Annotated in this window: 64 protein-coding genes and 1 pseudogene; 32 read left to right on the forward strand and 33 right to left on the reverse strand. The window is 37.7% G+C overall.

Features of this window, described 5'->3' with window-relative positions:
- Nucleotides 1-33 precede the first annotated feature (33 nt).
- From AC07YT_RS17160 to AC07YT_RS17220, 13 genes are all read right to left on the reverse strand, one after another.
- A complete protein-coding gene (locus AC07YT_RS17160; protein ID WP_494945431.1) occupies nt 34-180 on the reverse strand; it encodes a hypothetical protein in 147 nt (48 codons plus the stop codon).
- The gene (locus AC07YT_RS17165) at nt 177-707 is read right to left on the reverse strand and encodes a hypothetical protein (protein ID WP_086545294.1); all 531 of its coding nucleotides are present in this window, start codon (nt 705-707) and stop codon (nt 177-179) included. The genes AC07YT_RS17160 and AC07YT_RS17165 overlap by 4 nt, the downstream gene beginning before the upstream one ends.
- Before the next feature lie 40 nt (nt 708-747).
- A complete protein-coding gene (locus AC07YT_RS17170; RefSeq protein ID WP_086545293.1) occupies nt 748-1,152 on the reverse strand; it encodes a hypothetical protein in 405 nt (134 codons plus the stop codon).
- A gap of 58 nt (nt 1,153-1,210) precedes the next feature.
- Nucleotides 1,211-2,671: a nicotinate phosphoribosyltransferase gene (locus AC07YT_RS17175; protein ID WP_494945432.1), complete on the reverse strand. Its 1,461-nt coding sequence runs from the start codon at nt 2,669-2,671 to the stop codon at nt 1,211-1,213.
- A gap of 21 nt (nt 2,672-2,692) precedes the next feature.
- A complete protein-coding gene (locus AC07YT_RS17180) occupies nt 2,693-3,424 on the reverse strand; it encodes a metallophosphoesterase family protein (RefSeq protein ID WP_086545291.1) in 732 nt (243 codons plus the stop codon).
- A gap of 2 nt (nt 3,425-3,426) precedes the next feature.
- Nucleotides 3,427-3,969, reverse strand: a complete 543-nt coding sequence (locus AC07YT_RS17185) for an RNA 2'-phosphotransferase (RefSeq protein WP_086545290.1) — start codon at nt 3,967-3,969, stop codon at nt 3,427-3,429.
- Nucleotides 3,959-4,612: a DUF4291 domain-containing protein gene (locus AC07YT_RS17190; protein WP_086545289.1), complete on the reverse strand. Its 654-nt coding sequence runs from the start codon at nt 4,610-4,612 to the stop codon at nt 3,959-3,961. The genes AC07YT_RS17185 and AC07YT_RS17190 overlap by 11 nt, the downstream gene beginning before the upstream one ends.
- 25 nt (nt 4,613-4,637) lie before the next feature.
- Nucleotides 4,638-5,159, reverse strand: coding sequence for an O-acetyl-ADP-ribose deacetylase (locus AC07YT_RS17195; RefSeq protein WP_086545288.1), 522 nt, complete (start codon nt 5,157-5,159; stop codon nt 4,638-4,640).
- A 124-nt stretch (nt 5,160-5,283) separates the two neighbouring features.
- Nucleotides 5,284-5,688: a riboflavin biosynthesis intermediates N-glycosidase gene (gene ybiA / locus AC07YT_RS17200; RefSeq protein WP_494945441.1), complete on the reverse strand. Its 405-nt coding sequence runs from the start codon at nt 5,686-5,688 to the stop codon at nt 5,284-5,286.
- Entirely contained in the window at nt 5,607-6,659 is a 1,053-nt protein-coding gene (locus AC07YT_RS17205; protein ID WP_086545287.1) for an ADP-ribosylglycohydrolase family protein, read from the reverse strand. Before AC07YT_RS17205 ends, ybiA begins: the two co-directional genes overlap by 82 nt.
- Nucleotides 6,660-6,688: 29 nt before the next feature.
- Nucleotides 6,689-7,522, reverse strand: coding sequence for a ribose-phosphate diphosphokinase (prs, locus tag AC07YT_RS17210; RefSeq protein ID WP_086545286.1), 834 nt, complete (start codon nt 7,520-7,522; stop codon nt 6,689-6,691).
- Nucleotides 7,523-7,590: 68 nt separating this feature from the next.
- Nucleotides 7,591-8,283 carry an NUDIX hydrolase gene (locus tag AC07YT_RS17215; protein WP_086545285.1) on the reverse strand — a complete coding sequence of 231 codons (693 nt, stop codon included), beginning with the start codon at nt 8,281-8,283 and terminating at the stop codon, nt 7,591-7,593.
- A 70-nt stretch (nt 8,284-8,353) separates the two neighbouring features.
- A complete protein-coding gene (locus tag AC07YT_RS17220; RefSeq protein WP_086545284.1) occupies nt 8,354-9,916 on the reverse strand; it encodes a L,D-transpeptidase family protein in 1,563 nt (520 codons plus the stop codon).
- A 275-nt stretch (nt 9,917-10,191) separates the two neighbouring features.
- On the opposite strand from AC07YT_RS17220, the gene hisG reads away from it, so the two are divergent.
- The 10 genes and pseudogenes from hisG (at nt 10,192) to AC07YT_RS17270 (ending at nt 19,040) form a co-directional block, all read left to right on the forward strand.
- Nucleotides 10,192-11,043 (forward strand): ATP phosphoribosyltransferase, encoded by an 852-nt coding sequence (gene hisG / locus AC07YT_RS17225; RefSeq protein ID WP_086545283.1) that lies wholly within the window; start codon nt 10,192-10,194, stop codon nt 11,041-11,043.
- 49 nt (nt 11,044-11,092) lie between these two features.
- Nucleotides 11,093-12,373 (forward strand): histidinol dehydrogenase, encoded by a 1,281-nt coding sequence (gene hisD, locus AC07YT_RS17230; RefSeq protein ID WP_086545282.1) that lies wholly within the window; start codon nt 11,093-11,095, stop codon nt 12,371-12,373.
- A 106-nt stretch (nt 12,374-12,479) separates the two neighbouring features.
- The gene (gene hisC / locus AC07YT_RS17235; RefSeq protein ID WP_036670380.1) at nt 12,480-13,520 is read left to right on the forward strand and encodes a histidinol-phosphate transaminase; all 1,041 of its coding nucleotides are present in this window, start codon (nt 12,480-12,482) and stop codon (nt 13,518-13,520) included.
- A 1-nt stretch (nt 13,521) separates the two neighbouring features.
- Nucleotides 13,522-14,655 (forward strand): bifunctional histidinol-phosphatase/imidazoleglycerol-phosphate dehydratase HisB, encoded by a 1,134-nt coding sequence (gene hisB, locus AC07YT_RS17240; RefSeq protein ID WP_086545281.1) that lies wholly within the window; start codon nt 13,522-13,524, stop codon nt 14,653-14,655.
- A 66-nt stretch (nt 14,656-14,721) separates the two neighbouring features.
- Complete coding sequence (gene hisH / locus AC07YT_RS17245; RefSeq protein ID WP_086545280.1) at nt 14,722-15,354, forward strand: imidazole glycerol phosphate synthase subunit HisH; 633 nt, start codon at nt 14,722-14,724, stop codon at nt 15,352-15,354.
- A gap of 1 nt (nt 15,355) precedes the next feature.
- Nucleotides 15,356-16,105: a 1-(5-phosphoribosyl)-5-[(5-phosphoribosylamino)methylideneamino]imidazole-4-carboxamide isomerase gene (gene hisA, locus AC07YT_RS17250; protein ID WP_086545279.1), complete on the forward strand. Its 750-nt coding sequence runs from the start codon at nt 15,356-15,358 to the stop codon at nt 16,103-16,105.
- A 101-nt stretch (nt 16,106-16,206) separates the two neighbouring features.
- Nucleotides 16,207-16,539 (forward strand): annotated as a pseudogene (locus AC07YT_RS17255) (endonuclease domain-containing protein); the annotation flags it as partial.
- Nucleotides 16,540-16,548: 9 nt separating this feature from the next.
- Complete coding sequence (gene hisF / locus AC07YT_RS17260; RefSeq protein ID WP_494945442.1) at nt 16,549-17,346, forward strand: imidazole glycerol phosphate synthase subunit HisF; 798 nt, start codon at nt 16,549-16,551, stop codon at nt 17,344-17,346.
- A 109-nt stretch (nt 17,347-17,455) separates the two neighbouring features.
- Complete coding sequence (hisIE, locus tag AC07YT_RS17265) at nt 17,456-18,058, forward strand: bifunctional phosphoribosyl-AMP cyclohydrolase/phosphoribosyl-ATP diphosphatase HisIE (protein ID WP_086545277.1); 603 nt, start codon at nt 17,456-17,458, stop codon at nt 18,056-18,058.
- 82 nt (nt 18,059-18,140) lie between these two features.
- Nucleotides 18,141-19,040, forward strand: coding sequence for a WD40 repeat domain-containing protein (locus AC07YT_RS17270; RefSeq protein ID WP_086545276.1), 900 nt, complete (start codon nt 18,141-18,143; stop codon nt 19,038-19,040).
- A gap of 107 nt (nt 19,041-19,147) precedes the next feature.
- Here AC07YT_RS17270 and AC07YT_RS17275 read toward each other — a convergent pair whose 3' ends face one another.
- Nucleotides 19,148-19,933: a C40 family peptidase gene (locus AC07YT_RS17275; RefSeq protein ID WP_086545275.1), complete on the reverse strand. Its 786-nt coding sequence runs from the start codon at nt 19,931-19,933 to the stop codon at nt 19,148-19,150.
- Between the two features lie 110 nt (nt 19,934-20,043).
- On the opposite strand from AC07YT_RS17275, the gene AC07YT_RS17280 reads away from it, so the two are divergent.
- On the forward strand, nt 20,044-20,496 hold the full coding sequence (locus AC07YT_RS17280) for a universal stress protein (RefSeq protein ID WP_086545274.1): 453 nt from the start codon (nt 20,044-20,046) through the stop codon (nt 20,494-20,496).
- A gap of 323 nt (nt 20,497-20,819) precedes the next feature.
- On the opposite strand, the gene AC07YT_RS17285 is transcribed toward AC07YT_RS17280, so the two are convergent.
- Nucleotides 20,820-21,170: a 4Fe-4S dicluster domain-containing protein gene (locus AC07YT_RS17285; RefSeq protein WP_025143125.1), complete on the reverse strand. Its 351-nt coding sequence runs from the start codon at nt 21,168-21,170 to the stop codon at nt 20,820-20,822.
- 78 nt (nt 21,171-21,248) lie between these two features.
- Here AC07YT_RS17285 and AC07YT_RS17290 point away from each other — a divergent pair, with 78 nt between their 5' ends.
- The 8 genes from AC07YT_RS17290 to AC07YT_RS17325 all read left to right on the forward strand — a co-directional run bounded on the left by AC07YT_RS17290 (nt 21,249) and on the right by AC07YT_RS17325 (nt 29,395).
- Entirely contained in the window at nt 21,249-22,265 is a 1,017-nt protein-coding gene (locus AC07YT_RS17290) for an acyl-CoA reductase (RefSeq protein WP_086545273.1), read from the forward strand.
- 78 nt (nt 22,266-22,343) lie between these two features.
- Nucleotides 22,344-24,293, forward strand: coding sequence for a T9SS type B sorting domain-containing protein (locus tag AC07YT_RS17295; RefSeq protein ID WP_086545272.1), 1,950 nt, complete (start codon nt 22,344-22,346; stop codon nt 24,291-24,293).
- A 51-nt stretch (nt 24,294-24,344) separates the two neighbouring features.
- A complete protein-coding gene (locus AC07YT_RS17300) occupies nt 24,345-24,548 on the forward strand; it encodes a hypothetical protein (protein ID WP_039476747.1) in 204 nt (67 codons plus the stop codon).
- 1 nt (nt 24,549) lies between these two features.
- A complete protein-coding gene (locus AC07YT_RS17305; RefSeq protein WP_029278680.1) occupies nt 24,550-25,233 on the forward strand; it encodes a cell division ATP-binding protein FtsE in 684 nt (227 codons plus the stop codon).
- Nucleotides 25,234-25,361: 128 nt separating this feature from the next.
- On the forward strand, nt 25,362-25,943 hold the full coding sequence (locus AC07YT_RS17310; protein ID WP_086545271.1) for a nucleotide exchange factor GrpE: 582 nt from the start codon (nt 25,362-25,364) through the stop codon (nt 25,941-25,943).
- 89 nt (nt 25,944-26,032) lie between these two features.
- Nucleotides 26,033-27,196 (forward strand): molecular chaperone DnaJ, encoded by a 1,164-nt coding sequence (gene dnaJ, locus AC07YT_RS17315; RefSeq protein WP_086545270.1) that lies wholly within the window; start codon nt 26,033-26,035, stop codon nt 27,194-27,196.
- Between the two features lie 140 nt (nt 27,197-27,336).
- Nucleotides 27,337-28,053, forward strand: a complete 717-nt coding sequence (locus tag AC07YT_RS17320) for a DUF72 domain-containing protein (RefSeq protein ID WP_086545269.1) — start codon at nt 27,337-27,339, stop codon at nt 28,051-28,053.
- Between the two features lie 427 nt (nt 28,054-28,480).
- Nucleotides 28,481-29,395, forward strand: a complete 915-nt coding sequence (locus tag AC07YT_RS17325; protein ID WP_086545268.1) for a Ppx/GppA phosphatase family protein — start codon at nt 28,481-28,483, stop codon at nt 29,393-29,395.
- 182 nt (nt 29,396-29,577) lie between these two features.
- Here the strand turns inward: AC07YT_RS17325 and AC07YT_RS17330 are convergent, their stop codons facing one another.
- From AC07YT_RS17330 to AC07YT_RS17375, 10 genes are all read right to left on the reverse strand, one after another.
- Nucleotides 29,578-30,255: a hypothetical protein gene (locus AC07YT_RS17330; protein ID WP_086545267.1), complete on the reverse strand. Its 678-nt coding sequence runs from the start codon at nt 30,253-30,255 to the stop codon at nt 29,578-29,580.
- 52 nt (nt 30,256-30,307) lie between these two features.
- On the reverse strand, nt 30,308-30,874 hold the full coding sequence (locus AC07YT_RS17335; protein WP_086545266.1) for a Maf family protein: 567 nt from the start codon (nt 30,872-30,874) through the stop codon (nt 30,308-30,310).
- A gap of 70 nt (nt 30,875-30,944) precedes the next feature.
- Entirely contained in the window at nt 30,945-31,334 is a 390-nt protein-coding gene (locus AC07YT_RS17340) for a DUF4890 domain-containing protein (protein WP_086545265.1), read from the reverse strand.
- Nucleotides 31,335-31,440: 106 nt separating this feature from the next.
- Nucleotides 31,441-32,271, reverse strand: coding sequence for a universal stress protein (locus AC07YT_RS17345; protein WP_086545264.1), 831 nt, complete (start codon nt 32,269-32,271; stop codon nt 31,441-31,443).
- A 259-nt stretch (nt 32,272-32,530) separates the two neighbouring features.
- Nucleotides 32,531-33,058, reverse strand: a complete 528-nt coding sequence (locus AC07YT_RS17350; RefSeq protein WP_086545263.1) for a KdsC family phosphatase — start codon at nt 33,056-33,058, stop codon at nt 32,531-32,533.
- Between the two features lie 71 nt (nt 33,059-33,129).
- The gene (gene iscX, locus AC07YT_RS17355) at nt 33,130-33,372 is read right to left on the reverse strand and encodes a Fe-S cluster assembly protein IscX (protein WP_086545262.1); all 243 of its coding nucleotides are present in this window, start codon (nt 33,370-33,372) and stop codon (nt 33,130-33,132) included.
- 104 nt (nt 33,373-33,476) lie between these two features.
- Nucleotides 33,477-33,809: a 2Fe-2S iron-sulfur cluster-binding protein gene (locus AC07YT_RS17360; RefSeq protein ID WP_029275355.1), complete on the reverse strand. Its 333-nt coding sequence runs from the start codon at nt 33,807-33,809 to the stop codon at nt 33,477-33,479.
- A gap of 40 nt (nt 33,810-33,849) precedes the next feature.
- Nucleotides 33,850-34,614 (reverse strand): Rossmann-like and DUF2520 domain-containing protein, encoded by a 765-nt coding sequence (locus tag AC07YT_RS17365; protein WP_086545261.1) that lies wholly within the window; start codon nt 34,612-34,614, stop codon nt 33,850-33,852.
- A 4-nt stretch (nt 34,615-34,618) separates the two neighbouring features.
- Nucleotides 34,619-37,084: a heme lyase CcmF/NrfE family subunit gene (locus AC07YT_RS17370; RefSeq protein ID WP_086545260.1), complete on the reverse strand. Its 2,466-nt coding sequence runs from the start codon at nt 37,082-37,084 to the stop codon at nt 34,619-34,621.
- Between the two features lie 5 nt (nt 37,085-37,089).
- Nucleotides 37,090-37,524: a cytochrome c maturation protein CcmE domain-containing protein gene (locus tag AC07YT_RS17375; protein ID WP_057932366.1), complete on the reverse strand. Its 435-nt coding sequence runs from the start codon at nt 37,522-37,524 to the stop codon at nt 37,090-37,092.
- A 255-nt stretch (nt 37,525-37,779) separates the two neighbouring features.
- Between AC07YT_RS17375 and AC07YT_RS17380 the strand changes: the two genes are divergently transcribed.
- The 3 genes from AC07YT_RS17380 (at nt 37,780) to AC07YT_RS17390 (ending at nt 41,998) form a co-directional block, all read left to right on the forward strand.
- Nucleotides 37,780-38,460, forward strand: coding sequence for a hypothetical protein (locus AC07YT_RS17380; RefSeq protein WP_086545259.1), 681 nt, complete (start codon nt 37,780-37,782; stop codon nt 38,458-38,460).
- A 56-nt stretch (nt 38,461-38,516) separates the two neighbouring features.
- A complete protein-coding gene (locus tag AC07YT_RS17385; protein ID WP_086545258.1) occupies nt 38,517-40,535 on the forward strand; it encodes a hypothetical protein in 2,019 nt (672 codons plus the stop codon).
- Nucleotides 40,536-40,597: 62 nt separating this feature from the next.
- The gene (locus AC07YT_RS17390; RefSeq protein ID WP_086545257.1) at nt 40,598-41,998 is read left to right on the forward strand and encodes a hypothetical protein; all 1,401 of its coding nucleotides are present in this window, start codon (nt 40,598-40,600) and stop codon (nt 41,996-41,998) included.
- A 565-nt stretch (nt 41,999-42,563) separates the two neighbouring features.
- On the opposite strand, the gene AC07YT_RS17395 is transcribed toward AC07YT_RS17390, so the two are convergent.
- The 4 genes from AC07YT_RS17395 to AC07YT_RS17410 form a co-directional block, all read right to left on the reverse strand.
- On the reverse strand, nt 42,564-43,985 hold the full coding sequence (locus AC07YT_RS17395; protein WP_057932370.1) for a Glu/Leu/Phe/Val family dehydrogenase: 1,422 nt from the start codon (nt 43,983-43,985) through the stop codon (nt 42,564-42,566).
- A gap of 662 nt (nt 43,986-44,647) precedes the next feature.
- Nucleotides 44,648-44,866, reverse strand: coding sequence for a CcmD family protein (locus tag AC07YT_RS17400; protein ID WP_478358855.1), 219 nt, complete (start codon nt 44,864-44,866; stop codon nt 44,648-44,650).
- Between the two features lies 1 nt (nt 44,867).
- The gene (ccsA, locus tag AC07YT_RS17405; RefSeq protein WP_086545255.1) at nt 44,868-45,530 is read right to left on the reverse strand and encodes a cytochrome c biogenesis protein CcsA; all 663 of its coding nucleotides are present in this window, start codon (nt 45,528-45,530) and stop codon (nt 44,868-44,870) included.
- Between the two features lie 82 nt (nt 45,531-45,612).
- Nucleotides 45,613-46,278 (reverse strand): heme exporter protein CcmB, encoded by a 666-nt coding sequence (locus AC07YT_RS17410; protein ID WP_086545254.1) that lies wholly within the window; start codon nt 46,276-46,278, stop codon nt 45,613-45,615.
- 187 nt (nt 46,279-46,465) lie between these two features.
- Between AC07YT_RS17410 and AC07YT_RS17415 the strand changes: the two genes are divergently transcribed.
- From AC07YT_RS17415 to AC07YT_RS17460, 10 genes are all read left to right on the forward strand, one after another.
- Nucleotides 46,466-46,945: a methylated-DNA--[protein]-cysteine S-methyltransferase gene (locus tag AC07YT_RS17415; protein WP_086545253.1), complete on the forward strand. Its 480-nt coding sequence runs from the start codon at nt 46,466-46,468 to the stop codon at nt 46,943-46,945.
- Between the two features lie 20 nt (nt 46,946-46,965).
- Nucleotides 46,966-47,361, forward strand: coding sequence for a cupin domain-containing protein (locus tag AC07YT_RS17420; RefSeq protein WP_086545252.1), 396 nt, complete (start codon nt 46,966-46,968; stop codon nt 47,359-47,361).
- Between the two features lie 65 nt (nt 47,362-47,426).
- On the forward strand, nt 47,427-47,780 hold the full coding sequence (locus tag AC07YT_RS17425) for an S-adenosylmethionine decarboxylase family protein (RefSeq protein ID WP_086545251.1): 354 nt from the start codon (nt 47,427-47,429) through the stop codon (nt 47,778-47,780).
- Between the two features lie 158 nt (nt 47,781-47,938).
- On the forward strand, nt 47,939-49,093 hold the full coding sequence (locus AC07YT_RS17430; protein WP_494945433.1) for a DUF4178 domain-containing protein: 1,155 nt from the start codon (nt 47,939-47,941) through the stop codon (nt 49,091-49,093).
- Nucleotides 49,094-49,267: a hypothetical protein gene (locus AC07YT_RS17435; protein WP_494945434.1), complete on the forward strand. Its 174-nt coding sequence runs from the start codon at nt 49,094-49,096 to the stop codon at nt 49,265-49,267. It begins immediately after the preceding gene.
- A gap of 7 nt (nt 49,268-49,274) precedes the next feature.
- Nucleotides 49,275-49,499, forward strand: a complete 225-nt coding sequence (locus AC07YT_RS17440) for a DUF350 domain-containing protein (protein WP_086545249.1) — start codon at nt 49,275-49,277, stop codon at nt 49,497-49,499.
- 1 nt (nt 49,500) lies between these two features.
- A complete protein-coding gene (locus AC07YT_RS17445) occupies nt 49,501-51,012 on the forward strand; it encodes a polyamine aminopropyltransferase (RefSeq protein WP_086545248.1) in 1,512 nt (503 codons plus the stop codon).
- Nucleotides 50,990-52,645: an NAD(P)-binding protein gene (locus tag AC07YT_RS17450; RefSeq protein WP_086545247.1), complete on the forward strand. Its 1,656-nt coding sequence runs from the start codon at nt 50,990-50,992 to the stop codon at nt 52,643-52,645. Before AC07YT_RS17445 ends, AC07YT_RS17450 begins: the two co-directional genes overlap by 23 nt.
- The gene (locus AC07YT_RS17455) at nt 52,632-53,696 is read left to right on the forward strand and encodes a hypothetical protein (RefSeq protein WP_086545246.1); all 1,065 of its coding nucleotides are present in this window, start codon (nt 52,632-52,634) and stop codon (nt 53,694-53,696) included. Before AC07YT_RS17450 ends, AC07YT_RS17455 begins: the two co-directional genes overlap by 14 nt.
- Nucleotides 53,697-53,795: 99 nt before the next feature.
- Nucleotides 53,796-54,257, forward strand: coding sequence for a lipocalin family protein (locus tag AC07YT_RS17460; RefSeq protein WP_494945435.1), 462 nt, complete (start codon nt 53,796-53,798; stop codon nt 54,255-54,257).
- Here AC07YT_RS17460 and AC07YT_RS17465 read toward each other — a convergent pair.
- The 4 genes from AC07YT_RS17465 to AC07YT_RS17480 form a co-directional block, all read right to left on the reverse strand.
- A complete protein-coding gene (locus tag AC07YT_RS17465; protein ID WP_086545244.1) occupies nt 54,254-54,652 on the reverse strand; it encodes a hypothetical protein in 399 nt (132 codons plus the stop codon). The genes AC07YT_RS17460 and AC07YT_RS17465 overlap by 4 nt on opposite strands.
- Before the next feature lie 168 nt (nt 54,653-54,820).
- The gene (gene gldC, locus AC07YT_RS17470; RefSeq protein ID WP_057932380.1) at nt 54,821-55,156 is read right to left on the reverse strand and encodes a gliding motility protein GldC; all 336 of its coding nucleotides are present in this window, start codon (nt 55,154-55,156) and stop codon (nt 54,821-54,823) included.
- 143 nt (nt 55,157-55,299) lie between these two features.
- The gene (locus AC07YT_RS17475) at nt 55,300-55,569 is read right to left on the reverse strand and encodes a hypothetical protein (protein WP_086545243.1); all 270 of its coding nucleotides are present in this window, start codon (nt 55,567-55,569) and stop codon (nt 55,300-55,302) included.
- Nucleotides 55,569-56,915 (reverse strand): DEAD/DEAH box helicase, encoded by a 1,347-nt coding sequence (locus AC07YT_RS17480; RefSeq protein ID WP_086545242.1) that lies wholly within the window; start codon nt 56,913-56,915, stop codon nt 55,569-55,571. The genes AC07YT_RS17475 and AC07YT_RS17480 overlap by 1 nt, the downstream gene beginning before the upstream one ends.
- Nucleotides 56,916-57,211 lie beyond the last annotated feature (296 nt).

Here is a 57,211-nt window from a genome sequence, read left to right on the forward strand (position 1 = left end):
GGGTATAACATTCCTTATTTATTATTATCAATGTTACTTTTTAATAACAGGTTTTATATTATTCCAAAACTTAAATAATGATTCATTATCAATCAACATTTGATACAATCTTTGATCTGGTGTTTTTGATAACCATAATTTAAGCTGTAATTCTTTAATTTCTTCTGAAGTATCTTTCATTTCTTTAACAGATTAAATGTTGCAAGCTTAAGTACTTTTACCCATTTGTTGATGTACTCCCAATCCAATGTATTTAATTCAGCTAGATTTTTTATATCTTGAATTTGAATTGCAGATTGCAAAACTTGAATCCAAATCAATTTTGATATTAATAAATCTTCAACTGTAACCAAATATACTGATTTTCCAAAGTATTCCATTTCGACTCTTCTATTAAATTCTTCTTGTCGAAAATCTTCATTCTTTAAGATTACAAAATCAGCTTTATACCCTGATGTATGATCTATTATATTAAACAAACTTTGCTGCCTTACAGCATCCTTTACTGAATTAATATTACAGTAATAACCATCCTTAAAGTTAGCAACAAAACCATCTATATCTTTAGGTTGCAGGTGAACAACAAAATCAAAATCACGGGTAGCTCTTGGAACTATATACACACCCATCGCAATACTCCCCGAAAGCATGTAGGGAATATTATTTTCATGGAGTACGTCTACTATTTTATTAAAAAAAGAAAGCATGGAAATTTTTTTAATAATAATTTATCTAACAATTCGATTTTCAATATGCAAATCCAGGAAATTCGATATTTACAATTTTCCAGCTATTGTTATGCAACGCAAAATACAGTTTAAAGGGTCCACTAACGATTTTCGATTGTTTTCGAATCACATCTCTGTAACCCGCAACGCCTTCAACAAAGCCCATGCCCTTACCATCGTTCAGCAGTTCAAAATTAACATCAATAATATCGTACCGGCCACCAACATATTCATCAGATTGACCAAAAATACCTTTCAATCTCCCGATAATTACATCTTTACCGATTATTTTATTACCTGGAAGGATAAAAAAATCATTCAATTCGTCGGTAATAGCCTTAGATTGCTTAAACCATGCGTTTATAAACCTAATGGCACTATTTACGATATCAGCCTGATGGTTAAATGTGGGGTTGCTCTGCATTGTATCTTTAAAAATTAACCGACTAGCTTTTGACTAGTCGATTAAAAACTTGGCGAAGTTAATTATTCTTTAGCCTTTCTCTAATTTCTGCGAGAGAATAATCGGACAATAACTTTCCATCTCTAAAAATTTCTTTCAATTCGCCTTGTGCTTCCTCCTCCCAGGTGCATTGGTCTTTCAGCTCATATTCACCTTTGTCGTTTTTAAAAATCTGCAATAATCCCTTCGCCGATTTCTTGGTTCCGTCGTCGGTAATCGGATCTTTAAATATTTCACGTCCAATACCATCTACCTCACCATATGTAGCTTTCATGGCAAAACCAAAAGTATCGCGTGTATTGTACTGATACGTAAATGAACCAATACCAAAAACTACGTTGGTAGAGGCAAAACCTTTCGATTTTAAGCGTTCGCAAATCTGAGTAGCTCTTTCTGTGGTGATACTATCGCCATAAATGGCACCAATTTGTGGGACAAGCTCCTTAAAGCCTTTATCATTAACTTTCCCTCCAAATACACCCCAAAGCAACTCGATTACACCTTTTTTCTCGTTTTCGTTTTTACCGTTGGGGTTTCCGCAGATGATATCAACCGGATCACCCGAGTCTGGCCTGATTACTACTTTACCTGAACGAGCGGTAATATCATGTTTTAAAACTGGAAGATATTCGGTCAGTACTTTCCATAAATCCCAGGTATCGGAAACGATGGATACAATTCCTTTTGGGTAAACTTCTAAAATCAAGCGTTTAAAGGTTTCAAGTTCCCCGGTGTTGGTTCCCATGCACATCACAGAATGTTCCGTAGCGGCTACGGAGCCACCGATGAGCTCTTTATCCGAATCTGCATGATAATATTCTTCTAAAAAGTCAATAGCCGGAATGGTATCCGTCCCGGTGAAGCTCAGTAAATGGCCAGCTGCTGAAGTTACTGCAGCTTCTATCCCACCCATGCCACGCATAGAGAAATCGTGTCCCTGCCAATCTACAAATTCTGGTACGGATGAAGTTTCTGCTGCATATTTATCCAAAATGAGCCGGTATTGTTTAGCGATGGTAGCAGAATTGCATGGCAACCAAACCACAGCTGATAATAATGTTTCGAAATAGTTAGTTAACCAGAAAAATTCAGGTTTGGTATTGTACATGGTAAACATGGGTACACGCAATGGCACTTCAGCCCCCTCTGGTAGTGATTTAAAAACCATAGGAATATAGCCCAAATCGTGTAAATCGCCGATGTGCTGCGTACCTACTAAATTTTCTCCCAGGTAATTATTGATCCTACGGGCGTATTTTTTCAAAATTTCTTCTTTTGGCTGTTTAAAGAAATTTTGGTTAAAATCTTCAATAATGTACTTTTTGATAAAATATTGCAAACCAAAAAGTACCACATGGTTTACGTTTGCGAGCCTGCTTTTTCTGGGTGTCCAGTTAGAATAAACCAATGTGGTATGTTCAGGGTATTGTCTGCGGTGATCTACTTTGTATCCGTCTGTTAATAATAATGGGTTCATCATGGTATTTTATGTTATTATTAATTATTTATTTCTTCCTTTTTCGTTTGGATACAGGCTTTGTAGAGTATCGCTTTGCCAAAATTCTTTGGTTTCGATATCCAAACAAGTTAATTTTCCTGTAAATGCAGCACCGGTATCGATATTCCAAACATTACAACCCTGCATGGGTACGTTCATATTATAATAGAGCGTTGGGGTATGGCCGATGTAGATTTCATGATAGAGCAATAAACGTTTAGGATAAAGTACCGAATCTTTTTTGATCCTCTTATCCATAGTCAGGGCCATTTCCCAAAGCGTTCTATCCCACGAATAATTGGAAGAATAACGTTCTTTTTCAGGACCATGCATGGAAGAAAAACCAGCGTGAATAAAGAGGTTGTTATGCTCATCCACGTAATAATCTTTCATCCGCCTAAAAAAGTTTAAGTGTTCCTGCCTGATCGCATCAGAAGTATCTTGGTAACTCTCCATAGTTAATTTACCACCATGAACAAACCAAACCTCATCTACAATACCTTTTTCGAGCCAATCGATACACCAGGCATCATGATTACCTTTGATAAAAATGCCTTGATGGTTTTCTTCCAATTGGATCAGATAATCAATTACCTGTGCCGATTCGCTCCATCCGTCCACATAATCGCCAAGAAAAATCAGTTTGTCAGCTTTTGTTACTTCTGCACGCTCGAATAACTGGCTTAGGCCTTTCAATCCGCCGTGAATATCTCCTATTACTAATGTTCTGCCCATCTCTAAAACGCTATAAATTCAGCAGGCACAACATCTGTAAGCCAGACATTGTTATCTGATAAGTAAAATTTGTACCCGGCCTTGTGCATAGCCCCACTGTTAATGGTGAGTATAACGGGTTTTCCTCTCCTACTGCCTACTTTATTCGCCGTTTCTCTGTCAGCGCTTAAATGCACGTGCTGTCTGCCCATTTTTTGCAAGCCCTGCGCTTTAATAGCTGATAAGAATTTTTCAACTGTACCATGATATAAGGATGCTAATGGCTCTGTTTCATTCAAGTTTAATTCAACAGGAATAGAGTGTCCCTGATTTGCCCTTATTTTAGTTTTATCATCATTGAAGGCAAATCTTTTTTTGTCGTTATTTTCAACAATGTACTCAAGCAGTTCAAAATCTATTCGATTATCATAGAGGTTGAGTTTGATTATGAGCTCATTCACATCTGCCCAGCCATTTTCATCCAGTTTTAGACTTATGGTTTCTGGTGAATGCCTCAAAACGTAACTTAAAAGCTTACTAATTCCTTTTGTTATTTTATTGTCCATGAGCTATCAGATTAATTTTCAACTTTTTGTTCAATGCATCATCTTCAAAGACAAAAGGTTTTTCTATCGGGATCATTAAATTCTCCAGCTGATGATTCTGAACAAATGCATGTTGTTCCTTTACAAACATGCTAATATCTTCTATTAACAAAATATCATTTTTAGCGAAAGAATTAATGAATTTATCTCTCAATCCGATCTGAATTGCCCTTCTTTCCTGCTTTGCACCATAAGGATCGTGATCCGGATCCCATTGAAGTCGAATATTAGAGTTTTCCAGTTCATTTCTCCACTCTTCGTGAGAAATTCCCTTCGTTTGATCGTAAGAAGAGTACACCGCATTTTCTAAATAATTACGAAATGCAGAAATTTTAAGGTGTATTGCTAAAGTAACTTCTTGTCCTTCTTTTTTGCCCCAACCACTTCTGTACATCATCCATAGAAAATTAGGTTTGATCCATGTCATTCTGCTTAAACTGAATTCACCTCCAAAAAATTGATTTTTGACTGCAAATTCACCGATTTCTTTTCGGTAAGCCTGATAAACGATTATTTTTTCATCATCATACTGCGCCATAATATGGCATCCTGAAGTTGGCCATTCTAATAGCTGTTCTTTATATTTTTTTACTGTTATTTTCATTTTGTAATTCTATTAACAACTCATATCATTGTTTAATGCGATTGAGTTTCTCATCATAGAGCCTGTAATTCTCATCGTCGAAGCAAACGAAGATTACCTTTTCTATTTTTTCTTTTTCAGCAAAATTATTTACCGTGGTAATGGCAATATCTGCTGCTATATCTTTAGGGAAATGATAAATCCCTGTACTGATGTTTGGAAAAGCAATAATCTTAACATCATTTTCAACGGCTAAGGTTAAACTGTTGCGATAGCAATCTGCAAGCAAAGCATTTTTTTCTTCGCTATCACCATTCCAAACAGGCCCAACCGTATGGATCACATATTTTGCCGGTAAATTGCCTGCCGTGGTAATTACGGCATGCCCAGTTTTGCACTTTCCCTGTTTATCTCTGATGGCCACGCAAGCTTCTAAAATGGCTTTACCACCTTTTCTGTGAATGGCACCATCTACCCCACCGCCGCCAAGCAAAGAACTGTTTGCCGCATTAACGATTGCATCAGCCTTAATTTCTGTTATATCGGCTTTGATTACTTCTAAGATCATTATTTTTTATTTAAAGTTACCTATACAACTCATCCCTAACTTCCATCAATGCAAAGCCCAAAAGGTTTAATCCTTTCCAATTCTTGGGTATTTTTGCATCAGCATTGTCTTCTGCCAACCCAATTCACCAAATCGTATCAACCGGACTGGCCTCGGCTAAAATCTTATCTCCTGTATGGATTAAAAACTCTTTTAGCTCTTTATTTTGATTAAATTTATGAAAGTTGCCCTCTTTCACAATTTCATATCTGTTTTTTGACCAAATGGATTCATCATAATTTTTAACCTCACGTCCCAGTTTTTTAACTTCTTCCGGGGATTTTGAAGCTAAAATTTTATTTAATGTTTCACTGTCGTTAAATAATTCAGCTTTTTTACTCATCATCCAATGTTCAGCAGTTTTATATTTAATCTTATGTACCACAAAAGGAGAATGCCACCACTGGCTTAAGCAAGCTTTAGAAAGAACACCATCTTTTGAAACCTGATGCCCCCAAAAGAAAAAATACTCTTGTTTTTTGTGTTTGATACCAGTTTCGCTATTGTATAGCTTTGCATCTGCTCATATTTACTCTGTAACTTGTTACATAGATTTTCAATATCACCTTTTCTTACTAGCATGCTTATCCATTTTTCAGGTATAGCTTCAAAACCATAAACCAAACCTGCTAAACCACCTGCAATAGCCGCAGTTGTATCGGTATCGTCACCAAGATTAACTGCTTTTAGAACAGCATCCTCATAAGATTTAGTAGTAAGAATACACCATAAGCTAGCTTCGAGACTGTGTAACACATAACCTGAACAATAAATCTCATTTTCAGTGACTGTTGATATATCATCTATTAAAATTCTATTAAATAGATTGATTTCCTTTGACTCGAAATTATTTTGTGCAATAAAATCTTTGAGCTTAAACTTCATATTATGATATGCTTGATCCTTATCATTACCTTCCAACAGCTCCACACCATAAATGATATAAATAAAGCAAGCAAAAACCGACCGAAAGTGCGCATGAGTAATGGATGAAACTTCTTTCACCAGCTGAAAAATATACTGCAAGTCGTTTTTACCTTGAAGATAAAATAGCAGAGGCAGAATTCTCATTAAAGATCCATTTCCATTATCCGTTTCTCCACTACCTCCACATAAAACCGGATCAACTCCTTTAGCAATTTCCCGTATTGCCTTGCCGGTTGCAATCCCAATATCAAATACTTCTCCATGTGGGGTCCAGATATTACCATTGTACCATTTCAGAAATTTCTGGGATATATCCTGCAAATCATACCCATAGCTGAGGCTTTCAGCTAAGCAAAAGGTGAGTGAACTATCATCGCTCCAAGTTCCAGTAGGCTGATTATGGGTTCCATAACCTTTCATATCTTCAACAGGGTTTTGCGTTAGATATGCTCTCGATTTAAATTCTACAGGAACACCAAGTGCATCACCAACAGCTAAACCAAAGAGGGCATTATGAACAATTTTGCTTTTCATTTCATGTTACTTAAGTAATATATTTAGGCTTACAATATCTTCTGTAATTTTATCTGTGTTACCCCTTTATGATCAACCTCTTTGATCGAATCAGTAGTAAAAATCTGCTCAAAGTATTTGTCTAGTTCATCAAAGCCTTTGCTAAATATACCGTGACTGATGGCTAAATATAATTTCCCAGCATTTTTAGCCTTTAGCGCTTCACTCAGACCAATAAAAGTCCCACCACCATCACAAATATCATCTACGATTAAACAATCAGCACCGGCTAAATCTTCGGCATATACTTTAAATCCTGAAAGCTTTCCTGTTTTCACATCCCGGCTTTTTGAACATTCTATCACTTCTGCACCATCTAAAAACTCAGAAACTTTATAAATTTTCTTTAACGCGCCACCATCTGGAGATATAAGTTTTACATCAGTTCCAATTTTTGCAATTACCTGTTTTATAAATTCATGGTTTGAAATGGTAACACAGTTATTGAGCAATGCCGGGCTTACTTCGCTATGCGGATCAAAAATGGTAACATTTGCCAATGCCATTGCATTAATAATATCGGCATACACTTTTACCGACAAGGGCTCGCCTGGAATCATGACGCGATCTTGTCTCGCTGCAGGAAAATATGGTATAAAAAGATGAATCTCCTTCACCCCCATTCTTTTGAGCGCATCAACTGTAATACAGATCAGGCCTAAATCGTTAAAGGAATTTATTCGGTGCGTAATGGTAATAGGCAGGGCAGCATCAAAATTATTTGAAATTTTAATATGTGGTTCGCCACCTGCAAACAAGAAAGATTTGTATTCGATTAAGTTATTTTCGCCTAGCGGAGTAAAACCCGGATTTAGATTTAACATATATTTGCGTATTATTTACACAAATATAAAAATCATTTTCAGAATCCAAAAAATAATTTGTGTTTATTTTACGCAAACCTAATGTCAAACTGGAAATTTTCTTTTAAAAGTTGGTTATATTTCGGCTTATCGAAAGTAAAAAGCTTCCCTGGTCTACCACTAACTCCGATTTTAACCACTTTATCAGTTTCTTTAACAATTCCAAAACTTAGAATTTTTTTTCTGAAATTTCTTCTGTCGATATCTCTTTCTAAAATGGAACAGTATAAATTCTCCAGATCGGAGAAGAGGAATTCCTGATCCAATAAGTCAAATCCGATTGGCTGATACGTCAATTTGCTTTTTAGCCGCTGGTGCGCCAGGTTGACCATTTCATTATGATCATAACCCAACTGTGGAATTTCATCAACCGGAAACCACCTGGCATCTTTGGCGTCAGTATCGGCCTTTAACACAAAGTTTTTCGGATTTACTAAAGCAAAATAGGTTACAGAAATTACCCTGAAGCGTTCATCACGATTGATATCATCACCAAAAGTTCCTAACTGTTCAAGATAATTTACGGTTATACCCGCCTCTTCTTTCAGCTCCCGCTCTACAGCGCTTATTAAAGGCTCATCATTTAAAATAAATCCACCTGGTAAAACCCAGCGATCGGCTAACTTACCAAAACGTTGCTGAACAGCCAGTACATAAAGCGTTCCTTTTTCATAGCCAAAAACAATAGCATCAACAGCGATTTTGATATTTTGATCGATCATTCTTAATTTGTGTTAAAACAACACAAAGTTAATCCTTTTAACGAAGAAGATTGAAACTGTTGATTAAATTCTACCTAAACTTCTTCATCGCAACCCAAAGTTTTTCGTCCATGCCATAAACATCAGGCCTGTATTCGATCCTATCGTTTTGAGCCCATGCCGTGATATAGGTAATAATTAACGGAACATTTTTCTTTGGCGCAAACCAAGCTGGTTTTAATTGAAAAGTTTTAAGCGTATCAGCCTTTTGTGCCATGCGTTTTTTATACCATTTTACATGTGTACTATCTATCGGCGGCAAATCTACTTCAGCCCTGAGTTTATCATAAGTGTAAGAATCTTTCACCAAAAGTTCGGCAAATTCCAAAGGCTTCTCAATACGAACACAACCATGACTGATTGCCCGATTGCTTAAGTTAAAACCGTTCTTGTTATTGGTATCGTGCAGGTAAATACTCGAGCTGTTATCGAAGATAAATTTGAACTTTCCTAAAGCGTTTCCTCCACCAGATCCTTGTTTAAATTTAAAGGGTAATTTATCACGCGAATACCTGTTCCAATTGATGGTATCAGGCTCACCAATTAGTTTGTCTTTATAGTAAACTTTGATGTTGCTATTTGATAAATAATATGGATCTTTTCGAGCCATCCAATAGATCTCACTTTGCGCAATACTTACCGGAATATTCCAGATCGGATTGGCCTGAATGGAGTTGATTTTACTGAACAATAAAGGCGTCTCATGGTTCTTCGGTTTGTCATCTAAATTACCAGATTTTGCAAAGGCTTTTAGCTTATCTTCATAACCGTTTTCACGCTTCCCACCCACACAAACTTTCATCGTAATTACCGTATCGGTTTTGTCCAGCCAGGTCAACCTAAAATCAGGAATATTTACCTGCACATAATTGTCTCCGGTCTCCGGCATTTTCCAGCGGAAACGTTCCATGTTCAACAGTAAAATCCGCTTCTCACTTTCAGCATCTGCATTTAAATAGGCCGACTGCAATGCTTTATACTGAACTGATTTTGGCTGAACGGATCTTAAGGTATCCACAAGACTTTTACCATTTAAAAGATTAGACATTCCTAAGCTATCCGGACGCCTAACTTTAATGTAATAACGTGAAAAAATGGTGCGGGGATTTACCACCCCATATTTAAGGTAATTATTATAATTCAGATAAGCATTAGCCGACAATAACTCTAATTTCGCGATTACGGGATAACTTTCCTCTACCTTTTTAAACTTATTGGCTGTTAATACGGCTAACAAGCTTTTAATTTCATCTCCTTTAAAAATCTTTGGATTAAAGCCATGCACCTCACTCTGATCTAAATAGTTCACTAACGAATCCAGCTCACCATTAATATAAAATTGTGTAACCAGCTTAGGTTGAGCATAATTATCGGCATAAAAAGCTTTAATAGTTTTCGGATTAACGAATTTACCCGAAAGACTGTCCATTGTTTTCACAAAAATGCTATCATAAGCTACAGTATCGAAATCTTTGTAGATTTTATTCTTAAAATGTTCAGACAGTACTTTCCCAATCTCTGGTGGGCTTTTAAACCATCCACAGGCAGAAATAAATAAAATAAAGGGCAGAATTAGAAAGCGGAACTTTTTCAAATACGTAAAATTTTAATACAAAATAAGGGTTATTGGCAATAAAAACAGCATAATGGCAAATTAAGTGCCATTATTTTTTGTTTTCCCATTTCAAACACTATATTTGCCAGCGCTTATCAGCTAAAGCATTGATACTGGCAGAAATAATTTATGAATTTAACTTTGAACCATCACTTACATTTACACCATCGCCGATAGGCGATATGATATGTTTGTTTTGTACTTCAAAACTTTTTTCCGTAAAATAATTTCTTGTTCACTCTATATTCAATACTTTGAAAACACTTAAAATCGCTATCCAAAAGTCGGGTAGGTTAAACGAAAAATCTGTAGAAATACTTAAAAACTGTGGTTTATCTTTCGAAAACTACAAAAGCTCACTCATCTCAACCGTTACCAATTTTCCTTTAGAAATTCTTTTCCTTCGCGATGATGATATTCCTGAATATGTACAAGATGGCATTGCCGATCTGGGTATCGTTGGCGAAAATGTAATTGTAGAAACCAAAGCAGAAGTTGATTATCTGCAAAAATTAGGTTTCGGAAAATGCACTTTAAAAATCGCGGTTCAGGCCACCAGTAATATCCAAAAATTAGAGGAGTTAAATGGCAAAGCTATTGCGACATCTTATCCCGTAATCCTCGAAAAATTCTTACAGGAAAAAGGTATCAAATCTGATATCAGAACCATTTCAGGATCGGTAGAAATTGGTCCGGGTTTAGGCTTAAGTGATGCCATTTTTGATATCGTATCAACCGGTGGAACATTAAAGAGCAATGGCCTAAAACCATTCGCTGATGTAATGCAATCGGAAGCCGTTTTAATTGGAAATAAATCGATAGCTGATAATCCTGAAGTTGCAGAATTGCTTCAACGCATCCGCTCTGTACTTAGTGCAAAATCGAACAAATACGTGGTACTAAATGTATCAAAAGATAACCTTCAAAAGGTAGTCGATTTACTGCCAGGTGTAAAAAGTCCAACCGTGGTTCCACTCTTCGAACCGAACTGGGTAGCCGTTCATTCTGTAATTGCTGAAGAAGACTTCTGGGATAAAATCAACAGTTTAAAAGCAGCAGGTGCTGAGGGTATTTTAGTAATGCCAATCGAGAAAATAATCAGATAAAATCGTTTAAATTCACATTAACTATTAGTTAATTTTAAATTATAAAACATTGAAAATCTACAATTATACAGATTTATCTAAATCAAAAATTGAAGAACTTTGTTCAAGGCAGATTGAAGACGACAAACTGGTTGAAGAACGGGTAACCGACATCATCAGCACGGTAAAAAAAGATGGCGACCAGGCACTTTTCAACTTCGCAAAAGCGTTTGATAAAGTTGATTTGGAGAAGCTGTTTTTGGATGCTGAAGAATTAAAATCAATTGCCTCTAACATTCCGGCTGAAGCAAAAAAAGCGATTGATACGGCCTATCAAAACATTAAAACTTTTCACCAGTCGCAGTTAAAAACTGAAGATAAAATCGAAACGATGCCAGGCGTTATGTGTTGGCGCGAATCGAGGCCAATTGAAAAAGTGGGCCTTTATATCCCGGGAGGAACAGCCGTTTTACCGAGTACTTTTTTAATGCTGGCTACCCCTGCAATCATTGCCGGCTGTAAAGAAATTGTGGTATGTTCTCCTCCACAAAATGATGGCAAAACCAATTGTTATCTGGCCTACTGCGCGGTGCTTTTGGGTATCGAAAAAGTATTCTTAATTGGCGGCGCACAAGCGGTTGCTGCAATGGCTTTCGGAACGGAAAGCGTACCACAGGTATATAAGATCTTCGGTCCCGGCAACCGTTATGTCACTACAGCAAAAACAATGGTTCAAAATAAAGTAGCTATCGATATGCCTGCCGGACCATCAGAGGTACTGGTTATCGCTGATGAGACTGCCAACCCTTCATTTATTGCTGCTGATCTGCTTGCACAGGCAGAACACGGAACTGATAGTCAGGCTATTTTAGTGGCTACTTCTTATCAGATCATCGCTGAAACCTTAAAAGAAATTGAAAATCAGCTTAATGTGCTCCCTAGAAAGGATATTGCAGCTAAGGCAATAGCCAATTCATATGCGGTTTTAGCTAAAAACCTGGAAGAGGCGATGCAATTTTCAAATGAATATGCACCAGAGCATTTAATATTGGCTACTGAACATTTTCAAAGCCTTATTCCATTGATTACCAATGCAGGATCGGTGTTTTTGGGTAACCTTACACCAGAAAGTGCTGGCGATTATGCTTCCGGAACGAACCATACCTTACCAACCAGTGGTTTCGCAAAGGCTTATTCGGGTGTATCTACTGATGCTTTTCTGAAAAAAATCACCTTTCAGCACCTTTCTGCAACAGGATTAAACAACATAGGCCGTACAGTTGAGATACTTGCCGCAGCAGAAGGACTAGAAGCGCATAAGAATGCGGTGAGTATTAGATTGAAGAATTAAATTAAGGTAAACCTATATAGTGAGGCCGTCATGCTGAATTTATTTCAGCATCTATATAATAAAAAGACCCTGAACTAAATTCAGGGTGAGGAATAAAAATATTAAAATGGACATTAACGATTTAGTAAGAGAAAATATAAAAAACCTTCGCCCCTACTCTACCGCCAGGGACGAATTCAAAGGTCAGGCATCAGTATTTTTAGATGCAAACGAAAACAGTTATGGTTCGCCATTACCAGCAAATTATAATCGTTATCCTGATCCATTACAACTGGATTTGAAGGATGCAATCAGCAAAATAAAAGGCGTGCCCATTGAGAACACTTTTTTAGGAAACGGTAGCGATGAAGCGATAGATTTATTGTTCCGCGCTTTTTGTAACCCTGGAAAAGACAATGTCATTGTGCTGCCACCAACCTATGGAATGTATGAAGTTTCGGCTAACATAAATGATGTTGAAATACGCAAAGTGAGCCTGCTTCCTAACTTCCAACTTGACATGGAAAAGATTGCAGAAACGATTGATAAAAACACCAAATTAATCTTCATTTGTTCGCCAAATAATCCAACCGGAAATTCGATAAACCGTGAAGATATTGAAACCATTTTAGCCAACTTTAATGGCATCGTTGTGGTGGATGAAGCGTACATTAATTACGCCCGTCAGAAGACCTTTATTCAGGAGCTAACCGAGTACGGAAACCTGGTGGTTTTACAAACTTTTTCGAAAGCCTGGGGACTTGCCGCATTACGTTTAGGCATGGCATTTTCTTCCACGAAAGTGATCGATGTTTTGAACAAAATCAAACCACCTTACAACATCAATCAGGCCACTCAGGATTTAGCTTTTGAAGCCTTAAAAAACATCGCTCAGGTGAACGATTGGATTAAAGAATCTGTGGCAGAAAGAGACCGTTTAAGTAAGGCTTTAACTGCACTCAATATTGTTAAAAAAGTATATCCTTCTGATGCTAATTTTATCCTGACAGAAGTTACCGATGCATTAAAAATTTACGATACATTGGTTGATCAGGGCATCATCGTTCGCGACCGTTCTAAAGTAACTTTATGCGAAGGCTGTTTAAGGATTACCGTGGGTACAAAAGAAGAAAACGATAAACTATTAACTGTTCTAGAAAATTTTTAAAATGAAGAAAGTATTATTTATAGACCGCGATGGTACGTTAAACATCGAGCCTGATGATGAACAGGTAGATAGTTTTGCAAAGCTTAAATTTTATCCGCGCTCTTTATATTATTTATCGAAAATTGCGGCCGAATTAGATTACGAACTGGTGATGGTGACCAATCAGGATGGATTGGGAACACTTTCAAATCCTGAAGAAAATTTCTGGCCGATCCACAATTTTATGTTGGATACTTTTGAAGGTGAAGGCGTTCATTTCAGTGAGATTGTAATTGATAGAACTTTTGCTAAAGACAATGCCCCTACGCGTAAACCAGGTACGGCCTTATTAACCAAATATTTCAGTGAAGATTACGACCTGAAAAACTCTTTCGTGATCGGCGATCGTTTGAATGATGTGGTTTTGGCCAAAAACTTAGGCGCTAAAGCAATTTTCCTCCGCCAGAATGATGCCTTAGGTTCGACAGAAGCCTTGGATAAACACGAAACTTTATTGGATGTGATCATTCTGGAAACCAAGAAATGGGAAGATATCTACAACCTGTTAAAAGCAGGAAGCAGAAAAATTCACCACGAACGCAAAACCAATGAAACTGATATTACCATCAACCTCGATCTGGATGGCACAGGAAAGGCCAAGATTGAAACGGGTTTAAACTTTTTCGATCACATGCTTGATCAGATTGCCAGACATGGAAGTGTAGATTTAGAAGTAATTGCAAAAGGCGACTTACATATTGACGAGCACCACACCATAGAAGACACGGGTATTGCCTTAGGCGAAGCCTTTGCCAAAGGTTTAGGCAACAAATTAGGCATTGAAAGGTATGGTTTTTGCTTACCAATGGACGATTGCCTGGCACAGGTAGCCATTGATTTTGGTGGAAGAAACTGGATTGTTTGGGATGCTGAATTTAAACGCGAAAAAGTTGGCGATATGCCGACAGAAATGTTCTATCACTTCTTTAAATCGTTTAGCGATGCCGCAAAATGCAACTTAAATGTGAAAGCAGAAGGCGATAACGAGCACCATAAAATTGAAGCTATTTTTAAAGCCTTCGCCAAAGCCATTAAAATGGCCATTAAACGCGATGCCGAGAAAATGGTATTGCCGAGCACAAAGGGACTCTTGTAACCCCCAGCCCCTAAAGGGGAGAAGACAGCAAATTGACGTTAAGATAAATTCGTTATAAACAATAACATGAACGATAGAAATTCAAAGTCCCCTTCAGGGGATTTAGGGGTTGGAATAGTAAATTACGGAGCGGGCAACATTTTCTCCCTTACCGCAGCTTTAGATCGCTTAAATGTAACCTATGGCATGGTAAATACAGAAAGTGACCTCGAAAAATATAGCCACATCATCATCCCTGGTGTTGGTCATGCGGGTGCTGCCATGGAAAAACTGAAAGGAACAGGTTTGGTAGAGGCGATTAAAAAACTAACAAAACCAGTCCTCGGTATCTGTGTGGGCATGCAGCTCATTACCGAACATTCGGAAGAGGGCGATGCCGCGCTTTTAAATATCGTTCCGGTTAAAACCAAAAAATTCGATAAATCACTGAATATCAAAATACCACACATGGGTTGGAATGCCGTGAGTCCGAAAAACAATTCATTATTTGAAGGTGTTGAAGATAATACACAATTTTACTTTGTGCATTCGTACTTTATTGAATATAACCCTACTTTTGACATCGCATCTGCTGATTATGGTTTAAAGTTTTCGGCAGCGGTACAAAAAGATAATTTTTACGGCGTTCAATTTCACCCCGAAAAATCGGGAAAAGCCGGCGAACTAGTATTAAAAAATTTTTCAAATTTAAGCTTATAAAATGTACATAATACCTGCTATTGATATTTTGGATGGAAAAGTTGTCCGTCTTCGTGAAGGCGATTACAACCAAAAAACAGAGTATGCTGTTTCTATCCCCGAAATGATAGAGAAATACCGTTCAAATGGCACCGATTTCATTCATATTATCGATTTAAACGGCGCCAAAGGAGATTTTAGCAATCAAAAAACACTTTTCGAGATTATTAAAAAAACCGAAATGAAAGTGCAGTATGGTGGTGGGATCAGAACCATAGAGCAGGTGACCAATTTGCTTGATGCTGGTATTCACCGCGTAATTGTAGGTACACAGGCCATTACCAATCCTGATTTCTTACCTCAACTCAGCGAGGCTTTTGCTAAAAAAGACGATTACGCCAACCGTATTGTGATTGCAATTGATGTTTTGGATGAAGTCATAAAATATTCTGGCTGGATGGAAAGTTCGCCGATTAAACTGATGGATTACGTTGACAAATGTCTCTCGCTAGGCTTTTTCCGTTTCTTATGTACTGATATCAGCAAAGATGGAAAATTAGGCGGGGCTGCTATCGATTTATACGAAAAACTGCTTGAACATTCGCCGATGATTAAACTGATTGCTTCAGGTGGTGTAAGTTCGATGCAGGATATCTACGACCTGGCCAAGTACCCGATTAGAAGTGTAGTAGTTGGAAAAGCAATTTACGAAGACCGCATTACCATCGAAGAGATTAAAGAGTGGAATTTGAAGGCGTTGTCTAGTATCTAACCCCCCCAGCCCCCTGAAGGGGGAGCTAATAGCATCAACAAAAGATGAACTACGAAATATATGAGGACGATTTTGATTTTTTACAAGTTAATGAGCCCAATATGTTTTATGGTGCGTCACATATAATTTTTGAAAATGCGAAACGCTTAAGAAATAAGGTCACTGAAGCCGAAAATTTACTATGGCAAGTAATCAGTAACAAGCAATTAGGCGTTAAATTTAGAAGACAACACCCTATTTCATACTTTATAGCTGATTTTTACTGTCATGAAGCAAAATTAATCATTGAATTAGACGGGAGCATTCATGACCTGCCAGAAGTCCTCAATAATGATATTGAAAGGCAAAAAGCTCTGGAGCAATTTGGGATTAGGGTAATTAGATTTAAAAACGCTGAACTTTACAATAATTTAGACTCAGTTTTGGAAAAGATAAAAGAAGCCATACAGGCTAAGCAATTTGCATCTCCCCCTTTAGGGGGCGGGGGGCTTAGTAAAAGAATAATCCCTTGTTTAGACGTTAAAGATGGCCGTACGGTAAAAGGTGTAAACTTTGTTGATTTACGCGATGCTGGTGATCCGGTTGAATTGGCGGCGCAATATGCACAACAAGGTGCCGACGAATTGGTTTTCCTGGATATTACGGCTACGCACGAGCGTCGTAAAACGATGATTGAAATGGTTAAATCGGTTGCGAGGCAATTAAACATTCCTTTTACCATTGGCGGGGGAATAACCGAAATTGCTGATGCCGAAGCTTTATTAAATGCGGGTGCAGATAAAATCAGTATCAATTCGGCCGCGGTTAGAAATCCAAAGTTAATTGAAGACCTCGCTAAAACTTTCGGGGTACAATTTGTGGTTTTAGCTGTCGACACCAAATATGTGGATGGTAAAAACATGGTTCACTTAAATGGAGGAAGGCTAATTACCGAGCTGGAAACCGAAAACTGGATTAAACAGGCAGAAGATTTAGGCGCAGGAGAAATCCTCTTAACTTCGATGGATCACGATGGTACCAAAGCTGGTTTTGATTGTGGATTGCTTAGTAAAGTAAACCAAATGATCAATATCCCGATTATAGCATCAGGTGGAGCAGGCAACATGGCGCATTTTACCGAGGTTTTTCAAAAAGCCAATGTTGATGCCGCACTTGCAGCTTCGGTATTTCATTACGGCGAAATCCTGATCCCTGATTTAAAACAAGAATTAAAAAGGAATAACATTCCGGTAAGAATATAATAGTTAACTCGTCATTGCGAGGCACGAAGCAATCCTAATGCTATGGGTTCGAAACCTGCAAAAGTAGTAAGATTGCTTCGTGCCTCGCAATGACGGAAACATCATAAAAATGAATATCGATACATCATCTCTTGATTGGGATAAAACAGCTGGCTTACTCCCTGTAATCATTCAGGATTACAAAACTTTGGAGGTTTTAATGCTGGGCTATATGAATGCCGAAGCGCTGGAAAAAACACAGGCCGAAGGCAAAGTAACATTCTTCTCACGCTCTAAAAACCGCCTTTGGACTAAAGGTGAAACCAGCAACAATTTTCTTTATGTAAAAGAGCTTTTTGTAGATTGTGATCATGATACAATCCTGATTAAAGCCGACGCTGTTGGTCCAACCTGCCATACAGGTAGCCGCAGCTGTTTTAAAACGGATTACAACCAGAATTTCATTTTCGAACTCGAAAACATCATCAACGATCGATACGAAAACCCCGTTGAAGGATCTTATATCAACAAAATGCGCAACAAAGGTTTGAATAAGATTGCCCAAAAAGTTGGGGAAGAAGGTGTAGAAACGGTTATTGCTGCACTTGCTGAAACGGAAGAAGAACTCATTGGAGAAGCATCAGATCTTGTTTTTCACCTATTGTTTTTATTGAAAGAAAAAGGCTTATCTATCCAGGATATAGCTAAGAATTTAGAAAAAAGACACCAATAAAGGTTTGAGGTAAAAGGCCTAAGGTTTAAGGTGCTAGCTGCCTAACCTTATAGCCTAAACCTTAAACCCTAAACCTCAAGAAATGCTCAAACACCTACAAACCCTTCCCGGACACCAAAACCCTGTTTACGCTTTAGCCAATTCGGATGAGGATGGTATATTTTTTAGCGCAGGGAACGATAAGGGTGTTGTAGAGTGGTCATTACATACCATGGCTTTTGTAAAGGTGAAAATGCCAGTACAGAGCTCGGTTTATTGTTTACATTATTACAATAAGCAATTATTTATTGGAGAACGTAGTGGTGCTTTTAGCGTTTATGACTTCAATGATCAGAAAGTAATTGCCAGAATAAATGCGCATACCAAACCCATTTTCAACATACAAACGGTAAAAGGTAAAAATGAACTTTTAACCACCGGCGAAGATGGAACGGTTGCGGTTTGGTCGCTGAACGATTTCACGGAGATCTACCGTTTTCAGGTGGCCTATGATACGGTTAGGGCCATTGCCATTACACCTAATGAAAGCGAAGTGGCTTTTGGTTGTAAGGATCATCTGATCAGGATTTATAACCTCGCAGACTACAGCTTAAAACAATCTCTGGAAGGACATTCATTACCTGTTACTTCTTTGGCTTATCATCCAACGGGTAAATACCTGATTTCGGGAAGCAGGGATGCCCAATTAAAAATATGGGATCTGCCCAATTACGAACTTAGGGAAACCGTTCCGGCGCACATGTTTACTGTCTACGACATTGCCTTTCATCCTTCCCTTCCCTATTTCGCTACAAGCAGTCAGGATAAAAGCATTAAACTGTGGGATGCAGAAAATTTTAAATTGTACAAGATTTTAAGCTTAGAAAAGGCAGGTACCGGTCATACCCATTCTATTAATAAAATTATCTGGAGCCACGATGGTAAATGCCTCATTTCTACTGGAGACGACAGACAGGTAATGATTTGGGAAATGGAAGGCTAGTTATTGTAATATCGATAAGCTATCGTCATGCTGAATTTAGTTCAGCATCTTTCCTGATATAATAAAGACCCTGAAATAAATCCAGGGTGAGGTCGCTTTATCCCCTACTATTCCACAAAGCGTTTAATAATTCTCAGCTTGTGAGAATATTTACCCAGTTCTTTATTAAAAATCCCCTGGTCATCAATCGGATCAATTTTAACCTTTGCTGAGGAGTGGATAATTTCATTCGGGCTCAACATAATGCCCACATGGGTAATCCGGCCTTCATCGTTATCAAAAAAAGCAACATCACCGGCTTTACATTCGGCCAGAAAGCCCACTAATTCGCCTTGTTCTGCCTGTTGTGAAGCATCGCGATTTAACTTAATGCCTAACATTTTAAATACGGTTTGTACAAAACCAGAGCAATCTAAGCCAAACAAATGCCTTCCGCCCCATAAATATGGAATGTTTTGAAAGAATTTAGCTGTTTCGGTTACCTGATCAGTAAAATTAACAGCACTATTATCGTATGCTTCGAAATTCACTTTAAATTTTTCTTCACCTGCATAACAAGAACCATCTTTTAAAAAAGGGAGGTTACTTGCCGGACTTAAATGATACGAACTTCCATCGGCCGCGGTTAACACATTATTGAAGCTGAGCGGAGCAAGTAATTTACAATCGTGCATTGCTGCAAACTGGTTTTCTGAAATCGGAGCCAATTGTCTGAAATCCATCCAACCCTTATAACCATCATAGCCATTTTGAATGAGCCACCAGCGATCTTCCTTCTGAATAACTTCTACATGATCGCCGAATAACAATTGCGAAACAATTTCTGCTTTATCTGATGCATCAGCTCTTAAGGGTGCTACAGCAACCCTGCAAATACCGTATTGATTTTCCATTTAAATATGCTCGTGAAACTATTGTAAAACTAATAAAATACATCCATTGCCTAACATTTTGCCTGCAAATTTGTTATTTTTATGATGATCACCTTTTAAATATGCTCGCCATGAATTTTAAAAAAATATTAATTGCCGTTGATAATAGTACCTGCTCAGAAAAAGCGGCAAAAGCCGGTTACGACATGGCTGAAAAATTTGGAGCAGAAGTAGCTTTGGTTAATATTATCGAACCTATCCCGGCTAATGTAAATCCTGATTTAACCCTGGCACCGGTTTTTTTGGAAACTTATGATAACAGCGAAGAGAACAGCCATATTCTGCTGAAAGAAATGGAGACCAAATACAGTAAAGGTGCAAAAACCACATATTTAAGTATTGTTGATACCGCAGCACATGGCATTATTCAGCAATCTGATGAGTGGGGATCTGATTTAATTGTAATCGGTACTTATGGCCGTACGGGTTTGTATCACTTTTTAATGGGTAGCGTTGCGGAACACGTAGCACGTAAATCTGCCTGCCCTGTTTTGATTATCCCGAATAAATGTGATGTAGATTAGTTCATTGGTTCATTAGCCATTAGTTATGGTAACTTTAAACTGCCAATTGCAAACTGCTTACTGAAAACTGCTTTATTCCTTATTAGTTGCTGTTTCAATCTTTGACCATTAAGAAGTTAAGAACATTAAGGTTTAGTGATGGCATTGAACATTGTCATTTGTAAGTTAGCATGACAGAAAAACACCTCCTTGTTAATTTGTGAGTCTGTTTTAGCTAAATTGCAAACTGCTAACTGAAAACGGCAAACTGAAAACCTCCAATTCTCTTAAACAAAAAAGTCTCACATTATGCGAGACTTTCCTTGTAAATATTTAATAAAGGCTTATCCTTCCTGGTGTAACCAGGCTTTTTTAGCCAATAATTCTTCTTCTGTTTCGCGGATGTCTTCGTCATCTACACAACAATCAACCGGGCAAACTGCCGCACACTGAGGCTCATCATGAAAGCCCTTACATTCTGTACACTTGTCGGATACAATGTAATAAACTTCATCAGAAACTGCTTCCTGAGCGGCATCAGCTTCAATTTGTTGATTACCAAAATCAATGATACCATTTAAGTTAGTACCATCAGAAAAACGCCATGCAGTACCGGCATCGTAAATTGCGTTGTTAGGACATTCCGGTTCGCAAGCCCCACAATTTATACACTCATCTGTTATTTTAATCGCCATGTTTTCGTCTAATTCTTTTGCTTAGTTTACCTTTGCGATGCAAATATAATATATAATCACTTAATAATAATTCTAAATATGTCAGCATTAACTCAAGAAAAAGCAATAACCGCATTTAGCAAACTAGGTAAATTGCTTACAAACCCTACTGACATACTAGGAAATGCGTTTTATAGTGCTGAAAGCACTAATGCATGGTTTACTGCAGAAAACATAAAAAAATCTATTTTATCTTTTGCTGAGCAGTTAAATGATGTCGATTTGACGGTTTGGTTTAAATCGATCAGGTTTAGCACATCCCCAAAAAAGGTTGGTTTAATCCTGGCAGGCAATATCCCACTGGTGGGTTTGCATGATGTTTTAAGTGTATTGGCCACAGGTAATATTGCTTTAATCAAACTTTCTTCAGCCGATGATAAATTAATTAAAGCTGTAATTGCTGAACTCATTAAAATAGAACCATCTTTCGAAGATAGAATAGAATATGTGGAGCGTTTAAAAGACTTTGATGCTGTTATCGCTACCGGAAGCAATAACTCATCACGCTATTTTGATTATTATTTCAGTAAAGTACCCAACATTATCCGAAAAAACAGAAACAGTGTTGCAGTTTTAGATGGCTCGGAAAGTTTCGAAGATATTCAAAACCTGGGCAACGATATTTTTGATTATTTTGGTTTAGGCTGTAGAAATGTTTCTAAAATCTATTTCCCAAAAGGGTACCATATTGCTAATTTTTACGAAGGCATAGAAAGTTTTCAGCCAATTATTAACCACTTTAAATACAATAATAACTACGATTACAATAAGTCGATCTATCTCGTTAATGCGGCTAAACACTTCGATAATGGTTTTTTGTTATTAAAAGAAGATGAAAGCCTAACATCACCTTTAGCCGTTCTTTTTTATGAAGAATATGATAACCTCCAGCAAGTAGAAGATAAATTAAAGGATAAATTAGAGAACATCCAGTGTGTGATAAGCCAATTGCCTTTAAATTTAAACACTTTTGGTTTTGGTCAAAGCCAGCATCCAAAACTTTGGGATTATGCAGATAATGTAAATACCGTAGCGTTTTTGAATGGTTTAAACTAATATTGCTGAGTGACTTTGCTTATTGATGGCAATTTAAATTCTAAATTTATTTAATATTGCATAAACCTGAGCCAGTAGATGCACTCTCTATTAAAAGCGTTATGTTTTCTTACTATCCTCCTGTTTGCAAATTTTGCAAAAGCGCAGCTTTGTAGTGGGACTTTCGGATCACCGCTTATTAGTCAAACCTTTGGGCAGGGAAATAGTACAGATAGCTGGTATGGCCCATTAGCACAATATGCACCAGGCGCCTCTACTTATACAACTTTTGTTGGTCCTCCGGGAGTAAGCCCACGTAATTTAACGGCCAACCAATCGGGCTTGGTTAAAACACCTGCTACTCCTGGTAATCCATACCCCATTTATTGGCAGCCGCATGCCGATCATACCGGAGATCCTAATGGTTTGATGCTTCTAATTGATGGAATTGCTACGCAAACTGTATTTTTTGAGCAGCAAATGGATAATCTTTGTCCAAATACTATTTTGCGCTTATCAATCTGGGTGTTAAATGCAAATTCGCCGACTGCCAATGCCCAAACCCCAAACATGAGCTTGCGGATCACCGATCCCAATGGCAATGTATTAAACGAGCAACCCACCGGAAATGTACCCGCAGATCTTACATGGCATCAATATTCTATCGACTTTACCAATGGCAACAGCTCCACCATAACCTTACAACTCATTAACAGAACACCAACAAATAGCGGCAACGATTTTGCTTTGGATGATATCACCGTACAAGCTTGCGGTCCAGCCATCGCCCCATTTTTCAACTCGAATGTCTCATTATTAAGTATGTGTGAAGGAAATACCAGCAATTTCATTTTAGATGCGAATATTACTGCAGGTTATGCAAACGCAGTTTACCAATGGCAGGAAAATACGGGTAGCGGCTGGACTGACATCGTTGGCAAAACCACCAAACAAGCTTCGATAGATTTTTCAAATCGAATACCAGGCACTTATCAATATCGGTTAATTACAGCTATGAATGGCAATATTGACAGAACTTACTGCAGGGCAATATCGGAGCCGATAAAGGTTACGGTAAACCCACTTCCAATAGCCAAAGCAGAAAATATTAGTCCAGTTTGCAGTGGTGGTACCATCCAGCTAAATGCATCTGGCGGAACAAGTTATAAATGGTATGGTCCGGATGGTCAATTTCTTTCTGCAGAGAAAAATCCAACAATTGCCAATGCAACCAAATTAATGGCAGGTACATACACTGTTCAGGTGACTACAAATGGGTGTACATCTCCGGCAACAACAATTGTTGAGGTTTTAGATCCAATAATCCCAATAACCAACATCCAAACAGCAAGCATTTGTGAAGGTAAATCTGTTCAGTTAGAAGCGTCAGGTGGCTCAACCTATCTTTGGCGCCCATCAAAAGGTTTGTCAGATCCTCAAATCGCAAACCCAATAGCCTCACCAACTGAAACAACTACCTATACTGTTGAGGTTTCAGACGGACGATGTTCGGCTGAAGCAGAAATTACCGTCAATGTAAATAAAAATGCAAAAGCTGATGCAGGTACAGATCAGAAGATCGTAACTGGACAAAACATCACCTTAAATGGCAAAATAAGCGGTGATAACGTCAGTTATTATTGGACACCATCAGATTATCTTGACGACCCGACCAAACTCCATCCCATTGCTACCCCAACTGAAGACATTACCTATACTTTACATGCCAGTTCAAATTTAGGCTGTAACAGTAGCAATGATGAGGTTTTCATCAAGGTTTATCCAAAAGTAGTCATTCCCAACACATTTAGTCCGAACGGTGATAATGTAAACGATACCTGGAATATTCCAACTGTTTCGTCTTTCCCGAATCCGATTGTAAGAGTAAGCAACCGTTATGGTCAGCTAGTATATCAAAGTACAGGTACCTTTAAGCCCTGGGATGGTAAAATGAATGGAAAAGATCTTCCTCCGGCAACCTATTATTACAGCATTTATTTAAATAAAGATTTTAAAACCTATACCGGCTGGGTAATGCTGATGAGATAAAAAGGACTTCTTACTTTCGCTTATCATTTGGAAATGCTATTTTTGGACACAATGTATATCGTTAAAGTTAAAGGCATAGCCAAAATTCCAGATTACGTACAGTTAAGAGATGACAAGTTTACACTTTTAGCTTATTTTAGGGTGGACAGACCTGATAAATCGCTGGAAAAACTCGGACTTGGCGACAAGCAAGATTACATTATGGAAATGGTTAAAGATTTGCCTTTCGGGCAGATTGCAAAATTAGAAATATAATATGGCAGGCAACTCAGTAATTCATTTAAGCAATGTTGATGTTTTTCAACAAAAACATTTAGTCCTCTCAAACGTAAATTTACACATCGAAAAAGACGAATTTGTGTTCTTAATCGGTCAAACAGGTTCGGGCAAGAGTAGTTTGCTTAAAATATTATATGGCGACCTACATATTGGTAATGGTGAAGGCAATATTGCCGGTTTCGACCTTAAAAACCTAAAAGAAAGTCAGGTGCCGTTTTTACGCCGTAAATTGGGTGTAGTTTTCCAGGATTTTCAATTGCTTACCGACAGAACCATCGAAAAAAACCTTGAATTTGTGCTTAAGGCAACAGGCTGGAAAGATGAAAAACTAATTAATGAGCGCATTAAAGATGTTTTGGACAAAGTAGGTTTACGTTCTAAAATCAAAAAAATGCCGCACGAAATTTCTGGTGGTGAGCAGCAACGTATTGTTATAGCCAGGGCTTTGTTAAATGATCCGGAAATAATCCTGGCTGATGAGCCTACCGGGAATTTAGATCCGGAAACATCAGAAGAAATTGTAACCCTATTAAAACAAATCAGCCAGGCCGGAACTGCGGTGTTAATGGCTACACACGATTACCACATCATCCGCACTTTCCCTTCGCGCATTATTAAATGTGAGAATGGAGTGGTGCATGAAGATGCACAAATCGTATAAAAAATTCTGACATCCGTCAGCTAATCAGCCAATCTGTTCAGATAAATACAAATAAATCTGACAGCTTGGCTGATTTCCGTTTATGGCAAAATAGTTGAGATTAACACAAAAAAATTCAGCCCAGTATTATGTTTAATAAGAAGAAAAATAACGATAAAGAAGAAAATATAATGAATCCTGAAAATACATCAGAAAATACTGCTGAGAATGTAGAGAATACTGATGCTCCTACCGCTGAAACAGAACAGGCACCTGAACTATCTGCAGAAGAAAAGTTGCAAGCCGAAGTTCAACAGCTTAACGACAAATATTTACGTTTATATGCTGAGTTTGATAATTATAAACGTCGTACACAAAAAGAACGCGTAGAATTATTACAAACTGCTGGTAAAGATGTAATTGTGTCACTTTTACCTGTTTTAGATGATTTCGACCGCGCATTAAAAGCAATGGAAACTGCTGCTGACGTTGCCCCGGTTAAAGAAGGTATTTTACTGGTAAGCACCAAGCTTAAAAACACCTTAGCACAAAAAGGTTTGAAAGATGTAGAAAGTATTAGTCAGCCTTTCAATACCGATTTCCACGAAGCAATTACCAATATCCCTGCGCCTAGCGATGATCTTAAAGGGAAAGTGATTGATGAAGTTGAAAAAGGTTATACCTTAAATGATAATGTAATCCGCTTCGCCAAAGTTGTAGTTGGAGCGTAAGAAATAATTATTGAATGATTGAATTTTGAATGATTGAATTAACATTCTCTCATGCCATTACTCAATCATTTAATCATTTTATAAAGAAGATGAGTAAAAGAGATTATTACGACGTATTAGGCGTAACTAGGGGCGCAGCCGCTGATGAGATAAAGAAAGCTTATCGCAAGATGGCGATTAAATATCACCCAGATAAAAACCCGGGAGATAAAGCTGCTGAAGATAAATTCAAGGAAGCTGCCGAAGCTTACGAGGTTTTAAGTAGTGCGGAGAAAAAACAGCGTTATGATCAATATGGTCATGCTGGTGTTGGTGGCGCAAGCGGTGGCGGCTACGGCGGTGGCAGCATGAACATGGACGATATTTTTAGCAATTTCGGCGATGTTTTTGGTGGTCACAATCCTTTCGAAAGCTTTTTTGGTGGCGGCGGTGGCGGTCAGCAACGTGGCGGTCGTCGGGTAGCTAAAGGTTCCAACCTGCGCATAAAAGTTAAATTAACACTTGAAGAAATTGCACATGGTGCAGAAAAGAAAATCAAGGTTAATAAACTAATCGTTTGTAAAACCTGCGATGGCTCTGGCGCAAAAGATAAATCATCGGTAAGTACCTGTGGTACCTGCGGTGGCAGCGGCCAGGTGCGTAGAGTAACCAATACCATTTTAGGCCAGATGCAAACGGCATCTACCTGCCCTACCTGTAACGGTAGCGGTCAACAAATTACGGCTAAATGTTCAGTTTGCCATGGCGATGGTGTGGTACGTGGCGAAGAAACCATTACCATCAATATTCCTGCAGGTGTAAGTGAAGGTATGCAGTTAAGCATGAGCGGAAAAGGAAATGCGGCACCTAATGGCGGTATCCCGGGCGATTTAATTATCTTAATTGAAGAAACCCCGCACGAAACTTTAAAACGCGAAGGCAATAACATTGTGTACGATTTACATTTAAGTTTTGTTGATGCTGCTTTAGGAATGAGTATCGAAGTACCAACCATTGATGGTAAAGCAAAAATAAAAATAGAACCAGGTACCCAAAGCGGAAAATTATTGCGCTTAAAAGGTAAAGGTTTGCCTGAAGTAAACTCATACCACAGAGGTGATGAGATTATCCACATCAATATCTGGACACCAAAAGCTTTAAGTAGCGACGAACGTAATGCTTTAGAGAAATTACGCGAATCGCCAAACTTTAAGCCTCAGCCAGGTAAAAATGATAAGAGTTTCTTCGAAAGAATGAAAGAATACTTCGAGTAATTAATTAAATATAAATTGAAAAACCGGTGCCACAAGCATCGGTTTTTTGTTTTATAACAAATTAACGGTATTTCACTTATATTTTTATTGCCATTTATAACTGATGATAAACCTTTCCTCATATAACCTGTTTTATATGCATGAAATGGAGAATTGGTTGTTCGGGTTTCTATTACCGCGAATGGAAAGAGGTTTTTTACCCTAAAGGCTTGGTACAAAAAGATTGGTTCAAATATTATTGTGAACATTTCAATACCATAGAAATCAATTCTACCTTTTATAAAATGCCAACTCAAAAATCGTTTGATAAATGGTATAATGAAAGTCCTGATGGTTTTTTATTTACGATTAAGGCCCCGCGACTAATTACACATTATAAACAGCTCAATGAATGTGAGCAACTCATCAGCGATTTTTACGAGGCTATTCAAACCGGACTAAAAGAGAAATTAGGCTGTGTACTCTTTCAGTTTCCGCCAAAATTCGATTATAGTGCAGAACGGTTAAATCTGTTGATGGAAAACTTAAATCCAGATTTTAAAAATGTAGTAGAATTTCGCCACATCAGCTGGTTTGAAGAAGAAATTTATAAAAAACTCGCCGAAAACAATATCATTTTTAGTGGCCAGAGCTACCCTTCTGCCCTGCCTGATGATGTAATCCGGAACACAGAAACCGTTTATTACCGTTTTCACGGAAAGCCTGTATTATATAAATCAGAATACGATATTAATGTTATAGAAGGTTTCAAAAACCAGATTGAAGCTAGCGTAAATGAAGTGTTTGTCTATTTTAATAATACCTGGGGCGTTGGTGCATTACATAACGCGAAACAACTGCAGGACTTAACAAAATAGTTGCGTAGTCAGGCCAGTAAGCATTTGAGCACTTCGCTATCTTGCCAAACCCCACAGACCTCAATAAAATAAACCTGGATCGCAATGGTATTTCGCTCTACTACCCTTAATTTAGCAAAAACGTTAACGAAATTTAATGGATAGCAGGGCTACAGTTACAAAAGAGCTGCTGACCTTGCTTTTCAAAAAACCAAACATCAAAGCTATTTGACGGTAGTATCTGACAGCAGGGATTTATGAAAAAAACCAAAGCGACTTGATTTTTTACCGAAGTACTACAAACCTGAATAAAATAAACCTAATCGCAATGGTATTTCGCATTACTACCCTTAATTTAGCAAAAACGTTAACGAAATTTAATGGATAGCAGGAAATCGGCACCCAAGAGCTGCTGACCTTGCTTTTCAAAAAAACAAAAACATCAAATATGCGCATTGCTGTTATCGACCTCGGTACAAACACCTTCCACTTACTCATTGCTGAAACAGCAGGAAACCAGCTGGAAATTTTATACAAAACCAACGTTCCCGTTAAGCTGGGCGAAGGGAGAATAAACGACAATATCATTATCCCGGCAGCCTTTGAAAGAGGCCTGAATTGCCTTGAAACCTTTAGCCATACCATTGCTGAATACCAGGTTGATCAGGTGAGGGCTACCGCAACTTCAGCCGTGAGAAGTGCTGAAAACGGTCAGGATTTTGTAGATGTGGTAAAAGAAAGAACCGGGATAAACATTGAAACGATTAGTGGTGAGGTAGAAGCTGAATTAATTTACCAGGGTGTAAAACTGAGCGGAGCTATTGCTGAGCGATCGCTGATTATGGACATTGGTGGTGGAAGCGTCGAATTTATTCTGTGTGATCCTGAAAAACTGATCTGGAAGAAAAGTTATAATATTGGCGCAGCACGTTTAATGCAGCAGTTCTTCAAATCAGATCCTATAGCCGACGAGGAAAAGAATGCCATTTTATTTCACATTCAAAATCAACTGAGCGATCTTTTCGACATCTGTGAAAAATACCAGCCCAAAACCTTAATTGGTTCGGCGGGAGCCTTTGAAACCTTTGCCGAACTCATTATCCGAAAAAATAACCTGAAAGCAGATATCAGTACTGCCAAAACTTTCGCATTCAATTTCGACAATTATATCGAAACTTCCATCAGGCTATTGAATGCTACACATGAAGAGAGAGCCGCAATGCCAGGCATGATCTCCCTGAGGGTAGATATGATTGTGATTGCCTCCTTAATTACCAATTATGTATTAGGCCGGTGTAAAATTAATCGCTTAACGCTTTCTACTTACGATTTAAAAATGGGTGTTTTGGCTAGCCTGATGTAAAATGAGTGAGATTACAAAGGTAGTTTCTCCTCAGATTTTATCCTGTTGATCCTCCCTATTTTACCGAGACAAGTAATCGAACCACATAAAAGGTATTTAATTAAATCCTTCGATAAGCTCAGGATGACAATTCTATATTTAATGTATAAACCACTTTAAGTATTAACCTCTATTCACGTAGGCTATTTCTTTTTCGGTGCAATCATTATCTTGCCCACAATCATGTGTTCAGCTTTTTTAAGGGTCAGATTATTTTGTTTTTCGTTAGAAAAATTGAGTGTTATAAAAGCATTATACTGGATGCTATCAACCACCAATTGATTATTACTGACATCAAATTTCTCATCTAAAGTAATTTCATAGCGGCCATTTTTGTCCGTCACCCCGAAAAACTTTGTATTAACAATAACCAATCTTATTCCTGCTGCTGGCTTACGATCTGCTCCAAGAACATAACCATATATTTTTTTGGGTATAACCGACTTTTTAATCGCTGGTATGCTATTTATGCTTCTTGTGATTTCAATTGGTACTTTCGATTTTTCTGCTTTGGCATCCATTACAAAAATGCTCATCCCTATGGCCAATACGCCCAGGTATTTCATCCAGTTTCTATTGCTGGTAGGAACAATGGATAAATGATAATTGAGCTGGTTTAATTGGGTTTGACTTAAGCGACCACATATCGAACCACTGGCATTAGCCAAAACCCCTATGATTTGGGCATTGGTATAACCTGAAAAATCGATTACATTTTTGCTGCAGGCTTTACAGAAATTAAAACCCTCTCCTTTATCCATTTCATCCCAGTTCTGTAAACAGGGTTCGGCTATGGTAACTTCGTTAATTCTCGTTTTCATCGTGCTGATTTTCTTAGATGATGAAACTTTTACGAGAATTCCACAAGACGGTTTAAATAAATTTCAACAGTTCGTTGTAAAGTTTTTCTGTTGGCAAACCCATAACATTTGTATAAGAGCCTTCTATGCATTCTACCACTACAATACCCCACCAATCTTGCACGCCATAACTTCCGGCCTTATCAAAAGGTTTATAATTATCGATATAGAAGTCGATTTCATCAACGGTAACCGATTTACAGTAAACTGCTGTTCTATCGTAAAACGAATGAATTTTGTCGCCTTTAACAAGTGTTACACCGGTAAAAACTTCATGTTTGCTGCCTGAGAGTTTAGCTAACATTTCCTGTGCGTGGGACCTATCTTCGGGTTTACCTAAAATTTCTCCGTTTAAGGCAACTATGGTATCGGCTGTAATCACGATTTCACCATCAGCTGTAAAAGCCTTAGCCTTCTTTTCTGAAATGTAAACTGCAATTTCTGCAGGACTTAAATCTGGCGGGTAGCTTTCATCTACATCTTTGAGTTCGACTTTAAAATCTAAGCCCATAAGGGTTAAAAGTTCCTGTCTACGTGGCGATTTAGATGCTAAAATAATGGGAGGGAAATTGGCAGGCATATTTTATTTTTTTTGCTAAAATAAGAAAAGCGACATAAAGCCGCTTTTCTTATTTGATATTTTACCAGGATTAGTTATTTCCACCACCTTGTCTACGTTTTTCCATCTCGGCGCGTTGCTCTTTTTGCCAAGCTTCGTAAGTTTTTTTCTGATCGTCAGTTAATACTGCAGTTACTTTTGCATCATTATCAGCACGCATTTTTTGCATTTTCTCTCTCATTGCATCTCTATCGCCACCACCTTGCATTTCTTCACGCATTTTTTTCATGGTTTCTGCCTGCTCAGTAAAAACAGTGGTTAATTTTGTTTTTTGATCATCAGATAATTTTAATTTTTCGTCTAACTGTTTTACTCTTTCTTCAGGTTTCATCATCATTCTTCCTTGTCCACCACCTTGTTGCGCGTTAGCGAAACCAGCTATACCTAGCATTAATCCGCAAATCATCATTAATTTTTTCATGTTGTTCTTTTTGTTGTTTTTGGTTGAAAATTGAGCTAGTTGGAGTGCAAAAGAAAATAAAAGTTTAACGATGCTATGTAACTTAGCTGTTGCAAAATGAAATGGCTTAATCTTTCAGCAATAATACCGGCACATGCGATTTAATGGTTAGCTTTTGAGATACACTTTCATGCAATAAACTTTCGAAAAAACTATATTTCTTAGGCAGCGCAATAATCAGCTGGGCTTCTTCACTTTTGGCAAATTTTACGATTCCTTTAATCGCATCGGGATGATCAGCATAATGATATTCGGGAGAAAAATCTTTGAGCATTTGGTGTAAAAAGTGTTCTTCCTGCGCGTCAATAACATGACCTGAATTAATATTGAGTACCAAAAGTTTTATGGCATGTTTGCTTAAAATATTTTTAAGTGCGTGCATGGGAATCACCTCTTTAACCTTTTTAAAATCGCAGGCCAAAATGGCTTTTCGAATCGATTGATAATCGGCCTTTGGCGGAACAACCAACACAGGAACCGGACTTGATTTAGAAATTTTGATGGCATTAGAGCCGATATCGCTTTCATCTTTCGCTTTTTTACCGTTGCTGCCGATAATGATCAGTTCTATTTCCTCCCTATTTACCCGATCGATGATAGAACGCAAGAGTGTTTCTCTGGTGAGGTAAATTTCTATTTCAGCACTGGGGTTAATCGCTAACATTTTTACCTTCAGTTTTTCGAGTGCTTCAAGCCTTCTGGTCATTTCATCAGCAATATGAACATCTGTAGTAACAATTAAATCAGGTGTTGGCAGAATGCTTTCGTATGCAGAAACATAATAGGCATTAAGCAAGATAATTTTTGCGTTCGTCATCGCAAAACTCAACCTGGCAGCATATTTGGCTGCATGATCTGCCGTGTTCGAAAAATCTACTGGTACAAGGTATGTGCTCATATGATTAAAATTAACGTTTTTTACATTGATAAATTAATCAATCGATTGATTAATTTATCAATGTAAATTTCGCATATAATACGGTTTATTGCAAATTTTAATGATTGAGATTTATAATGGTAACGTCATTCTGAATATGCTGTCATTTTGAACGTAGTGAAGAATTTATCGCCAGAAAGATCCTGAAACAAGTTCAGGATGACGATTCGCCGAGAGACTTTCTACTAATGCACTAATGACAACTGAACTAATGAACCACCTACATCCCCGAATCGGCGGCGTTTGGATTTTCATCATGCCATCTGCCCTGTACTTTCATTACCTTTTCGATAATGTCGCGAACGGAAGTTTTACCCCCATTGTAAGGAGAAACGAATGTAGATATCGCTTTTATCTCTTCTACGGCATCGGCCGGGCAGGTTGGAAGGCCTACGAGTTTCATTACTTTTAAATCAGGGATATCGTCGCCCATGTAAAGCACTTCTCCTGCAGTAATGTTTTTATCCTGAAGATATTGATTAAAGATGGCCACCTTATCACCTGTTCCGAGGAAAACATCGGTAACCCCCAGGTTAAAAAAACGCTTCCCCATGGCAATACCATCCCCACCAGATATGATGCAGATGTTGTAGCCTCTTTTAACCGCCAACTGCATGGCATAACCATCTTTAATGTTAAAAGTGCGTAAGGACTGACCATTATCAGTTACCTGAACAGATCCATCGGTAAGCACACCATCTACATCAAAAATGAAAGTGGTAATCTCTTTTAGCTTTTGGAGAAACATTGGCGCGTTTGGCGTTTAGGGTTAAGCGCTCGGTGCTGACTCAAGACTGAGGACTCCGAACTCAGGACTAATTACTGATTATCTCTCCACTCGTATACCCAGGCAGATTGAATTTGCTCTAAATGTCCTTCACTGCTTTCCTCACGGGTTCCTTTAAAGTTAGGCAATGATAAAACCCAATCTAAAAGTTCGGTAAAACGGATACGGTAGATTTTGGCTTCTGTAAAATCATCACCAAATTTCTCATATAAAGACATTGCAATATCTTCATAATCGTTCCAGTAAAAAGGTAAAGCAAATTTATCGTTATTCATGTTTTGTTTGTTGTTGTTTTGGTTAATTGTTTGAACTGGTTAATCGGTTAACTGTTCTATATGGTTAATCGACTCCCGACTAAAGACTTTGGACTCCAGACTAACTAGTGCCCCATAAAGTCAGACTGATCTGGAATAGTTACTTCGATATCGCCGTTAATCACTACACACTGGCAGCCCAGGCGGGAAGTAATTTTTGGACGAACAGCTCTATCGATAAAGTCTTCTTCTTTATCAGAAATCTCTTCGATATTATCCATACCCTTTGTTACGTATACATGGCAGGTACTGCAACCACAAACACCACCACAGTTGTGTTGTAATTCGATTCCGTTATCCAGGCAAACATCTAAAACAGATTCGCCGGCTGCTATTGGTAATTCAATAGATTCGTGATCTGCTTCTTCAAAATTTATTTTTAGTTTAAAAATGCTCATAATTATTTTGCAAAAGTAATAAGCAAAAGCCGTAATTATGCTATTTCAGCGTTAATTTTATGCTATCGCTCAATGTTTGATAAATGTTCTGCAATTCGGGCATATCTGTTAACATGCTCAAATGTTTATTTAAAGTGCTTTCGTCGGCCCTAACTGCTGGCCCAGTCTGCACATTTTCAGGTAGATTGCTCATCACCTTATCGGCTGTTTCGGCAATTAATGGCCTGATGATTTCGAAATCTAAACCATTCTGGTTTAAAATCTTATTGGCTAAAGCGTACAGGTGATTCGGAAAATTACAGGCAAAAACTGCTGCCAGGTGTAATACTTTTCTCTTATCGCCATCTAACTGATATACCTGACGGCTAATTTTTGCTGCCAGTTTATTTAAAATCGTTAATTCGCTTTCATCATTCGCTTCGATACAAAGCGGGATATTTTCAAATGAAACTTCTTTACCTTTTGAAAAAGTTTGCAAAGGATAAAAAACACCAGCTTTTTTCACATACGTTGATAAAATACTGATATCTGTAGTTCCTGAGGTATGCACCACCAAACCGGTTACGTTTTTTAATGATTTGGCCACTTCTTCAATGGCATCGTCTTTTACTGAGATAATGTATAAATCAGCATGCTGGTAAACCGCATTTAAATCGTTTACGGCTTCTGCTGCGATTAAATCAGCCAGTAACCTTGCATTATTGAGATTGGGGCTGTACACCTGTACCACATCTTCACCTTTCGCTTTTAATGCTTTTGCTAAGTGTGTGGCAACATTTCCCGAACCTAATAAAACAATCTTCATGATTTTATGCGGCTTTGGCCTCTTTTCTCCTTCTAAAAATTGAAAGTAAGAAACCAACAACCATGATAATGGTACCTGCCCAATATAAATTAATGAAAGGAAATTCTATTGCTTTAAAAACCACCCAGTCTTTAGCCTGCTGAGGTTTTTCAAAAATCTGAAGCTCCACTTTTTTCTCATCTGGCAATACTCTGGAGAAACGGAATTTCAAATCCAACTCATCTACCTTACGGGCGAAATCGAAAGTGTTATTTCCTTTAATCAAGAAAATAGGCTCAGTGTTATAAATTTTGCCGGCAGCATTAACTTCCAATGGTAAACCCACAGCATAATCGCCCTGGCCTAAAACTAAATCTTTAGCGGTTGGTTTTCTGTTTAAATCTTTAACCGTAACAATACCACTTGAGGTATGAATGGTATCGCCTACCGAAACTTTTACAATCCGTGGCGCTTTGTAATTTTCATCATCAGAGTGACCTTCGTGATCGCCATGCGATTCCTGTTTAATAGCGGCACTGGTAATGTGCGTATACACATCATAGGTTAAATAATGTTTGGTATCAGGAGAAGCAATTAAGCCCATTTTTTCGTTATCCTGCACATGTGGATGCAAGTTAAAATCTTCCTTAACCTTTCCTTCTTTATCTAAAACCTTAAAATTAAGGGTATAAATCGTATTGGGTGCTACTGTGGTATCGGCTACATAGGTTACGGTATACTTACCCATTTTTTTAGGTTCGTTTTTATATAACATGATGTTTTCGCCAGGCTTCTCTGTTTTCTCGAAATCCTTTACGGGGATAAAATTATTTGAATTGATCGATAAAGGTTTGTTGGTAGCAGCAGAAATTAATGCACCAAGAATTAAGAAAGCAAAACCAATGTGTGCAATTGCCGATCCGGCCAGTTTTGCCTTACCACCGAAAGCCTGATATAATACCGCTGCGTTAGAAAGCACAGCAAATAAACAACTGAAGGTAATCAGGATATACATGGTGTTGGTGTATATGTTAGCCACATATACCAAACCGGCTGTTAACACAACAGAGAAAATAATTGCAGAAACCAGGCTACTATAAAATTTGCGTGGATCAGTCCTTTTATATTTTAAGTATTGAGAGAAACCTGAAATTAACGTAATTAATACCGCAAATGGTGCCTGCCACTGGTTGTAATATTTCACAGCATCAATTGGCGGAGAAAAGTTTGTTCCGAAAGCCTTGTTGAATACGGGTACTGAAGTGGAGAATATGACTTGGATACAAGCGATGGTTACCACTAAAGCGCCAATAAACATCCAGAATTCGCGGGAATAGGTTTCTTCATCTTTGGTGGTGATGGGTAATTCTTTCCATCTGATTACAATAAGCACTATCGCTAAAACAGCGAAAACTACATTGTATAAAATCAGGTGACCAAACATCCCCATATCGGTAAATGAGTGAACTGATGTATCACCTAAAATTCCGCTTCGGGTTAAAAAAGATGCATAAAGCACCAGTAAGAAACTTAAGAATACTAAAGCAATTGCAGTGAAATAAGCATGGCCAGTATTTTTATAGGCAATCATCACGTGTACTGCACCAATTAGGGTTAACCACGGAATTAAAGAAGCATTTTCTACAGGATCCCAGGCCCAGAAACCGCCAAAGTTTAACGCTTCGTAAGCCCAGAACGAGCCCATAATAATACCTGTACCCAAAACCATTACGGCAAAAAGTGCCCATGGCATAGCTGGTTTAATCCATTCTTTATATCTTTTTTGCCATAAAGCCGCAATTCCATAAGCAAAAGGCACAATCATACTGGCAAAACCTAAAAACAAGGTTGGTGGGTGAATCACCATCCAATAGTTCTGCAGCAAAGGATTTAATCCTCTACCATCGGTAATAAACTTTAAATAATTAGCGAAGTTTTCAGGGTTTGCGAAAACTACAGGCGCCATTGATTTCAAATCAAGAGAATCTCTTAACAGGATAAACGGAGAACTTCCGATGCGCTCACCAAAAATCTCAACCCCTAAAAGCATTGAAGTTAAAAATACTTGAGAGAAGGCAACAACTGTCATTACCGGGCGCTCCCAGGTTTTCGCTTTCCAGATTAATAAAGTACCCAGAAACGATTGCCAGAAAGCCCAAAGCAAGAAACTTCCTTCCTGCCCTTCCCAGAAAGCAGAAATAATATAATGAATTGGAAGCTGTTTTGAAGAGTGCCAATAAATATAACTGTACTCATTGTAGTGGCCCAGTACCAGGTAGAACAAAATTGCTCCGATACCGATTACACAACAAAAGTTAACGAGAAATCCAATCCGACCTAAGTTTCGCCAAGATTTATCTTCTAAATTTTTCTCGCGACTGGCATAAAAGTATGCGATGGTTGAAAGTAACGATGCACTAAACGCCAGCACAATAAAAAACTGACCGATTTTACCCGGCAGCAGGTTTTCGCCTACAAATTGAATATCCATTAAAATTAGTTATATTTTTTCTCGCCGTACTTACCTACGGTGTCTACTTTACCATCTTTATTTATTTCGACAAGGTTATCGTTATATTTGGACGGGCATTTCATTAAAATTTTCGATGCGTAAAATTTGTCTTTGTTCATCTTGCCGATCAACACCAATTTTTCTGATTTTTCGAAATCCTGCGGTTTGGTACCTGCGTAAATTACCTCTCTCACTTCTCCTTTTTCATCTTTCATGTGGAATGAAAAATGGTTAGCATCTTTTACGGCGTCGTAGTAAGTACCCATTGATTTTACCCAATAGCCCATCACATGTTCTTCTTTCTCGGAAAGAGCTGCCTGTTTGAAATTAGAGTAGGTGTCGGTATTAGCGTTTAAGCTAAATAAAATCCCTACGGAAATCGCGATGGTAATCAATCCAATGATTGCACTTTTCTTCATGGTTATACTTATTGTAAAAGCTGGCAACAAAGATAGAAAAATCGGCTTAGCCAGCATTCTTTTACATTTTTCTTGTCTTTATATTGACAATTATCTGATTTTTGAAGGAAAATATTTTTCCGAAAGCCACTATTTATAACCGATCTTAAGGAATATCTCAATTCGTTTAAATATCCGGACTGAAATTATTAAGTTTGGCCTGTCAGATAATCATTCCTTTTTTACATCCCACAGTAAAACCTAAACCAGATTAACATGAAATTAAAGCAGTTTTATAAGCTTTTGTCATTTATCGTCTTGATCCCATTTTTAAGCTCATGTTTTGAAGTAATTGAAGAAATTGCCCTGAAAAATGATGGAACCGGCGATGTGGTACTTACCATAAACCTGAGCCAGAGCAAAACCAAGGTAGCTTCGGTAATGCTTTTGGATAGCGTACAAGGCTATAAAGTACCCAGTAAGCAAAAAATTCAACAGGAATTAAATGAAGCCGTTGCTTATTTAAGAAAATCGGAGGGAATTTCGAATGTAAAAAGCACGAGCGATTTTAATAATTACATCGCCACCATCAGTTTTTCTTTTAAAGATGTTTCAAACATCAATAACATCACCAAAAACATTCTTGCCCAGCAAAAAATTAAGGCGACTAACACGTCATCGTATACGTATAACAAGGCCACTAAAACCTTTAGCCGAAAATATCAGGCCATTGGTACCGCTAAAACAGAATTCAATAAATTAAAAGCAAAAGATAAAGCCGTTTTTAACGGCGCAACCTACACCAGCATTTATCGTTTCGAATCGCTTGTAACAAGTAGTACCAATCCGGCATCAAATGTATCAAAATCTAAAAAAGCCGTGATGTTAAAAAGCAGCATCATGGATTTAATTAACGGAAAAATTAACGTATCTAATTCCATACAACTATCTAAATAAATGAAACCAATATCTAATTCACGATAGTTTCATCTTTACTGAAAACAAATTACATAATGAAAAAAATTCTAATTGCCATCGCTCTTTTCTTATCGTTTAACCTGGCCAAAGCTCAGGATTTAGTTAAGAAAATACCATCTAATGCCTTCACAGTAGCCACAATTAAAGGTGATAATATATTTAAGTTAATGTTTGTGAAAGATTTTAACGAATCTTTTCTAGGCAAGAAATTATTGACTGAAACTTCAAAATCACTTGATAAAAGCTTTACCAGCATAGAAGACTTCGGTATAAACCTGGAGAAAAATATGTATTACTTCAATCAGTTAAGCGATAGCATTACATATAACTGTTTTCTTATTCCGATAAAAGATGCTAAAAAATTTGAAAGTCTGATTGACAATAAAGAAAAAAAGTTTACCCAGCAGGGCGATATCCGTACGATGGTTTTGCCTGATAGCACCAGCATTATTAAATGGAACAACAATATGCTGTATTTTGTAACAGGAAGCATCAGCAGTTCTTTTTTTGCTGATTCAGTTAAATCTGCCCGTTATGGGATTAAGGACATCAGGTTCCAGAATGATGATGCAATAGCTATTGATAGCACTGCAGTAGTTGTAGATTCTGTAGCTACAACAGTATCGATGGATGAAGAAGTGCCTGCCCCACCTGTAGCAAAAGTGAAGGTTCAGAAAAAGCCGGTTGCTAAAAAGAACACTAAAAAAACGGTTGCAACGAAAAAAACCGGCAAAAAGAAAACAGCCAAAAAATCTAAAAAAATCGCCAAAACTGATCCGGATTTTGAAGAGACAAGAGAATTCGCAGTCGATACTGCAAGCATGACTCCTGTTCACGGCATTGTTGATGAACAATACGATGCTTACCAGCAAGAGCGTTTAGAACAAGACGCAAAGAAAAAAAGATTGGCTTTTACCTGGATGACCGCCCAGGCGGATCAGATTTTTAATGGTACTTACGAGTCTATCGAAAACAATAAATCATATACAGCCAGTTTAGATAACAAAGCCATTGCAGAGCTTTGGGTGTCGAGTCTTCAAGATGTTTATAATGCGGTTTCTCCCGAGTTCGGTGCTTATGGTAAGGCGGGATTAATGAAAGGTTATGGCAGTTTAAATGCGAAACTTTTTATGGATGACAAAAGTTTCCGCATCTCTACAGGCTTGGAATTGGCCCAGGAACAGGCAGATGCTTATAAAAAAATCATGAACAGAAAGTTAAACAAAAACTTTTTGAAATATGTAAACAGCGAAAAAGCCCTTGGTTTTATGAGCTACTCCATCGATACCAAAGCGTATCTCGAAGAATTCCCTAAATTAATGAAACAGGCTTATGGTTCTTTTCTGGGTGCTAAAATGGACGAAGAAATTGACCTGGGTGCAGAATTGATTTCTCTTTTATTAGATGAAGAAGCGGTAAGCAAAGTGGTTAAAGGTGATGCCCTATTTGTAATTAACGGACTAAACACCAAAGATGTTACTTATACCACCTACGAATATGATGATGATTACAAACAGAAAGAAATAGTTAAAACCAAAAAAGAAACTTTGCCTGATTTCCTTTTCATGTTTTCTTCTGAAGATACCAGATTGATCAATAAACTGATTAAATATGGTGTAAACAAAAATTATGTATCTGTTGAGAACAACATTTATAAAATACAGGAAAAGAAAAGTCCGATTGATATTTACTTTATGATTAAAGATGGCATTGTATTTTTTGGTAATTCCTTAACCGAAATGCAGGGCATTAGCAATAATCAATACAACAGCAATAAATTAAGTAAACTGCATAAACAACTATTGAGCAAAAACAATTTCAGTTTTCTGTTTAATGCCAAAAACCTGGTAGGCAAAGTGCCGGATTCGGAAATTGGTGGAGAAGAAACCGCTAAGAAATTTAACAGCACTTTAGAAAAAATGGGTAATGTTTACATGAAATCGAACCCGATTAAGGGCAGATTGGTTTCAGCTGATATTAGTGCAGAGATTCCGAACGGACATGAAAATGCATTGAAATACTTGTTTTCGCTAATTGAAAATGCAGCTAAGTAGTTTAGCTGGCAATTATCAGTTGGCCGTATACAGTTAACCCACTTAAACAGTTAACCTTTTCTATGAAGAAATTTTTAAAAATAACAGCAGCGATAGTAATATTGCTGCTTATTTGTTATTTCGGCTTTTTCAAGTACAGACAAATCCAGGCCAATAATGTATCTATCCCTGTTTCGACGAATGCCTTACTCAAAATAAATGTTGACGAACTGTACAAAACCATTGCGCTGAGTTATATCAAACATCCAAATCAATATGCTGGAGCAGATAAAAAAGGGATTAAGGAAAAGGTAGATGATTTAAACACTGGATTGAAAATCCCGGCAAACATTTACCTGTATGGTTTAAAAGGAAAGGCAAAAACTACCTTTTTCTCGAGCTTTGAAATAGCAGATGCTGCAGCGTTTAACCGTTTTATCCAAAAGAAATCTGCTTTGCCATTGATTAAAACAGATAGTAATTTCTTTCAATCCAAAGATTCGACCCTTTGTATCTTATTTAACAAAACAACTGTCGCGTTAGCCTATACACCACAAAAAGAACAGGTTAAAACTGTTCTGACCGAAATACTGAACCGCAAAAACATGATTAAAGTTGGCGATAGCCAGTTTAAAGAACTGGTAAATCTTTCCGATCATGTTTCGTTTCAAAACATTGAAAACTTTAGCAAAATTAATTTTACTGACGGAAAAATTAATTTCAGCAATGAATTTATCAATAAGATGATCGAACCAGCCGCGAAGCCGCAGCACCGGGCGCTAAATCCGGAAAGTACGGTAAGCATGTGGCTAAACGCCAAATTTAAAGCCCAGTCACCTCAGCAAAATCAGACCGTAAGCCCTTCCCTCCTTTCGAAATATAATTTTTTCAGGTTTTACAAAGATTACGTGGATTTTGAGTGGACAAATACCATTACGCAGATAGATACCATTGTAGGCTACGAATACAATGATGATTTTGAGCAGGTGGAGAAAAAAATACTCCAGGACCGGAAGATTCCTTCAATTGTTATCAATCTAAGCGCTGATGATAAAGCAGTGGGTAATTATCTCAAATCGCTGGGCGCATTGGATCAATCTACCGGAAAGATCAGCAGTGCTATGATTCCATTGTACCAGGTTTACTTTAAAGGCAATAATGGTCATGTTCAATTGAGTACTCTGCCAAGCATTCAACCCGATCAAAAAAGGGAATCATCCGACGATTTCTTTTATTTTAAAGCAGATTTAAAAAAGTTGATTAAACAAACACCAATGCCCTTAATTGCAGATAAACTGGCTACTTTTAGTCAGTTGGAAATCAAAGCAAAAAGTATAGGCAAAGACAAAATCAAACTGGAGTCGGAACTTTTATTTTTAAATGAAGATGCCAACGCCTTGATCCAGCTTTTAAAAACGTTTAGAAATGGCTTCAATAGTTCGTTAAATTTTAACTTCTCAGTTGGTACGCCGGCAAGTAGGTAGTGTATTTCCCGCAGATTTAAGGAGATTTACGAAGCACAGGGCCAGTACAAAACAAAAAGTTTCATTCCGTTTTGCGCTTTTACGCTTCGCTTCCTCATGCCTCGTTGCTACAGGGTAACGCTTCACCCGCCCGCCTGCTTCGGGCAGGGGGCTAAAGAGACACGGCAGTATTTCTTTTGCCGGGTTGCAAGGTGCACAAACCCTTGTTCCTAAACCTGATTGGAGCGAACATCCCGATTTAAAGCACTGTTTTTTTTGCTTTTTATGGTGTGCTTGCTTGTTTCACAGGTTTCATCGGGATAAAGCGTAAAGCAGGACTGGCGCCTTCCAAGAACCACAGGCCCGTCATTTCCAAAAAAAATTACGGAAACCTCATAATATCAATATTATCCTTCGACAGGCCCAGGATGACAATGGCCAATTTTATTCTCTTTGGTCTGCGGAGCCACCAAACCTAAATGGTAATAATGATTTGGGCACAAAAAAGCCCTGCAGTTTTAAATCCTGTAGGGCTTTGATTTAGATCATTATCCTTCGGCAAGCTCAGGATGACTAGCTAAGAGTATTATGGCCAAACGCCCAGGTTCATGTAAGAAACTGCAATTTTATCAATTGAATTTACAAAAGCAGCTGTTCTTAATGTTTGGGTTGCTGGTTTGTTCATTAATGTTTCGCGGATTTCGTGATAAGAATGAATCATGGTATCTTCTAAACCAGAGTTTACCAGTTCCATTTCAGACGCCCCTTTAACAATCATTAAACGATGCTCAGGAAGGATCGTTTTACCCGTTAAGTTTTCTAAAGTATTAATTAGATTGGCATTTGAATTGGCTGCATAACGGTTCTCCATACGACCAAAAGCCACGTGAGAAAGGTTTTTCAACCATTCGAAATAAGAAACCGTAACACCACCTGCATTACAATACATATCAGGAATGATGATACCACCCATTTCGGTAAATATGGTTTCGGCTTCTGGTGTAGTTGGACCATTTGCACCTTCAGCAATAATTTTCGCTTTGATATTACGGATATTAAGCTCAGTGAATTGGTTTTCTAAAGCAGCAGGAACAATGATATCGCAATCTTGCTCTAAACCTTCCATCGAGTTTTTAAAGTCTTTAGCGCCCGGGAAACCTAAAATTGAACCTGTGTTTTTACGGTGTGCAAAAACTTCATCAACATTTAATCCGTTAGGATTGTAAATGGCACCCTCAAATTCGCATAAACCTACAATGGTAGCGCCAAATTCTGCTAAGAATTTAGCCGAGTGGTAACCCACATTACCTAAACCCTGAACAATTACCCTTTTATCGCCTAAACCAGCTTTAAAACCAATTTTAGCCATATCTTCTGCCACTTCTACACATTCGCGTACGGCATAGGCAACACCACGTCCGGTGGCTTCTTTACGGCCACGGATACCATGTAAAGCAATTGGTTTACCCGTTACACAACCTAGAGCATCTAACTGACCAGGATTCATGGTCATATAAGTATCAGCAATCCAGCTCATTTCGCGTTCACCCGATCCATAATCAGGAGCAGGAACATCAATACCGGGGCCAATAAAGTTTTTCTTAATTAATTCTGTAGTATAACGGCGGGTGATGGTTTCTAACTCGGCAACACTGTACTGTTTAGTATTAATTTTAATACCACCTTTTGCGCCACCAAATGGAACGTTAACAATGGCACACTTGTAAGTCATTAAGGCAGCAAGGGCCATAACCTCATCTTCGTTTACCATTTCACTGTAACGGATACCACCCTTGGTAGGGCTCATGTGGTGAGAGTGTTCTACACGCCAGGCATCAATTACTTCAAAACCGTTTCCGCGGCGGATTGGGAACTGGAAACGATACACACTATTACATGTTTTAATCTGGTTCAATAAACCTTCTGGATGATTGGTGAATTGAGCCGCACTGTCAAAGTTCTTACAAACATCTGCAAAGAACTTGTTCTCGTCTGCTAGATTAGCCATTATTTATTTTTTTTATGAATAAGTTTTCGCTGCAAAATTGCCTAAAAAAACCGCACATATCCAAATGAAAAAAGACTTAGTGTAAAGCAAACACCACCTTATTTTGGCTGTTAAGGCCATTTTATACCGTTTTGGGGGAATGTACAAAAACAATATTTAAACATATTTAAAGGCAGATATAACAAAACAATACTTTGATTAAAGCAGCGTTTTAACCGGCTTTTTATGGCGTATTATGATTTAAAAAAAAGTATAAAAAAAATATTTAAAACCAGGTTTTGCAAGCGCAATTAAGAAAGAAAAAATTCAACGGGTTTAAAATTGGGTTCATTACGGGTTTTACACCAAAAATAAGGCATAAAAAAAAGTGACCAATTGTATTGATCACCTTCTTAAAGTTAATCTAAATCGTCCCGTTGATTTAATTTATAACTAACCAAACTTGATCAATAAATTACCAAAAAACAATACTGTGATGTAGGTATTTTGGTTATGTACTGGTTTGTATTTTTAATTAGGGATTTCTGAATCGGCAAAAACCTCTATTACAACGAGATAAACAAGATAAATTTCGATAATTGCATCTTTTATCCTTCTAAAATAGCACTTTTATCCATTTTAAAAATCAACTAGGATTTTAGCAAAAATTCTTGTTTACGCTATTATTTATCAGTTTGGTTTTCTTTTTCGATTTTCTTTAATCTCTTATCTATAGAGAACAGATAGGCCAGCAAACCGACAAGGATAATCACAATACAGATTACCACAACATATATCTTTCCATTGCTCCGAAGGCTATCAGCCATTTCTACACCATTATCCTGCGCAAATAACTGCAGGGCTGTCATCATTAATATCAGGGAGAAAAATATCTTCTTCATTTTAGTTATGTTGTTGTTTGTTTTCTATAGTACGTATTCTGAAACGGATGGTATAAACCCAGTAACCAATTAATATCCAACCCAAACATGCAGGATAAAATACCATCCGCATGCGGCTATCTAAATCGTAACTGTTAAAGCCAGGATTACCACCGTTACCCGGGTGTAGGGAGTCTTTTAACCGGGGTAAAACAAAAAGTAATACCACCATCATCGGGAAGGCAAAAATATTGTAAATGGCCGAAATCTTAGCTCTTTTCTGTTCCTCATCTATTGCATTACGCAAAATAAGGTAAGCAAAGTAGAGCAAAATGGAAATGGCGGCAAAATTTTGTTTAGGATCGAAACTCCAAAACTGCCCCCAGGTATATTTAGCCCAGATGGCACCTGTTACTAAACCTAAAACACCAAAAACAATCCCGGCATTTACACTCTCTACCGCTTTAATATCGTCGATTTCACTTTTGGTACTCAACGATTTTACGCTGTAAAAAACAGAGATCGAAAAAAGGACAATCATGGCAAACCACATCGGAACATGGAAATACAGATTACGGATGGTTTCGTTCAAAATAGCCAGATGTGGCACACCAAGTAACAAACCCGCTATCGCAGTATAAATCACCAAAACTGAACCTAAAATTTTCCACCAAGTTTTATTCATACGTTTATTTAATTATTGAGTTTTGAATGGCTGAGGGAATCGTTGCTTTTTCATTCCATCATCCATTTTCCATCTTCCATTTTTAATCCCTCCAAAGGTAAGGAAATAACAATAAAGACGTTGCCACCATCAGTACATTCACCACGAGTAACATCGCTATTTCATCGTAACTATTCTCCCATGGCAAGCCATCAACAGCATTTTTAGCCAGTTTAATTAATAAAATCAGCACCGGAATAATAATTGGGAAGCTTAAAATCGCCATCAACATTCCACCGTTACCAGCTTTACTTGCTATGGCCGAAACCATTGTAAATACTGTAGAAAAACTGATACTGCCCAGCACCACGGCAACGTAATACATTGCTAAATCGGGTGGGGTAAAAGAATCGAAAACCAGTGTATAAAAACCTAAGGCAATTGTGGTGAGCACCAACATCAGAAGCGTATTGTAAACTGTTTTAGAGATTAACACCGCTGCAGGACTTGCCAAGATATAACTATACAACTGCTGGCCTTTAGTTTCCTGCAAAAAACTCTTCGATACGCCATTAATGGAGGCAAAAAGCATGATGATCCAAAATAAGGCATTCCATGTTAGTTTATCGCCCAGGCTAACAAAAGAGAGGTAACAGGTAAAAATGGTCGAAACCACATAGAGCAATACACCGTTAATGGTATATTTGGAGCGCCACTCTAACAATACTTCCTTGTGAATTAAATATTTAACCTCTTTGGCCAATTGCATAACCGCAAAGATACTTTTATTGATAAATATTGCACGCTTAAATTGTTGTATTGTTGTAATTTTGTTTATAGATAAGCCACAGAAACACAGAAAACCGATAAAAGTGTTAGATACAGCTGTTTTTTTAAGTAGTTATCTTTTAACTAAAAAATCTGTGTTTATTTGTGAAAATCTGGGGTAAAAAAACATGAACTACGCATCAGTTATAACATCGCCGGTTGGCAAAATAACCATCTTAGCTGATGATGAATTTGTGCATGTAGTTACTTTTGCCGAGAAAGACATCTCAGGATTACCAGAAAACGAACTTACGGTAAAGGTAGCCAATCAGTTAAAGGATTATTTTAAGGGCGATTTAAAGGATTTCGATTTCCCGATGAAACAAAAAGGAACCGAATTTCAACAGGAGGTTTGGCAGCATTTATTAACCATACCTTTTGGCGAAACCACTTCCTACGCCAAATTTTCTGCTCACCATCCACTAGCCATACGGGCTATCGCTGCTGCAAACGGAAAAAACAATATCGCCATTATAGTGCCATGCCATAGGGTAATTGGCAGTAATGGTAAACTGGTTGGTTATGCAGGTGGTTTATGGCGTAAACAATGGCTGCTACAACACGAACGTGAAATTGCCCAAAAAGGACAAACCGAATTAAAATTTTAAAAACATACTTTTTTTTGCAGATGAATACAGATCAAGCCGAAACCAAAAATTACATAAAAGCCATCCGCTTAATTAATATTGAAGGTGACAAATGTGCCTTTGAAACGGGTACAATCCCAATCCGTCAGCATATTAATGCGAATTATTTTTTCGCTCAAACCGATGTATCAACTTTAGAGAAAATCCCCCACCCTGCACCAAGGCGTCAATATGTAATTACCCTCAAGGGCAAACTCCGGTTTACAGTAAGTAATGGCGATACTTTTATCATCGAGCCGGGCATTATCCTCATTGCCAATGATACGGCCGGAGAAGGGCACACCTGGGAAGTTGTTGATGGCAATGAATGGGAAAGAATCTACATTCCATTGGAAGATGATACCGACGATTATTTTACCGCAGACAGCCCATTTTAAATTCTCTTCTTAAAATCTTCTTACATCTAAAATAATTTATATTTTTGGAAGATATCAAACGCTCAATGAACTACAATCCTGGCTTACATATTTTATCAGAGTTCTCGTCTGAAAAAACTGAACAACTTTCTTCTTTTCACGATTGTAAAGCACTATTTAACAGCTTAATTAAGTCAAATACGCTGGAAAAAGTTGGCGAGGTTTATCACGATTTTCCAAATGGGGGTTTTACGGCTGTAATCTGTTTAACAGAATCGCATCTGTCTATCCATACATGGCCGGAGTTTAAACTGGCAACTTTTGATATCTTTTTATCAAACTACCAAAAAGACAATACCCAAAAGGTTAAAGATATTTATGAAGCTGTACTCCAATTTTTTGAGGGTATAGAAATACAAAAAACTGAAGTTGTTCGCTAATGGAGAATTCAGTAAAATCATTTTTTAAATTATCAGAGACCATTACTTGTTCGATTTGCAAACAAGATATTGTGCTTTATGAGCCAGCTAAAAGCGAGTACATCGTCTGCCCATCTTGTTTTTCCTACCTGCGTATTTTTACCAGGACAGAAACAAGGTTGAATAGAAAATTAGATCAACCTGAAAAAGTTTTGGTATTAAAACTGGGCTCAACAGGAAATATTCATGGTACAGCATTCAAGGTAATTGCTTATCTCGAAAAAAAAGAAGCAGGAACGGATTACCATTGGAGGGAATATATCTTAACCAGCCATGATAAAGGTTACGTTACCTTATCCGAATTCGATGGGCATTGGAATTTTATTGCCAGCAAAGATTTTCTTCCAGACTTTAAAGAACCTATATCGTATGGGTTAAGTATTGGTTATAAAGATGTGGAGTACAAACTTTTCAATAGATATACACCTGTAGTCACCGCTATGCTTGGTGAAGTGGATTGGGATGTAGTGAATGAAAAGGTTAAAGCTACCGAGTATATCGCCCCGCCTTTTATGGTGGTAAAGGAGGTTGGCAAAACCAGCCACCAAACCGACTATTACATTGGCGAATATCTAGATGCTGAAGTGATTGCAAATGCATTCAACATTGATAAAAACGACCTACCCGAGCAAATTGGTATTGGTGCAAACCAGCCATCAAAAGCTTTTGAAAGGTGGACAGCCTCGTTAAATATATCCGGTGTAGCTATTGTTTTAGTCCTGGTTTTCCATCTATTGTTTAACCTGGTAAAACCTGAAAAAGAGCTGATCAATGATGATTTTTTAATTGTCTACGATACGAAAGGTGGTCCTGATACTTTCAAATCATTTATTACGCCATCTTTTACGCTTGATGATGAATCATCAAATATTGAATTCGAAATTGCATCAGCAGTTGATAATAACTGGCTCGAAACCACCATTGTATTGGTTAATGAAAGCGATAACAAAACCTGGGAAGTAAGCAAGGGGATCGAATATTATCACGGTACTGAAGATGGCGAAAGCTGGTCGGAGGGTTCGACAAGAGAATCGATTACACTATCAGAAATACCTAAGGGAAAATACCATTTAAATGTGTATCCATCATCAGGCGATATATTTAGAAATAACCTTTACATCAAAGCGGTGAGCAATGTAACCATGTGGGGCAATACGGTAACCACCCTATTATTGCTTTGTATTTTTCCGGCAATCTGCTGGCTTTTAATGCGAGATTATGAAAAAAGAAGATGGAATAACAGCGATTTTTCACCTTTTGTAAACGGAGAATAAATGAATTTGAAACCGATAAAATATTACCTGATCGTATTGTTGGCTGTTATAGGTTTTTATGGCTACAGTGGTTTAAAGGGGCATGCTTATTTTCCAGATAAAGCAGAAAAAAACACAGAATTTAATGGCAATAAAAGTCATTCAGGTCACATAAATAGATTTTACCATAAATAAGAACATTATGAGTTTAAATGAATTAATTAACATCAAGTACATTATTGCATCACTGGTTTATTCCGTATTGGGCATCATTGTTCTTTTTATTGCTTTCTGGATTATTGAAAAAATTACACCAGAAAACCTTTGGAAAGAGATACTGGAAAAGCAAAATCTAGCATTGGCAATCGTTTTTGCAGCTTTTATTATTGCAATAGCAATTATTATAAGTTCAGCCATTCATAGTTAGCATGAACAAAAAGCTACCGGCACTTTTATTAATTTCTGTTTTTGTTGTTGCAACCTGCGGGCTTATATACGAGTTGATTGCGGGTACACTGGCCAGCTATTTACTTGGCGATTCAGTTACCCAATTCTCCACCATCATTGGCGTTTACCTTTTTTCTATGGGTATAGGCTCGTGGATATCTAAGTATTTCGAAAAAAATATCCTTTCGTGGTTTATTCAGATCGAAATTTTAGTCGGCCTGGTTGGGGGTTTTAGCTCAACGGTTTTATTCCTCGTTTTTGAAAGCATTGCTTCATTCCGAATTGTGTTGTATGGCTTTGTGAGTCTGACCGGTATCCTTGTGGGTTTAGAAATCCCACTGTTGATGCGCATCCTTAAAGATCGTTATGAATTTAAAGATCTGGTTTCGAAGGTTTTTACATTCGACTATATCGGCGCGCTACTGGCCTCACTCATTTTCCCACTCCTGCTTATCCCCCATTTAGGACTGGTTAAAACCGCTTATCTGTTCGGGATGCTCAATGTGGCAGTGGCTTTAATTGTATGCTTAAGTTTCAAAAAAGAAATCAGGGCTTCCAAATACTTACAAAGTGCGTCCGTTATCAGTATTATTTTGCTGTTGGCAGGTTTTGTTTATGCAGATAAAATTACAAGTTTCTCCGAAAGTCAGACCTATAGCGATACCATCATATATTCGAAAAGCACGCCTTATCAACGCATAATCCTGACTAAAAAAAATAAAGTTTTACGACTTTTCTTAAACGGAAATCTTCAGTTTAGCTCTGATGATGAGTACCGGTATCACGAGGCATTGGTACATCCTGGACTGCAGGCATTACCTTTTGCAAAACATGTACTGGTAATGGGCGGTGGAGATGGACTTGCAGTTCGGGAAATACTAAAATACCCTAATGTAGATTCGGTAATATTGGTAGACCTGGACAAAGGGATGACGAGCCTTTTTCAATCGAACAAGATTCTTTTAGGTTTAAATAAAAACGCACTCTTATCGCCTAAGGTAAAAGTAATTAATGCCGATGCCTTTAGCTGGATTAAAGCACAGCATAAAAAATTCGACTTCATTGTAATCGATTTCCCAGACCCTTCAAATTATGCCGTTGGCAAGTTATATACCAACGCTTTTTATAAACTGGTTAAGGGCATACTTGCTCCTAAAGGTTTAATGGTTGTCCAATCTACTTCACCTTACGTTGCGCCAAAATCTTTTTGGACGGTAAACAAAACCCTTGAAAGTGTGGGTTTAAAAACCATTCCGTATCACAATTATGTGCCCTCTTTCGGCGAGTGGGGTTACATTATGGCTACCGATCCGGATAATGTTTACAAAAAACCGCAGCAATACTTACCTAGTTTAAGGTTCGTTTCGAAAGAAAGTTTAGACCTGATGCTCTTCTTTCCAAAAGATATGGCAAGGGTAGAAACTGATGTAAATAAATTAAATAATCAGATTTTGGTGAAATATTTCGAAGATGAGTGGGCAAACGTTTTATAAAGATGATTTATCGGCATATTTAAAACGACGTGCTTTTCTTTTGAGGATAGGCCTGATTACTGGCGGTATTTTTTTGAATAGCTGTTATAAAAAAATCAGATCTACCAAATACAATATCAAAGGAACTTTACAGGGACCGAATGCAAAAGCTGGTCATATTTTACGCGATAAGATCAAGCTAGCCCCCTCAAGTAAAACAAGAAAGGTAAAAACACTAATTATCGGCGGTGGAATCTCGGGTTTATCAGCTGGCAGGTGGTTAAAAAAGAATGGAGAAACAGATTTCGAGATTCTGGAACTGGAAAATCATACTGGTGGAAATTCTTATTTTGGCACCAATAATATATCCTCATACCCTCTAGGCGCCCATTATATTACTGTCGCAAACAATGATGATCATCTGCTTATCGATTTTTTGCAGGAAATTAATGTCATCACCCACTTCGAAAACGAACTCCCCTACTACAACGATTATTACCTGACTTTCGATCCGGAGGAAAGGTTACTGATTAATGGCGAGTGGCAGGAAGGTTTGGTGCCAGATTTTGGTGTCCCTGCAAGCGATAAAGAACAAATCAAGCGTTTTTTACTGGAGGTAGATCAGTTAAAAAATACCAAAGGGAACGATGGAAAGTTCCTGTTCAATATTCCGTTAAGTTCATCATCAAGCGATCCAAATTACAGAAAACTGGATAAGATTTCTTTTCAGGCCTATCTCGAAGAAAAAGGATACGATTCGAAATATCTCCTATGGTATTTGAATTATGCCTGCAAAGATGATTATGGTCAGAAAACAGATAAAATATCAGCCTGGGCTGGTTTGCACTATTTTGCTTCGCGTAGAGGAAAAGCTGCAAATGCAGAACAAAATGCCATAATCACCTGGCCAGAAGGCAATGGCTGGATCATGAAACAACTTGCCAGTCAGCTTAAAGATCATATCAAAACCTCAACCTTATGTTATGGTTTAAAATCGCTGGCCAATGGAGATATAACTGTTTCCATATTCAATATGCAAGCCAATATCACCGAAGAAATAACAGCTGCAAAGATTATTTTATGCGCACCCCAATTTGTAAACAACCGTTTACTCCAAAACTTTAACCGCCATATAAATTATCAGTCTTTTAGTTATTCGCCCTGGCTAATCGCAAATATTACCATCAACGAATTACCGGAATCAAAAGGTATTAATCTTTGCTGGGATAATGTTGCCTATAATACAGCATCTGTTGGCTATGTAAATTCGGCCCAGCAGCATTTAAAACTCACGGAGAATAAAAAAGTAATTACTTATTATCTGCCGCTGTGCGATTTTGAACCGGCAATTGCACGCTTAGCTGCATATACCAGGAGTTACGAACAATGGCTTGATATTGTTGTTCCTGAATTGGAAATGATTCATCCGGGAATTACAGCGGCTATTGAAAATATAGATTTCTGGGTTTGGGGGCATGGGATGATTGCACCTACAACAGATTTTGTTTGGAGTGAAAACCTGGCAAAAGCCAGAGCACCAATAGATCATAAAATTTTCTTTGCCCACAGCGATCTGAGTGGGGTTTCTATATTTGAAGAAGCTTTTCATCAAGGCGTAAACGCAGCAAAACAGGTTTTAAATGTTATCTCATAAACCAACCCAACCCTGGCTTCACTCGGCATGGACTGATATTATTTTTATTATATCGCCGGCATTTCTCTCTTTATTGCTGGTTTTACTTTTTCCAGATCAGTTTCAAAACGCAACAGGTATTCCATTAGCCTATTGGGTATTTTTAATTGTTTTTATTGATGTTGCACATGTTTACAGCACCTTATACCGAACCTATTTTAATCGGGGTAATTTCAAAAAGCAGTATACATTGCTCATCTCTATTCCGTTGGCCTGTTATGTTATAGGTGTTATGCTCTATCGTTTTGATGGTTTATGGTTTTGGAGAATCCTGGCTTATTTGGCCGTTTATCATTTTATCAGGCAGCAATATGGCTTTATGCGCCTGTATTCCCGTAACGAAAAATCAACCAGGCTGTTAACAACTATTGATAAAATTGCCATTTATACCGCAACTTTATATCCTTTGCTTTTCTGGCATTTAAACAGCGGGCGAAATTTCAACTGGTTTGTAGAAGGCGATTTCTTTACTTTTAAGAACGATATGCTATTAACATACTCCAGCATGGTGTACATCTTAATTATCGCCATTTATATCGTCAAAGAAATTTTATTCATCATTAACAAAAAGTGGATTAATATTCCGCGCAACTTAATCGTAATCGGAACATTTTTATCCTGGTATTTCGGTATCGTTTATTTTAATGGTGATATGGCCTTTACTACCTTAAACGTAATTTCGCATGGTATTCCGTATATGGCATTGGTCTGGTTTTTTGAAAAGAAAAAAATCGGAGGCCAAACCGCTAAGAATAAAATCATGGATCTCTGTTTCGGAAAATTCGGAATATTATATTTCTTATTGATTCTCGTACTTTTCGCGTACATGGAAGAAGGCCTTTGGGATGGCTTGGTATGGAAAGAACATCAATCGGTTTTCAAACTTTTTTCCGGCTTACCGCAGGTTACCAACACGGAATTATTATCGCTGCTGGTTCCACTTCTAGCTTTACCACAAGCTACACATTATGTGCTCGATGGCTTCATCTGGAAAGCAAAAAATAAATTCTAAAAAATCTGTTTTTTTATCCGTTTCGTAAATCATATCAAAACTCCTGATATTATGAAAACGGTCTGCTTATTCCTGTTTATTTTTTTAACTCACCTGCCAATGGAAAAAAATATTCCTGTGGCTAAATTAGATTTAAAAAAATATTCGGGAACCTGGTACTCATTATATTCTATTCCTACCATTTTTGATAAAGGGAGCCGTGAAACCACTACTAAATACACTTTGAATAAGGATGGTTATTATAATGTTTTAACTACCTATAAAAAACCGGGCGATGATAAAGTTTATTCCAGGAATTCTAAAATGTATCCATCAGAAGAAGGAGATAAAGGAGAGTTACAGGCACAGTTTATTTGGCCGATAAAGGTTGATTACTGGATCATTGAACTGGCAGATGATTACTCTTATGTGGTGGTAGGACACCCCGATCACAAATTTTTGTTCATCATGAGCCGTAATCAGACTATGCCGAAGAAAACCCATGATGAAATTGTAGCCAGGTGTAAGGCAAAGGGATACGAGGTTTCAAAACTCACCTCTCAGTTGCACGAAAAGGCTTAGGCGCTAATCTTCTCTCCGCGTTTAACACTAAAAAGCATCAATATTACGCCAACTAAAAGTACGATCCATCCCCATTGGAAATGAACAACTTTACCGATAAGTTTATTGGCGAAGCCATATTTAGTATAATTATTTGCGGTAAAATAAACAGCAACCACCGCTAAAACGTACCAAATAGCCATTACAAAACTCATAAACCTAAATGCCCCTACTTTTCTAATAAACAGAAACAACACTGAAATGGCGATAATGGCATAAGTAATCATAAACAAACGTGCATCAGATTGATACAAGTTCCAGTTGCCTTTAATCGGCACTTTTAATATCGGGCAGAAACCTGCAATAACGCATAACAAAATGCCTAACCAGGCCCTGAATTTATTTAATACTAACATCTTTTTGGTTAATCGGTTAACTGGATAAATTGGTTAATTGTTTGTAATGGAAGTAATGGTTTAATCGCTACCTTGTCTGGCATTTTTTAATGACTAATGACTAATGACTAATGACTAATGACTAATGACTAATGACTAATGACTAATGACTAATGACTAATGACTGAACTATTGCCCTTCAATAATCCCCATCTTATCAGCAAAATGGGCACAATAATCGCGTAAATCTTCAACGATCAAAGTTTCATTTGTGGCTTTTAAAAAGCTATCGCCCATGGTTTGCAAGGTTTCGTAGAAAAAACGTTTCATCTCGTCAACGGGCATATCTTTTGTCCAAAGATCTATCTTTAAAGTATTTTTATAATTATGGTCCCAAACTGATAAAAACATTGCCTTTGCTGGCACTTTATCAGCATTTCCTGCATCTGTACTCTCCCAAAGTATATTATCGGGATTATTTCCTTCGTCTAACTCAACAGTTATTTTTATTTCTGCTTTTTTCATATTCATATTGATTTCATCGATTTAACAGATTCCTCCGATATAAACCGACTAATTTTTCCGGATGCAAAGATGCTTATTTAATTTGATTACACAGATGAGTAGATTGAACAGATCAGAATTGTACAGATATTTTTACGGTTTAATTACGCTAACTTCTGCAGGATTAACATGAGTACTGCGGCAATGAAGATGAAAATCAGCTCAATTATCCAAATACGCTTAATATCTTTTAAAGTGAAGCGGAAAATTAAATCGGTAATAAAAGTAACCAGAATTAAACACCCTAAAATGAATTTGTAAAAAGCACTCAGGTCAAAATGCTGACCAGCCGGTTTGCTTTGAAAAATACTAGCCACCAGAAATGCCACAGCGAGCGATGTAACAATATTTAAAGGGGTAATCCTTAGCTTCATTACTTTTTCTTATCGAATTTTTTACCTTTTTTAAAACTCTTTACCTGCTTGCCGGCTTTTGCTTTGGCTTTTTCCCTCACCTTTTTCTCTATCGCCGCAGCATGTTTTTTCTCATGGAAGGCTCCTTTAAAATCAGGATCATCCTTGCGTTTCTGCATATCAATTTCCTTCGCAATATGTTGACGTTCCTCGTAAGGGGTTTCATCAATAAAAACACCTTCCGGAATTTCGGCGACAGGAATATATTGGCGGATTAATTTTTCAATCTTGCGGATATAATATTTTTCGGCATCGGTGGCAAAGGTAATCGCATCACCTTTGGCAAAAGCCCTACCGGTACGGCCGATACGGTGTACATAATCTTCGATAATGATCGGCACATCAAAATTAATTACATGACTTACATCACTTACATCAATGCCCCTACTCGCCACATCTGTAGCCACTAAAACCCTGACATTACCTTCCTTGAAACTATTGATAGAGTTAATCCTGGTATTTTGCCCTTTATTGGCGTGGATTACACGAACATGCTCAGCACCATATCTGCGTTCAATAAAACTGTAAATGTTATCTGCAACCGTTTTGGTTTTACAGAAAATAATCAGGCGGTTAAAAGCCTCATCATTCTTCAGCAAATGCTGCAATAGGTTAATTTTCGTTTTGAAATTCGGAACGTAATACAAAGCCTGCGTTACGTTTGCAGCAGGGGTTGCTTGCGCAGATGCCTCAATCACAAGCGGATTATTCAAGAAATCGCCGGCAATTTTCTGCACCAGGTCGCTCATTGTAGCCGAGAACAACAAATTCTGGCGTTTACGCGGTACAATTTCCAAAATCCGGTGAATTGAGCCAATAAAACCCATATCCATCATTTTATCGGCTTCATCCAGCACCAAAAATTTTAAGCTCTGCGTATTAATATCACCTGCCAAATATAAATCCAGGAATCTTCCGGGCGTAGCAATTAAAATATCAACGCCTTTTGCAATTTGCTCTTTCTGCGTTTTCGGACCTATTCCACCAAAAATCACTAAAGAACGTAAATCGGTATAGGTAGAAAATAACTTTACCTGTTCTGCAATCTGCATCGCCAGTTCGCGCGTTGGAGATAAAATAAGTGCTCTTGGATTGTCGCCCTGAGCATATTTTAACTGCATTAAAATGGGCAAAACAAAAGCAGCGGTTTTTCCGGTACCGGTTTCGGCGATACCAAAAATATCTTGTCCAGATAATACTGGCGCAATTGCTTTTTCCTGTATCGGTGTGGCAACGGTATAACCTGCATCGGCAACTGCATTTAAAATTTGCCTGTTTAACTTAAATTCTTCGAACGATTTTGCCATAGCGCACAAAGATAGTGATTAAGGTTGAGGGTTTGAAGGCGTAAGGCAGAAGGTTTCAATCCCATGCAGAATTGAAGCTTCGTTTTATCAGAATTGGGAGTAAAACAATTTCAGTAATTCTTCGGTTCTGATAGTCCTGCTATCGTTTCAATCTTTTTGCGATGGTCAGTCTGAGCTTGTCGAAGACCTGCACCAAAAAGTATTTCCACTTTATCAGGTTTATTTAACTCAAAACTTAGCATAAAAACTCAATTTCCCCTTTCCACAGTATCAAAATCTTGATACCTGATACTAGC

The sequence above is a fragment of the Pedobacter sp. GW460-11-11-14-TSB4 genome, from assembly GCF_059423705.1.

Excerpts from the sequence above, each read along its gene's own strand:
- AC07YT_RS17160 (WP_494945431.1), bottom strand. The coding sequence starts at position 180 with ATGAAAGATACTTCAGAAGAAATTAAAGAATTACAGCTTAAATTATGG.
- AC07YT_RS17165 (WP_086545294.1), bottom strand. The coding sequence starts at position 707 with ATGCTTTCTTTTTTTAATAAAATAGTAGACGTACTCCATGAAAATAAT.
- AC07YT_RS17170 (WP_086545293.1), bottom strand. The coding sequence starts at position 1,152 with ATGCAGAGCAACCCCACATTTAACCATCAGGCTGATATCGTAAATAGT.
- AC07YT_RS17175 (WP_494945432.1), bottom strand. The coding sequence starts at position 2,671 with ATGATGAACCCATTATTATTAACAGACGGATACAAAGTAGATCACCGC.
- AC07YT_RS17180 (WP_086545291.1), bottom strand. The coding sequence starts at position 3,424 with ATGGGCAGAACATTAGTAATAGGAGATATTCACGGCGGATTGAAAGGC.
- AC07YT_RS17185 (WP_086545290.1), bottom strand. The coding sequence starts at position 3,969 with ATGGACAATAAAATAACAAAAGGAATTAGTAAGCTTTTAAGTTACGTT.
- AC07YT_RS17190 (WP_086545289.1), bottom strand. The coding sequence starts at position 4,612 with ATGAAAATAACAGTAAAAAAATATAAAGAACAGCTATTAGAATGGCCA.
- AC07YT_RS17195 (WP_086545288.1), bottom strand. The coding sequence starts at position 5,159 with ATGATCTTAGAAGTAATCAAAGCCGATATAACAGAAATTAAGGCTGAT.
- AC07YT_RS17205 (WP_086545287.1), bottom strand. The coding sequence starts at position 6,659 with ATGAAAAGCAAAATTGTTCATAATGCCCTCTTTGGTTTAGCTGTTGGT.
- prs (WP_086545286.1), bottom strand. The coding sequence starts at position 7,522 with ATGTTAAATCTAAATCCGGGTTTTACTCCGCTAGGCGAAAATAACTTA.
- AC07YT_RS17215 (WP_086545285.1), bottom strand. The coding sequence starts at position 8,283 with ATGATCGATCAAAATATCAAAATCGCTGTTGATGCTATTGTTTTTGGC.
- hisC (WP_036670380.1), top strand. The coding sequence starts at position 12,480 with ATGGACATTAACGATTTAGTAAGAGAAAATATAAAAAACCTTCGCCCC.
- hisB (WP_086545281.1), top strand. The coding sequence starts at position 13,522 with ATGAAGAAAGTATTATTTATAGACCGCGATGGTACGTTAAACATCGAG.
- hisH (WP_086545280.1), top strand. The coding sequence starts at position 14,722 with ATGAACGATAGAAATTCAAAGTCCCCTTCAGGGGATTTAGGGGTTGGA.
- hisA (WP_086545279.1), top strand. The coding sequence starts at position 15,356 with ATGTACATAATACCTGCTATTGATATTTTGGATGGAAAAGTTGTCCGT.
- hisIE (WP_086545277.1), top strand. The coding sequence starts at position 17,456 with ATGAATATCGATACATCATCTCTTGATTGGGATAAAACAGCTGGCTTA.
- AC07YT_RS17270 (WP_086545276.1), top strand. The coding sequence starts at position 18,141 with ATGCTCAAACACCTACAAACCCTTCCCGGACACCAAAACCCTGTTTAC.
- AC07YT_RS17275 (WP_086545275.1), bottom strand. The coding sequence starts at position 19,933 with ATGGAAAATCAATACGGTATTTGCAGGGTTGCTGTAGCACCCTTAAGA.
- AC07YT_RS17280 (WP_086545274.1), top strand. The coding sequence starts at position 20,044 with ATGAATTTTAAAAAAATATTAATTGCCGTTGATAATAGTACCTGCTCA.
- AC07YT_RS17285 (WP_025143125.1), bottom strand. The coding sequence starts at position 21,170 with ATGGCGATTAAAATAACAGATGAGTGTATAAATTGTGGGGCTTGCGAA.
- AC07YT_RS17290 (WP_086545273.1), top strand. The coding sequence starts at position 21,249 with ATGTCAGCATTAACTCAAGAAAAAGCAATAACCGCATTTAGCAAACTA.
- AC07YT_RS17295 (WP_086545272.1), top strand. The coding sequence starts at position 22,344 with ATGCACTCTCTATTAAAAGCGTTATGTTTTCTTACTATCCTCCTGTTT.
- AC07YT_RS17300 (WP_039476747.1), top strand. The coding sequence starts at position 24,345 with ATGTATATCGTTAAAGTTAAAGGCATAGCCAAAATTCCAGATTACGTA.
- AC07YT_RS17305 (WP_029278680.1), top strand. The coding sequence starts at position 24,550 with ATGGCAGGCAACTCAGTAATTCATTTAAGCAATGTTGATGTTTTTCAA.
- AC07YT_RS17310 (WP_086545271.1), top strand. The coding sequence starts at position 25,362 with ATGTTTAATAAGAAGAAAAATAACGATAAAGAAGAAAATATAATGAAT.
- dnaJ (WP_086545270.1), top strand. The coding sequence starts at position 26,033 with ATGAGTAAAAGAGATTATTACGACGTATTAGGCGTAACTAGGGGCGCA.
- AC07YT_RS17320 (WP_086545269.1), top strand. The coding sequence starts at position 27,337 with ATGAAATGGAGAATTGGTTGTTCGGGTTTCTATTACCGCGAATGGAAA.
- AC07YT_RS17325 (WP_086545268.1), top strand. The coding sequence starts at position 28,481 with ATGCGCATTGCTGTTATCGACCTCGGTACAAACACCTTCCACTTACTC.
- AC07YT_RS17330 (WP_086545267.1), bottom strand. The coding sequence starts at position 30,255 with ATGAAAACGAGAATTAACGAAGTTACCATAGCCGAACCCTGTTTACAG.
- AC07YT_RS17335 (WP_086545266.1), bottom strand. The coding sequence starts at position 30,874 with ATGCCTGCCAATTTCCCTCCCATTATTTTAGCATCTAAATCGCCACGT.
- AC07YT_RS17340 (WP_086545265.1), bottom strand. The coding sequence starts at position 31,334 with ATGAAAAAATTAATGATGATTTGCGGATTAATGCTAGGTATAGCTGGT.
- AC07YT_RS17345 (WP_086545264.1), bottom strand. The coding sequence starts at position 32,271 with ATGAGCACATACCTTGTACCAGTAGATTTTTCGAACACGGCAGATCAT.
- AC07YT_RS17350 (WP_086545263.1), bottom strand. The coding sequence starts at position 33,058 with ATGTTTCTCCAAAAGCTAAAAGAGATTACCACTTTCATTTTTGATGTA.
- iscX (WP_086545262.1), bottom strand. The coding sequence starts at position 33,372 with ATGAATAACGATAAATTTGCTTTACCTTTTTACTGGAACGATTATGAA.
- AC07YT_RS17360 (WP_029275355.1), bottom strand. The coding sequence starts at position 33,809 with ATGAGCATTTTTAAACTAAAAATAAATTTTGAAGAAGCAGATCACGAA.
- AC07YT_RS17365 (WP_086545261.1), bottom strand. The coding sequence starts at position 34,614 with ATGAAGATTGTTTTATTAGGTTCGGGAAATGTTGCCACACACTTAGCA.
- AC07YT_RS17370 (WP_086545260.1), bottom strand. The coding sequence starts at position 37,084 with ATGGATATTCAATTTGTAGGCGAAAACCTGCTGCCGGGTAAAATCGGT.
- AC07YT_RS17375 (WP_057932366.1), bottom strand. The coding sequence starts at position 37,524 with ATGAAGAAAAGTGCAATCATTGGATTGATTACCATCGCGATTTCCGTA.
- AC07YT_RS17380 (WP_086545259.1), top strand. The coding sequence starts at position 37,780 with ATGAAATTAAAGCAGTTTTATAAGCTTTTGTCATTTATCGTCTTGATC.
- AC07YT_RS17385 (WP_086545258.1), top strand. The coding sequence starts at position 38,517 with ATGAAAAAAATTCTAATTGCCATCGCTCTTTTCTTATCGTTTAACCTG.
- AC07YT_RS17390 (WP_086545257.1), top strand. The coding sequence starts at position 40,598 with ATGAAGAAATTTTTAAAAATAACAGCAGCGATAGTAATATTGCTGCTT.
- AC07YT_RS17395 (WP_057932370.1), bottom strand. The coding sequence starts at position 43,985 with ATGGCTAATCTAGCAGACGAGAACAAGTTCTTTGCAGATGTTTGTAAG.
- AC07YT_RS17400 (WP_478358855.1), bottom strand. The coding sequence starts at position 44,866 with ATGAAGAAGATATTTTTCTCCCTGATATTAATGATGACAGCCCTGCAG.
- ccsA (WP_086545255.1), bottom strand. The coding sequence starts at position 45,530 with ATGAATAAAACTTGGTGGAAAATTTTAGGTTCAGTTTTGGTGATTTAT.
- AC07YT_RS17410 (WP_086545254.1), bottom strand. The coding sequence starts at position 46,278 with ATGCAATTGGCCAAAGAGGTTAAATATTTAATTCACAAGGAAGTATTG.
- AC07YT_RS17415 (WP_086545253.1), top strand. The coding sequence starts at position 46,466 with ATGAACTACGCATCAGTTATAACATCGCCGGTTGGCAAAATAACCATC.
- AC07YT_RS17420 (WP_086545252.1), top strand. The coding sequence starts at position 46,966 with ATGAATACAGATCAAGCCGAAACCAAAAATTACATAAAAGCCATCCGC.
- AC07YT_RS17425 (WP_086545251.1), top strand. The coding sequence starts at position 47,427 with ATGAACTACAATCCTGGCTTACATATTTTATCAGAGTTCTCGTCTGAA.
- AC07YT_RS17435 (WP_494945434.1), top strand. The coding sequence starts at position 49,094 with ATGAATTTGAAACCGATAAAATATTACCTGATCGTATTGTTGGCTGTT.
- AC07YT_RS17440 (WP_086545249.1), top strand. The coding sequence starts at position 49,275 with ATGAGTTTAAATGAATTAATTAACATCAAGTACATTATTGCATCACTG.
- AC07YT_RS17445 (WP_086545248.1), top strand. The coding sequence starts at position 49,501 with ATGAACAAAAAGCTACCGGCACTTTTATTAATTTCTGTTTTTGTTGTT.
- AC07YT_RS17450 (WP_086545247.1), top strand. The coding sequence starts at position 50,990 with ATGAGTGGGCAAACGTTTTATAAAGATGATTTATCGGCATATTTAAAA.
- AC07YT_RS17455 (WP_086545246.1), top strand. The coding sequence starts at position 52,632 with ATGTTATCTCATAAACCAACCCAACCCTGGCTTCACTCGGCATGGACT.
- AC07YT_RS17460 (WP_494945435.1), top strand. The coding sequence starts at position 53,796 with ATGGAAAAAAATATTCCTGTGGCTAAATTAGATTTAAAAAAATATTCG.
- AC07YT_RS17465 (WP_086545244.1), bottom strand. The coding sequence starts at position 54,652 with ATGTTAGTATTAAATAAATTCAGGGCCTGGTTAGGCATTTTGTTATGC.
- gldC (WP_057932380.1), bottom strand. The coding sequence starts at position 55,156 with ATGAAAAAAGCAGAAATAAAAATAACTGTTGAGTTAGACGAAGGAAAT.
- AC07YT_RS17475 (WP_086545243.1), bottom strand. The coding sequence starts at position 55,569 with ATGAAGCTAAGGATTACCCCTTTAAATATTGTTACATCGCTCGCTGTG.
- AC07YT_RS17480 (WP_086545242.1), bottom strand. The coding sequence starts at position 56,915 with ATGGCAAAATCGTTCGAAGAATTTAAGTTAAACAGGCAAATTTTAAAT.